The organism is Streptomyces sp. NPDC104096, assembly GCF_055584385.1.
This window is the reverse complement of sequence record NZ_JBVJMD010000062.1, coordinates 1-41,228: the sequence shown is the minus strand read 5'-3', so window position 1 is coordinate 41,228 and position 41,228 is coordinate 1. Positions and strand designations below refer to the sequence as shown.

Below are 41,228 nucleotides of genomic sequence, written 5' to 3'. Positions count from 1 at the left end.
GGCGTGACCTGCCTGAACGCTACGGGCCGTGGAAGACCGTCTACGAGCGCCACCGGCGCTGGTCGGCCGACGGAACCCGGGAACGGCTGCTCCAGGCTGCTCGGCCTGTTGCGCCGCATCGGCACTCCGGGTGAGGGTCTCCAGGGTCAGCGGCCGTGACCACGCCGCCACCACCCGTCCCCGCGTGGGACTCCGGCCGGGGTCAGGGGTTCCCCCGGCCCCGTCGGCGGAACACGGATCCGGGGTGTCAGGCCGGTGGGCCTGCCGAGGCGTACCGGGACTCCGGGCGAGTACAGGACGCTGACCGGCGGCCCGCCGAGAGCCGGGAGTCCGGCCGCCGCGAGGAGGTTCTCCTCGCAGTCGAGCAGCTCCGCGCGGTGGAGCGGCCAGCGCGGATGGTCATTGGCCAGGTAGCCGGTACCACCGGCGAAAGTGTTGTGCATGCCCCAGCGGGCGGTGAGGAAATGCTCCAGCTCCGTAGGCTCCGGAATGGGCCGGCCGACCGTGACGACGATCCGGCTCCGCGCCCGGGAGGTTCCGGGCCGGAGCCGGGCACTCCGGTAGGTGACGGTGTCGCCGTGCGCTCGTACGTCCATGCGGGACCACAGGTACGGGAGCCGGAAGCCGAGGCGCCCCAGGAGCACCGGCACGAGCCGGGAGGCGTCCATGGACCGGAAGACGACCCCGCGGCGGCCATGCGCGTCGACCGAGTAGAGGCGCACGTTGGTCTCCGGGAAGGAGCCGAAATACGGCACCCCGGGGAGCCGTAGCCAGCCCACCTTCTCCATCCGGAAGGCGACGAGACCGACGTAGGTGACCCCGTCGTAGGTGTCCGCGGTGAGCCCGTGCGGCAGCAGCGGGGCGACGTCTCCGGGGTCGACGGCCCAGTGGATGAAGGTGAGGTCGAGCCACTGCTGGGTGAGGAGCGGACTGCGCACTGCGTCTGGCGCCTCGGGAGTGATGGGCGTGGGGTGCACCCCACCAGAGTGCCAGATCGCCCGCGGGGACGGATGCGTCCGGGGCGGTGCCGGCCGCCGTGGTCAGGGCGGCCGGTGACCGAGGCAGTGGGCTTCAGCCGTGCAGCGGGACATTGCGGCGGCCGGCGGGTGAGCGGGGCCATCGTAGGTGTACGCCGGTCATGCGGGCGATGAGGCGCAGATGGGCGCCCGTGTTGCCGACGTACCAGAGCGGGCGTTCCGCCCTGGTCCAGACGTACGCCGGCACGCCCGCGTCCAGGAGGGTCATCAGGCGGGGCTCTTCGAGCGTCGCGGCCGAGAGCGCGTACAGCGCCGGCACTCTGGGGGCGATCACGCCGTAGTCGAGCATCCGGGCGAGGGCGTGTTCGTCGAGGATGGTGTCCTCGGTGGGCAGCGTGACGGGGTACACCGGCGGGAAGGACCGGCCGAGGTCGAGGAACCACTTCACGGTCGCGTAGCGGGGGTCGACCAGCCGTGGCCCGAACGGGGCCAGCCGTCCCAGCATGAGCCGCGGTCGCACCAGTACGGCGTGGGTGAACAGGACGCGGAGCAGGGCGACGTTCATCATGAACCGCTCCACCTGTGCTTCCAACGCGGCCAGGTTCTCGTGGCGCAGGTAGCCGGCGACGATGCTGGCGTTGTGGGCGCGGTACCAGGCGGCGGGTGACGGCCTGCGGATGCAGTCCATCCAATACTCGACGCTTCTGGCGCTCGCCTCTCCCGGCACACCGGCGCACAGCAGACGCGCCTCCACCTTGTCCCTGAGAAGCCCCTCGTTCACGGCACGCCACCATGCGCTGCCAGGGCGCGCACCGGACTCTGCGGCGAGCACTCCGCGTGCGGCGGACCACCGCAGAAAGCTCAGCTCGGCGTGACCGTACCGGCGCAGGGGCTCGCAGGCCTGTGCGTAGAACTCCTGCGCCAGCGCCAGGCGCGCGGCCACGTCGTCCCGGACCAGCGCGATCCGCCGCTCGGCTCGGGATGCTGCATCGGACATGAGCTCAGGATCCGTGATGGCGGCGCGTTCGGCTACCGGCTCCAGGACCTCTTCTTCGGCCCGGCACAGCGGCGAGACGGACGATGGCATCGTCGCGGTGCCCACGGTGCGGACCGGGGGATTCGAGCGGCTCTGGAACGAGAGCCCCGACCGGCTGGACGCGTACGTGCAGGAGGGCAGGGCAGAGGAACAGCTGATGAGCGGGACGGAACGAGGGGCGGTGGCGCAGTCGGCGACGGCCGACCGCGAGGTCGTCATCTCCCGGCTCATCGAGGCCCTGCGAGGACTGGTGTTCGAGACGTTTGCCGAGGTCAGGCACCTGTCGCAGTGGTGGGGACCGGCGTGGTTCACCACCACCACGTGGTCGTTCGAGTTCCGCATCGGCGGGTCGTGGGACGTCGTGATGCACGGACCGGACGGAACGGACTACACCGAGTGGATCTCCTGGACCGAGACCGCGCCGCCGGAGCGGATCGCACTGCTTCACGGTGGCCACCGGCTCGGGGGTCGGCGCATCCGGTGCATGCTCACAGGACAGGCTGCGAGCCCGGTCGGCGCCGGGGAGCGTCGCGCATCAAAGCGCATCGGAAACCGGCCGCGTTCCCTCGTACGCGAGTGGGGAGGATCAGGTGTACGCCGACACGGGCTGGCCTGAGTTCGCGCGCAGTGCTGTCCTGTCGCGGGATTCGATCGGCTCAGTCCTCAAGGCCCGGCATCGAGCGGACGCAAGCGGCGCCGGGCCTCCTCCAGCCGCGCGTCATAGTCGGGGAAGAACAGCGCGGGCAGCATCTTGTCCAACTGGCCGGCGATCCGATGGATCGGTGCCCATGCCGCCGGATCGTCGACCGTGTTGCTGAGATCGGTCGTCTGCAACCGTTCCAACCAGTCCGCCAGGATCGTCGCTTCGTCGCGGGTGAGCTTGATCGTGATCTCTGGCTCTTCCACCCCGACTCCTCCTTCGCACAGGCGACGTTCGACGACACAACCTACCGATCACCAGCTCTGCGACATCGACCAGTTTTCATCGGGGTCGGACACATGCCGTCCTCTCTCGGTTCTGGCACAGACCTTGAGCTTGTTCTTTATCTACCAAGACCTTCCAGGCTTGCCGATGGCCTTGAGGGTCTCGGGGCGTTTGACGGTCTTGCCGACGTCGTAGCGGGGCGCCCGGTGCTTGTTCTTGGCGCCGGGTGGCCGTCCAGGGCCGGCTCCTCGGGGTTTGGGAACACGGGCCGGGCAGGCGAGGTTGGCGCGGATGTTCCTGAACCCCCGGCGGACCCGGGCCGGGGTGAGCCGGTCGGAGGCGGCGGGTTTTTCCCACGGGCGGCGGAGGTCCGCGGCGAGCGGCCGGGCGAGCCGGAGCTGGGTGTGGGCGACGATCAGGGTCCAGGTCCAGCGGTCCGCCGCCTCCGGGGTGCGGAGTTTCGGGGTGGTCCATCCGAGGGTGTGCTTCGCGAAGCGGAAGGTGTGCTCCAGGTCGAAGCGGCGGAGGAATGCCTGCCAGAAGCGGTCCACGTCGTCCGGGGTGGCACTGGTCTTGGAGGACCATAACCACACCGGCGGGGCGTCCCGGTCCTTCGACAGGTGCTCGACCTTCAGCCGGATCAACGTGCCCTCGATCAAGGGTAGTTCGCCGTCGTGGTTGAGCCAGGAGGAGCGGTGGGTGAGCCGGGGGTGGACCCGGTCCCACGCTCGGGTCTCGGCTTTGCCGTAGTTGGTGGTGTCGGTGACGGTGGTGATCGCGGGTTCGGGCCAGGTCTCCGGCTTGGTGAACCGGAATTCCGGGCCGTGCTTGGGCGGCCGGCCGTTGACACCATGCATCCGCGGTGGCTTCGGCAGCCGCATCACGCGGTCGGAGCGGACCCGGCCGACCAGCTCGACCGGCAGGTCGCGCAGGACCCAGGCCAGGCGGGTGACGTCGTAGCCCGCATCGCTCACGATCACCATGTTCGGGTCCCCGGCCTGCCACTGGCCCGCGGCGACGAGCCGTTCAACGACCCCTCGGAGCTGGACGGCGGTGATCGCGGTCGCGTCGTCGGCCGGACCGCGTCCAGGATCGCGGTCCAGGACGTGGCGCCCGGCTCCAGCGCGGCAACGAAGGAGTAGGGCCAGCCAGGGATGAACTGCGACGCGGTCTTCGCACGGCCGTAGACGTGGCAGAACAGGCGCTCCGCCGAGCACGGCGCGTCCGAGCGAAGCCACGGCGACACGTCGACCGCCAGGACCAGGCGCCCGCCGCCGAAACGCGGCAGCGGCAGGCCGGCCAGCACCGTCCGCAGCCGGCCGGTGTCGATCCGGCCGTGGTTCAGGCCGCCGTACATCGCTCCGTGCCCACGGCGGTGCTCGGGCAGCAGCGCCAAGTCCACCGGGGACTTCACCGCACCGTCCGCACACAGCACCGCGTCCGCCAGCTCGAACAACTCGTCGCGCCGAGCGGTCAGACACTCGTAGAACTCGCCCCGGAAGCGTGACGCCTCCGCGAACGCATCCCCCCGAACAGCATCAGGCAGCAGACTCACCCCCACGGCCTTCGTCTCGGTCACGTGCACCTTGGTCGGAGCACATGATCAGACGAAGGCCGCCCCTACGTCCGGCGAACCCCCAGGTGAGCGACCCAGTTCGAGACACCGTTCGAGGACCAATGTCTCTGTGACCTTCATTGCTGATCGCTTGTCAGCGAAGGGCAATCGGCTGAGTGGGGGTGGATCACGAGTAGTACGCGGCGTACACGGCAGACTGCTCAGCTGGCGAGAAGCCGTCGAAGTCCCCCGCTTTTTCGCAGTACAGCAGGCGTGCCAATGCCGCTTGGCTCGCCTGCGTCGGGTGCGCCGCAAGGTACGCCTTGGTCCGTTCCAGCCCGCTGCCGCACAGGAGCTGGATGTCGATGGAACAGTCGGCGTCCCAACTGGCCGTCTTGGCGTTCCAGATCAGAAGGACGTCGTTGGGGACAGCGGCGTGGAACAACTGGACGCAGCAGAGCTTCATCAGAAGTGTGTCGCCGTGCCCCTGGCTTCCGCGTTCGAGCCGGGTCTGCTCGCCCAGAAGCACCCGTACCTCGTCAAGGCCGCACCCATCCGGATGCAGCCCATGACGCAGCAGCCACTGGTCTTCGTCCACGGCTCTGTCCCCCGCACCTGTGCTGCTCGATCCTCGATGGCACGAAACTACGGGTGATCAAGCTTCGAGGGCAATCCGCGAAGGTGCGTTGGCATGGGAGACCGGAAGACAAAGAACAAGCTAAAGCGGGTGTCGCAGGTTCGAATCCTGCCGGGGGCACAGGTCGAAGGGCCGGCTCAGGAGGGCTTTCCTCCCAGGCTGGCCCTTCGTCGCGTCCGGGGCCGTGCCACACGCGTGCCATGAGAGTCCACATCCCCTGGGGTAGAGAGTCGGCGTCTCTCACTGTTGGATATGGACGTGCCGAAGAACGATGACTACGCGAGAACCAGCATGCGCCTGACCATATGGGGCTGCCTTGCCGGGCTGGCCGTGGCCTTGGCTATCCCGGTGTTCCTGGTGGTGACCGTGCTCTTGGGCGGAATGCCGACTCCGTGAAGCCATCGGCCGCCCAGTGGCACGCCCTCCCGACCTCGGTCACCGTCGCACCCGCCAGCACCGCCAGCACCGCCAGGACAGCCCGGCACCTCTGCTCGACAACCGACAACCGACAACTCCGGTGAGGCAACCCCTGAATCGTGACCGCTCCCTTGAAGAGCTTGAACGTGACCGTTGGCCGGCCCCGCCGGCCGACGCCACCCGTCTTGTCGCCACTGCGCATGCCCTGCGGCGTCGGCCGGTCGGCGGGCTGACCGTCGAGGACATGCGTTTGTTGATCGGGCAGGACATAGGACTGCCCTACCTCCTGCCGCTGGCGCTGGAGGTGCTGCGGGACAACCCGATGGCGGAGGGGGACATGTACGAAGGCGATCTGCTGTCCGCAGTACTCACCAGGAACCCGGTGGTCTGGACCGAGACTTGCGAACTCGACCGAGAGCTTCGCGCGATCGTCTCGGAGTTGACGGACCTGCCGCCTGGCCTGCGACAGAAGGTCGAACGTTTCCTGGCTGCTCCATAGATCAAGGTCAGAACACGTCGTGGCGGGGCCGTCGGGTGCCGCTCGAGGGGGCGAGACGGCAGACAAGAACAGTCGGTGGAACCACCCGCGTTGGCACCTGGTGCTCGTGATACCGCTTCTGATCTCTCTGATCATCGAAGGCGACACGATCACGCGATGCCTCCTGGCCTCAGGGCTCACGCTGGCGGCCATCCGCTACGGGCGTGGGTCGGCAATGCGGGACCGTGCCAAGACTGCCCCTGACCGCGACATCCGCGGCTGACACCAACAGCCGCGGACGACAGCGATCGAGACGGAACCTCAGCGACCGACCAGCCGAGGTAAAGCACACGTTGACCGGCGTCGACAGGTCCCCATGATTGACCTGATAAAGATGAGGCTGCACCTCAAAGGTCGTCTTCCGCGGTTGCCGCTACCTGCCCGCCGCGGGGTCACCGTCGCCGAGGCCTATCCACCAGTGTCCGTCATCCTTCACCAGCAGCAGCCCCTGCCGCTGACCGGTTCGTTCGTACATCACCGTCACCCGGTTGAAGTAGGGGACAACTCCCTCCAGCACGGTGACTTCGACGGGACCGCCCGCTGCCTGGCCGTACTCGCGTACGTACTCGGCCGCGATGGGCCCGGGCTGCCTGTAAGCGGGCCCGGCCAACTCGGCGATTCCGTTCGCGTCTCCGTCCTTGAGCCGCTGGACGTACACCCGTACGAGAGTGTCGACGTCCTCCGTCGTCTCCTGTACGTCGGGGTACGTGGACTTTTCCGCGCGCACCGTCACGTCGACCTCGGGCGCGTCGGCCAAGGCATAGGGCTCGTGGAACCAGTTCCACCACACCCCCGCGGTGATCCCGACGACCAGCAGGCCACTGCCGAGCGAACCAACCAGCTTCCTCATGCGCACCTTCCTCCAGTACCAGTTGGACCTGACACAGTGAACGAGCAGGCGGTTCCCGCATACTGAGATGGTCGGCCAGCTCCGGAGCCGCTGCAGTACAGCACAGAGGTACAACAGCCATCGCGGCCAGGGACAACTGCCAGCAGTGCCGCATGACGTCTGTCCAGCCGAGCAGACCTCAGCGACCGTCCCGTCCGTAGTTCGCATCGAGGGGCCGGGGAGCGTGCCACGTCCGTGCCAGAACGGGCGGGGACTCATGGAGAATAGAGGTTCCCCAAGGCGCGACCGGCCCTACGCCCCCCAAGGCAGGGATTCCCAGGTCAGGCCCAGGATCCCCCAATCCCGCTCCTAAAGCGGGTGCCGCAGGTTCGAATCCTGTCGAGGGCACCAGGTCGACCGGGCTCCTTCGCTTCCCGACGAGCCGAATCGTCCTCTTCGTCTTGCTTCTGCCCACGGACGCGTCGCCAAGCTTCTCGGAGCCGACTTCTTGCCGTCGCCGTCTGCGTGCCGGCCTGAGTCAGCCATTTGAGAATCCGTAGAGCAGCATCGCCAGGCCGGCGAGCACTGCCGCGGATCCCTGCCCGACGGCCGTCCGCGCGGACCAGGGACCCTTCCCGTCAAGCTTCCACCGCCTTCGGCGAGCACACCGGCGCGGCGATCCGCAGGCGTCCCGGGGCATCGGAGCGAGTGCGTTACGACTGCGTCACGGACTCTGTTTTCGCTGGTCAGGTGGCCTATAGTCGCAGACTCCCGGATCTTGGACCCGACTGCCGGAGCGGCTGGGCCCGGCACTTGAACGAGCGGAACGACAGCGAATGGCACACAGTGGGACGACGCGACGTCATGGGTGGTTGATGGTGGCGCTGTTGTGCGCTGTGGTGCCGTCGGTGGCGGCCTGTACGGCAGCAACGGGGACGCCGGCGGCGCAGAAGACGACGGCTGCCGAGAAGAAGGCCACGGCGTCCACGCAGTCCTGCGCGAGTGGAGCCGTCCGGTGGACCTCGGTGCACCGGGAGCGGCAACTCACCGAAGTCTCGCCGGTGGTAGACGTCCGTGAGAGCGATGGCTGGGTGACGTATCACCCGGTGCTTGTGCGCAACATCGTGCCCCAGGTCAGCACGAGCGACGACCGCGTATCAGCGCACCAGGTCCTCGCCGCGCTCGCCAAGCGCCTCAAGCGGTGGGACGTCGAGGAACTGGCCGCTCCGGGGACGGAGTCCGCCAATCGTCAACGCCACCCCGTCAGGGCCGACGCACTCGGGCACGCAGGGCACTTCGTTGAGGCCGAGGCAGTCCAGGTGGCCGACGCGAGCTTCACCGTGACCTGCCCCGACCGTGACGTCTACGGCAGCGTGACCACCTGGTTCGGCCACGCGAGTGTGTCCCTGGCCTGCGGCGTGACCCCTCAGACCAAAGAGTCCTGGATCCAGGAGGCCTACCAGCTCACGTGCGGTCCGCTCGGACCCTGAAGCACAGACGCAGCGTTCAGAAGCCGTTGTCGTACCGATCATGGGGTCTACCGATCGAACGGGAGTCTCGATCGGGCGATCGCGGTCGTTGCTGGGCATGACAGCAGGGGCCTCGCGGTAGCCCGAAGACTGTCTACGCCAGCGAGTGCTCAAGGAGGACCTGTTGGTGCAGTCGTAGCCTGCTCTCGCAGCGGCTGGGTCCGGTTCATTCAGCCTGGGTGCGCCGCGACGGCGGTCAGCGCATCGGTAGGGAGAAAATCCAGGAGGGCAGACGCCCGTGCGGTGCTACGGTCGGGTGCCATGAGCTGGCTTCCCGATGACTTCGTTCACCCCGTCCTGGTACCTCTACCAGGAGGCCAGCACCTGCGGCCGATCCGGGAGGCGGACACCCCGCTCGACTACCCGGCCGTGATGGGCTCGCGTGAGCGGCTGTGGACCATCTTCGGCCCGGCCTGGGGCTGGCCCGCGGCCACTATGACCTACAAGGCCGACCAGGCCGACCTGTTGCGGCACGAGAAGGAGATCGCCGCACACCAGTCCTTCAACTACGCACTGTTCGACGCGGCGGAGACCGCGCTGCTCGGCTGCGTCTACATCGACCCGCCGGAGAAGGCCGGCGCGGACGGTGAGATCTCCTGGTGGGTGGTGGACGAGCTGGTGGGCAGCGGGGTCGAGCAGGCGCTGGACGTGCTGGTGCCGCAGTGGATCGCTGCGGATTGGCCGTTCAAGCAGCCGCGCTTCATCGGCCGCGAGATCTCCTGGCAGGCCTGGCTTGCCCTGCCGCCACACCCTGATGCATAAAGTTCGGGGCGGCACGCTGTCGCGCCGCCCCGAACACTCAACCAGCCTGTAGCCAGAACATCCCGCTCGTGAGAAGCCGTATCTGAACCGATCATGGAACGTGCGGGTCGAACAGGTTTCTCGCCGGGGGATCTTCCCGTCGTACGCGTAGGAAGACGGGGCCTCTCGGTAGCTCGAGGACGCGAATCCAACCGAGCAGTGCCGGGTGGCCCCGCTGCCGTTGTTGTGCGCCTCCGAACCCCTCCCATCCGACGCGGCTGCACGATCGTGTGATCACCTCGCGCACGCGTACGGCAACGCGGTCGGCCACCGGGACCGGGAACGCCGGTATCCCTCGGACATGTCGGACGCGGAACGGGCGGCCGCCCGGCCTCTGCTGCCGGTGCCGGCCTGGCTTTGGGGGAGGGGTGGGTTGCCCGAGGGGCACTGTCACCAACAGCTGCTGGACGTGATCCGTCACCTGGTCACGGGCGGGATCTCGTGGCGGGCGATGCCCGCGGACTTCTCCGGCTGAGGTCGAGCCCGCGCCTTCTTCCGCCGCTGGGGCGCCAGGGGCCGGCTCGCCTGGACGTCGGACGGCGCCCGCATCCCCGGTCTCTTCGACTGCTACGCGCTGAACGTGTCGGGCGCTGCCGCCTGGGCGTGCCCCTACACGGACTTCCCGCTCGTCGAGATTCGCCCCGACCGCGCCGGCCGGCCGGTGAGGGTGTGGGCGAACCGCGTACGGGGCGCTTGTGCGGTGACCGTCCACGGCGAGCGGGTCGCCTTCTACGGCGGCTACGGCGAGGAGCGGAACCGACTCGCTAACGCAGAGCTCACCGAGACATCGGTCGAGCCGACGGACGTCGGTCTGCTCACCCTGCCCGGTGGCCCTCTTCCCGGCCGTCGGCGGGTCGTCGGCCGGGGAAGCAGGATCTACGTCCAGGCCGAGCCGTTCACCGCGTGGGGCGTGTTCGACCTCAGCAGCTGATACCCGGCACTGCAAAAGACCATTGCGGCCCGGCCGCCGACCAGCCGAGGGACAGTCCCGCAAGGAGCCTGGCGCGCCGGGGACCGGCGAGCGTCCGACGGTCCTCGGCCGGCCGGCGCCCCTGTGCCGTGCTGATCTCTGCACGCCGGGGTGGACCCACGGTCGAGGCGCGGGTTGCACTGCCCGACACGAGCAGGCGGGCCGGCTTGTGTTCGGCATCGCCGTCGGGCCGACGCTGAGCATCGGACCCGGCAACGCCAGGCGGAGTCGGGTCGAGCAGCGGATCAGGCGGATCGGTTCGTGTCATCTCCCGCCGGTGCCGGGAACCGGCAGCGCAGACGTCGGATCCGGCTGGAACACTGCGGACGTGAATCACGAGACCCCCACACGACCTTGGGATGCTTCCGCCGACACCCTGCCGTCCGGAGCACGCGCAAAACTCACCCGTACCGACGGGGAGGAGCTACCGCACGTCTGCACGGGTCGGCACAGCGTGCCCGACACGTCGGGCGTTCTCGCCGCGATGCTCGCTGCCGACCCAGCAGATCGGGTGAGGGCAGTGGGAAACCTGTACCGGCTGCTTCTCAATCGAGGGCGCGTGTTCCCCGCGACTGCCCCAGCGGCCCTGGTCATCGCCACCCTGCTCGACGATCCACGCACCCTCGTCGTGGCCCGATGGGAGCGCAGGGCGGGCGAGCGACCACTGCGCGCCGAACTGCTGAACTGGGTGGCCGCGTTCGCGGACGTCGTCCGTATGGACGCCACAGAGCAGCTCCGGGCACCGCAGGACCTTGCCGCGGCACGGGCAGCGCGGCCGGCGCTCCACTCCCACGTCGCGCCTTTCTGCAAGGACGACGATCCACGGGTGAAGGAGGCCGCCGTCGCCGCCACCGCCCTGCTGCTCGCCGATCCCCTACTCGCCCCGTCCATACCGCGCCACATGCCGCTCGTCCGCGACGTCCTGGCCACGAGCGCGGACTCCTACTACCGATGGATCGCCCGGGAGCGCCTGGCGGCATGGGGCGAGGACGTCGAAGGCCTCATCGCGGCAGAGGACGAACGCCGCGCAACCCTGGCCAAGGCAGGCGGGGTTGCCGAGGACCCGTGGGACGAAGGCCAGGAGGCGGCGATCAGCTGGCTGGCCGAGCAGCCGCTCGACACCGCGGCCCAGGAACTGCCCGGACGCTGGCACCCGGATTGGACCGCGATCGAGCCTGCGGCCCCGCCTGAGCCCGTACCCGAGGAACCCGTCGCGGTCCCGGGAAGACAACCGGGATATCAGGGGCCGTGGCGGATCGCGCGAGGTGAGGAGCGCTCGGATTGGACGTTCACGCCATTTGTCGGAGTCGGCCCGCTGCACTTCGGCATGACGCTGGAGGAGATCACCGACGCCCTGGACGAGCAGCCGACGGTAACGTCCCACTCCCACGACGGTGGGCGGCAACAGCTTGTCCACGCCGACTTCGCCGCCACCGCTGTCAGAGCCCTTTTCCGAGACGACCGCCTGGGATGCGTGGCGGTGAACGCGCTCGACGGCCCCCAAGTAAGGCTCGACGACGTGCCGTTGACGGGCTGCGTACCGTCCCGGCTGGAGGACTGGCTTCTCCGCCGCATTGCGCGACTGTCCTACAGCGTCGCAGGCGACCCGATCTGCACCGACCTCGGCCTGGCGATCCGTTCCCAACGGGCCGGCGACATCATGCTGACCCGACCGCTCTTCCTGCTGCGCGAATGGCTCGACCTCTGGCACTCACTGCCCCAAGAGGAATGGAACGTCGTGTAGTGGCCGCGCACATCCACTGCCAACGGGCCCCGGCGCCGAAAACCACACGCCATAACGCGCTCGAAATATGACCGTCGTTGACGGCACGCCACGGTCCACACCAGCCAGGTGTCCGCGAAACTCCGATCGGCCGCGGCCAGGATCTGACCATCGCGGCGGTCACGTGCTGCTACTTGTCCCTTCGCCGTAGCAATACGAGTTCAGGGTCTGCACAAGGGCCGGACTGCCTACACATCGCGGGGACGGGACAGCTCCTCCTGGCCACCGTACTCGGAAGGGGACCCACGCCGGGCCCAGGGAGAGTCGGGTACGGAGGTGATCGGTGAGGACAAGACCAGGCAGGGTGCCCTCGGCTAGTTCGGCTGCCCGGGCCGCGTGAGCGCCGGCTCCGAGAATGTGCTTGACCTGGGTGGCCTTGGCCGGCGGATGCAAGCAGGCGGCGCCTGCCGCAGACATAGCTGCCCCTGCTGCCTCGCGCGCAGCCGCAGTATCCGTACTCTTGGCTGCCTTAAGGGCTGCCTTGAGGGCTGCCCACGCTGTGTCGCGCAAAGACTTCCCTCGCTCACCGCCCCGGGCGAACTCCCACGCGGCCCCGATGGCGTCTCGAGGACGCGCGTCGTCAGGCTGATCGGCCTCGAATACCTCGAGCACCACTTCCGCACACGCCGCAGCGAACGCGGTGACCTCACGCAGGTCTTGCTTGCTCAGGGCGATGTCGTACTCGCCCTCTGCCATGGATCCATCCTCGGGCATTGCCCTGGACCGCAGGGCGACAGGGGAGCTGCGGGCCGCCGGGCGTGGTCGGGCAGGCAGCCGCCCGAGGTCAGGGTTGCCCGGCGTCTCCCGAACGGGTGTCTCGCGCGGGCGTGCTCGGCGGCCAGGGGCGCCGTACCCCGGCTCTGCGGTCCCGGACTCCGTGGGTCAAGCCGGCCACGCCGACGCCACGCGGCCACCCCGGGGTGCAGGGGTGATCATGGTGCTGGAATTCCAGTGCGTCCGCTCTCACACCTCTGCGATCATCCCCGAATGGCGCACAGTCTCGAATCGCTGGTCATCCGGCACACTCACCGCCTCCCCTCGCCCAAGGGCTCCACCGGGGACGGGGCCGGCGCCGCGCGGCAGTTCGACGCGGCGCTGACATCCGTGGGCTTCAAGCTCTCGGCAGAGCTGTTGGAGCGGCTGTCGGGACTGTCCGAGGCCGCGGTCGTGCACCTCGCCAGGCGGACGCTGCGCACCGTGAGCGAGATGGGGGGCGACCACGTCCGGCACAACTCGTACTTCATCGACTTCCCGGCGAACGTGCCGGACACCGAAGAGTTCTGGATGCAGTGCGTGGCGCAGGCGATCGGCGACGAGAAGTCGCGCGGGACAGTGCTGACGCAGCTGGCAGATGGGGCGCTGGATCTGCTCAGCCTCCCCACGTACGGCCGCTACCAGCACACCTACGAGGAGATGATCGCGGCACAGGACGAGCTGGTCGCCTCGGCGGGCGACCGAGTCACCGTCCTGCACCTCGGCCGGGACCTGGACGAAGAACTCACCGCCCTCTACCTGGCCTTGGCGGGCAGCACGACTCCCCTGGGCGAGGATGACCTGCGCGACCTCAGGGCCCTCGCCGAGCGGTGCGCGCTCGGCCCCCAGCCGGAGTCGATCCCGGTCCGGGAGAACCGAGCGGTCATCAACGAGGCCCGTATCGCCATCGGTGCGGACCTCCTGCTGGACACCGTCACCGACGTGCTGCGGCTGGCCTGCGCGCTGTCGGGCGGCGACGTGACGCTGCGGGAGCCGACCCGGTTCCGGGCCCTCTCGCGGCCGGTGCGCCGTGCCCTGCTCGCGGGCCTCGACGCCGTGGTCGCGGCGAACCCCGCCAAGCTGGCCGACGTACACGCACACCGTGAGCCGTTCAAGCGGCTGGGTGAGCGTCTGCACCCGCACGAGTACCCGCGCTGGCCGCACGCCGCCGATGCGTTCGCCGTGGCGCGAGGCGAGAAGGCGGCGCGGTCCTTCGACAGCCGTCTGGAGAAGCTGCTCGACGACTTCGACGTCCGCGGTGCGCTGCGGTTGCTGGAGTCGGCCCCGGGCAAACTGTTCCGTGCCCTGGACCTCCTGCTGCGGATCGCCACGGACGAGGAGCGGGACGCGGTGGTGGCCGCCGCTGTGCGTGTCGCTCCCGAGGTCTCCGGCCGGGTCGTGCTCTCCGTCCGCGAGCACTTCCACAACCGGGAGCGGGAGACCGACGAACCCCGCGTCTTCGTCAACCGTCGAGGCCGTGGCTGGGTCGCCCCCGACGTCCGGCCGCCCGTCGCGGCCGCCGACCGCGATCGCCTCGTCGGCGCCCTCGACGCCGAGATGCGCCGCAGACTCCCGGCGCCCCGTCGGCTGCTGCTCGACCCCGATGTCCTCGACGTGGCCCTCCCGCTCAGCGGCAGGGCGACCGCGGCCGGGCTCGGCGTACTGCCACGAGGTTCACTCTCGGCGGTCGACGGCGAACAGTTGCGCTTCTTCGTGTACTGGAAGGAGACCGAGCAGCGGACCGACTACGACCTCTCGGCGCTGCTTCTCCACGCCGACTACAGCACCGACTCCTGGCTCTCCTACACATCCCTCACGGCTGTCGGAGGCCGGCACTCGGGCGATGTCACCGAGGCGCCCGACGGGGCCTCGGAGTTCATCGACCTGTCCCTGGACCGGGTCCGCAGCACCTTCATCGTTCCGCAGGTCAACATCTACGCGGGCGAGGGTTTCGAGGAGGTCGAGGAGTCGTTCTTCGGCTTCATGCTGCGCGACGGCCAGCAGAAGGGCCGGCCGTTCGAGCCGCGCACGGTGCGGATGAAGTCGGAGCTGCGCGGGGCGGGTCGGGTGGCGCTGCCCTTGGTGTTCGGGCGGGGGGACGACGGCCGCTGGCGCGCGAAGTGGCTGCACCTCTATCTGAAGGGCATCTCGTCGGCCAACCGGGTCGAGGAGAACCAGATGTCGGTGTCCAAGGTGGTACGCGCCATCGTGGAGCGTGAGCAGTTGACGGTGCGGTACCTGACCGAGCTGATGTCCGGCGACACCACGACCGTGGATCTGCTGGACGGCGGGCCGGTTCCGGACGAGCCCGTGATGTACATCGGTCTCGAACGTCCCGAAGGGCTGCACCCGGACTCGCAGGTCATCACCCTGGAAAACCTGCGTGACCTGATCCCGGGCTGAGTGTTAGCGTTGCCGACGGCGAGGCCATGAAGGGGCTTCCTTCTCAACTCCCTTTGAAACAAGCTCTTTCGCTTTCCTCGCCGTCGACAGCTCCGGGCGGTGCCCGCACGACGAGTGCGGGCACCGCCCGAGTCGTTCCGATGGCCTGTCCGCGTCCCGCTGGACAGGCGCGGTCCGACGATCTTCAGTCCCGGCGCAAGTTCTCCGGGTATCGTTCAGGCGTTCCGGAAGCCGCCACAGCCCGGAGACGGCCGGTCCGCGTGTCACCTCGCGTTCACCGGCGTCCGGGAACCTGGCGCCTCCCGATGACCCCGTTGCCGAGGAGGCAGTCCCGTGGAACCCGTCACGTTGATCACCGGTGGTTCGACCGGAATCGGCGCCGCCACCGCCCTCGCCCTGCTCAAGCAGGGGCACCGGGTGGCCGTCACCGGACGTGACGCGAACAAGCTGGCCGCCTTCGCCGACTCCGCCTCGGCGGGGGAGCGGCTGCTGACGATCACCGGTGACGCCGCCGACGAGCACCACGTCGCCGCCGCGGTGAGCAGGGTGACCAGCACGTGGGGCCGACTGGACAACGTCATCGCCAACGCGGGCTTCTCGCTGCCGGGCAACCTCGAGAGCCACGCGCCCGAGGACATGCGTGCCATGGTCCTCACCAACGTCCTCGGTCCGGCGTTGCTGGTCCGCGAGACCCTGACGCACGTGCGGGAGTCCAAGGGACGGATCGTGATCATCGGTTCGGTCGCGGGGGTGCGCAACACCCCCGGCAACCTGTACTCCGTCACCAAGTGGGCCGCCCACGCGCTCGCCGAGAACACCCGGCTGCTCGTCGGCAAGGACGGCGTCGGTGTGACCGTCGTCGCGCCGGGCGTGGTGGACACGCCGTTCTGGGACGAACGCGGCGGCACCCCCGAGGCGGCCCCCTCGATGACCCCCGAGCAGATCGCCGACATCGTCGTCTTCGCCGTCAACCAGCCCGCGGGCGTGGACATCAACCACGTCACCTTGCGGCCGACCGGGCAGAACGGCTGACGCGCACGGCACCCGCACGCGTACGACGTCCCCAAGCCTCTCAAGGGAGTGTGGTGAGACGGCCGTTGCTGCAGGGGACTGCCAGTGGCAGGTACCAGGGTCTGTGTGATGTTGTGATCAGTTGGTGGGTTCTTCCCTCTTCGGGTGGTGGGACCCGGTAGGACATTGGCTGTGACTCGCAGGCAACTCACCGACGATCAGTGGGAGTTCATCGAGCCGTACCTGCCGATCGGTGAGTACGGCCCCTGTCCCGAGCGGCTGCGAGAGCAGTTCGAGGGAGTGATCTGGCGGTTCCGGTCCAGTGGGCAGACGCGGCGGGGACGCGGGTGAGCGATGACCTCATGAGGGTGCTGGAGGAGGCCGCGCGGGAGCAGGAGCGGGCCCGGCAAAAGGGGGCGGTGCGCAGGAGCAGAACGGACAGGCCGAACGGCGGCGCGTCCGGCAGTCCACAGTTCGTCCCCGTCCTGCAAAGGGTGCGGGTCCGGCTGCCTGTCGGCCGTCTTTTCACCAGGCCCGGTGCGGTCGCTGGGGACAAGGCCTATTCGTCCCGCGGAAACCGTGCCTACCTGCGCAGACGCAACGTCGAAGCGGTCATTTTTGAGAAGAGGGACCAGGCCGCCAACCGGAAGAAGAAGGGCGCCGGAGGCGGCCGGCCCGTCAGCCGCGACGTCGATCTCTACAAGGAACGCAACGCCGTCGAGCGCCTGATCAGCAAACTGAAGGCCTGGCGAGGCATCGCTACCCGATACGACAAGTCGCCCGAGAGCTGCCTCGCCGGCCTCCATCTCCGCGCCGCGATGGTCTGGATCAACGACCTCCTCAAGGCCGCCAGCTGATCACAACATCACACAGGCCCTAGCTGACGATCTCAAGGAGTCCCGACGCAACCGGCATCTTGCCGAAGGAAACGACACCTTGCCGACAGCCGCCCCGCCGGGATGCCCGCAGGCGGGGCTTCGCCGTCACAGTGCATCGGCGCCGTGAAAGCCGCCTTCGTCGGCACTGGGGCTGTATTGAGCTGCGTACCAGCCGGAGTCGATGGCGGGGTTGCGCAGGGTTCCCCAGAAGCGATCGTCAGGTATCGGTGGCAGGGGCGGGTTGCCCAGGTCCGCATGCAGATCTGCACGCCAGTCGACGGTGAGGTGGCTGCGGATGCTCGCACTCTCGCACACGGACCTGTAGGGCGAGCCCCAGATCCCGTGCGCCATCTTCTCCGCGGCCCACCTGCGGTGGTCGTCCCGGTGGATGTTCGCCTGGACGAGCACCGTGCGCAGTCGCAGGGCCAGCGGGCCGGCCTGTTCCGGCCGTGGCGGGGCTTCGCCCCGGTCCAACGCGTCCAGGGCCGACTCGATCTCCGGGTACTTGTTCAGGCCCGTTTCGACGGCCACTCTGCGCAGCTGCTTCCGCGCGGCCTCGGCCACCTGCTCACGCGGCAGGACCGCGAGCAGCGCACCGAGTTCCTCAAGCCCGTCCAGGAGGCCCACATGGAGGACTTCGGTGGGACTGCAGGACAGGTCCAGCTCCGGCAACTGCGCATTCGGCCCGGGAAGGGGATCGTCGGCACTGCCCCACTCCGGGCGGGGAGGCCGGGCCCATTCCCAGAACAGTCGGCCGTTGAACGTGACGGCGCCCCCGGCCGGGCCGCTCTCAAGCTGGTCGGCCAGCGCCGCCAGATATCCACCCAGTGAGTCGGCCCGCCCGAAATCGGTGCCGGTCTCGTCGAAGAACCGTCCGATCGCACCGTAGGAGTCCTGCCCACGGCGGCAGTCGATCGTGAGACCGTCGGCCGTCGCCCCGTAGGAACCGAACTTCAGGTAGGCGTGGCTCCAGTAGTACTCGGCCTCCTCCTCGTCCAGATCCTCGACGATGCCGCGCATGAACTCGGTGTCCCCGACGATCTCGCTCACTGCGAGCAGTCGGTCGTGTGTGCTGAACCGGAAGGCTTCCGCCCCGTCCAGCGCCCCGTTGTGCCGGAGAAGTGACGCGATCAGGTCGGGAGGGAAGGCGACGCCCAGTTCCTTCTCCGCTGCCGCTATCTCCTCATGTCCCGCGGGCGGCCCAAGCGTGGCGAAAGTGCGGGGCGCGTGTTCGCGCAGCCACTCGTCGATGCGGTTCCATGAATCCTGAACCAGGTCATTCGTCATGGGGCTGACCCTAAGGACAGCCACTGACAGCTTGATCGCCACCCATCGGCCACCGTGGCGGAGTCACCGGTCGGCCCTGCTTCGATGCCTTGCCCGCCAGGTCTGCCACTCGGCCCCGCCAACTCACGTGCTCACTCGCCAAGTGAAGCGAGGCCGACGAACACCACTCAAGAGCGAATGGGACGGGAGCGGCGTCGCGGCTGCCCCTTCGCCGTTACCCACTCCGGCGACACCAAAGGCGAACCTCCGTTGTCAGTGGCATGGACCAACGTCCGTGTTCGCCATTGACAGGAGGAGCCGTGGACACACAGACGGGCTGGTCGGGGGTCCGGGAACGTGTAATCGCGCTGGTGGAGGCCCGGCATCGGACACGCGGCTGGGGGCCTCCCCAGCACCCCGTCTTCGAGCCGGTCCTGACTGCGGCAGAGATCGCCGAGGTCGAGGCCCAATACGGAGTCGAACTCCCCAAGGAGTACCGCACCTTCTTGGCGGAGGCCGGCGCGGGCGGACCCGGACCCGAATTCGGGCTGACATCGTTGCGCCGGGTCGACGGGAAATGGGGCTGGGTCCGGGAAGACGGCGCCCCCGTTCCGCTGGACCCGAGCGAGCCCTTCGTGGAGACGGAAGAATGGGCCGACCAACAACTGGCAACCCTTCGTGCTGCCGGGTGCGAGCCCACCACCCGCGACGAGGACGACGACTACCTCGACGACTACTGCAAGGTTTTCGGCGACGCCGCAGACCGGGTCTGGCACGAGCAGCGTGATCGGGGCGCGATCCTCATCAGCGACAACGGGTGCGGGATGACCAGTTGGCTCATCATCGTCGGCCCGCACCGTGGAGAACTCCGCGACCGGGACGTTGGGACCAATCCGCCCTACGTACCGTTCGTCGATGTGCACGGAAGCCGCCACAACTTCCGCACCTGGTATCTCGAATGGCTCGAGCGAAGCGAGAGGGAAGCTCTGGGGTCCTGGGAGGACGGTGCTGACCCGCAGTAGTTCCCAGGTCGGCGGCCTCCGATGTCCAGCCCATGCGGGCACCGGCAGTTCCCTCCGCGCCACCCGCCCACTCCGGTATCCGTCCCTAACTCACCGCTCCGCTCGACCTGGGCGGCCACACGACCGGGAGAGAGACAACCACTTACCTGGCACCCCTCGCCGACTACGGCGCTCAGCTTTGGAACCGGCCCCGGTCAGGGTGGGACGCATCAGCGGCGCCGCTGGTCGGCGCGGAGTTCGAAGTCGCCGTAGCTGTTGTCGACCGGGTTGACGGTGACGCCCGGTGCGACGATCCCGTCGATGGCGTCGAGCACCTCGGAGGACAGGGTGACGTCGGCGGCGGGCAGGAACGCCTCCAGCTGGTCCATGGTGCGCGGGCCGATGATCGCCGAGGTGACGCCGGGGTGGTTGATGACGAAGGCGACGGCGAGTTCGATCAGGGAAAGGCCGGCCTTCTCCGCCAGGACGGCGAGCTGTTCGACGGCGTCGAGCTTGCGCTGGTTGGCGGGGGTGCTCATGTCGAAGCGGGCCTGGGGGCGGGCTGCGGAGGCGGGGCCTTCGGTGGCGTTCTTGCGGTAGCGGCCCGAGAGCCAGCCGCCGGCGAGTGGGCTGTAGGTGAGGGTGCCCATGCCGTGGCGGCGTGCGGTGGGCAGGACGTCCTCCTCGATGCCGCGGACCAGGATCGAGTAGGGCGGCTGCTCGGTGACGAAGCGCTCCAGGTTCCGCTCGCGCGAGGTCCACTGGGCTTCGACGATCTGCGAGCCGGAGTAGGAGGAGGAGCCGATGTAACGGACCTTGCCCTGGCGCACGAGGTCGGTGAGGGCGCCGAGGGTCTCGGAGACGTCTGTGTCGGGGCTGGGCCGGTGGACCTGGTAGAGGTCGATGTGGTCGGTGCCGAGCCGCCGCAGGGAGTTCTCGACCGCGCGGATGATCCAGCGGCGCGAGCCGCCACGCTGGTTGGGGTCGTTCTGGTCCATGGGCATGAAGAACTTGGTGGCCAGGAAGACGTCCTCGCGACGGCCCTTCAGCGCCTTGCCGACGATCTCCTCCGAGACGCCGGCGGAGTAGACGTCCGCGGTGTCGACGAAGTTGATGCCCGCGTCGAGGGCGCGGTGGATGATCCGTACGGAGTCGGTCTCGTCCTCGTTGCCCCAGGGGCCGAACATCATCGCGCCCAGGCACAGCGGGCTGACCTGGACGCCGGTACGGCCCAGGGGTCGGTACTGCATGGAGTGGTTCTCCTCTTTCGTGTGGGGGTCAGTCGTTGCCGGAGGGCACGACCGTGCCGGTGGTCGTCCAGCTCGCGAGCAGGTTCAGGGCCTGCTGTTCCGGGGAGTCCGGCTCGGGTGTGTAGAAGTTGAGGCGCAGGCCGGGGTCGGAGGGCAGTTCCATCGCCTCGTAGGGCAGTGCGAGATCGCCGACGAGCGGGTGGTGGAGGTTCTTCAGGCCGGAGCGGTGGAACTTCACGTCGTGCCGTGCCCACCTGCGGGCGAAGTCGCTGCTGCGGGTGGTCAGTTCGCCGATCAGGTCGGTGAGGGCCCTGTCGTGCGGCGCGCGGCCCGTCTCGGTGCGCAGGAAGGCGACGGCATCGTCGGCGCCCTTGTCCCAGTCGACCCAGAAGTCCTGGCTGGCGGGGTCGAGGAACAGGAAGCGGGCGCTGTTGACCGGCCCGCGCTGCGCGAACAGCGGTGAGTCGAACAGAGGCGCGTACAGCGCTCGTCCCAGGGCGTTGGCGGCCATGATGTCGAAGCGGGCGTTGCGGACGAACGCCGGCACGCCGGTCATCGAGTCGAGCAGCCGCAGGATCGTCGGCCGGACGCGCGAGGAGGTCACCGCCTGCCGCCTGCCGGACGGGCTGGCGGCGCGGGCCAGATCGTAGAGGTGGGTGCGTTCGGCCTCGTTGAGCTGCAGGGCGTGCGCGAGGGCTTCGAGGACCGAGTCCGAGGCGCCGGCGAGGTTGCCGCGTTCCAGGCGGATGTAATAGTCCACGCTCATGCCTGCCAGCAGGGCGACCTCTTCGCGCCGCAGCCCCGCGACACGGCGGTTTCCGCCGTAGACCGGCAGCCCGGCCTGCTCGGGGGTGATCCTGGCCCGCCGGGTGCTGAGGAACTCCCGCACCTCGGCGGCCACGTCCTTCTTGGTGTGGTCGGTCATGCTCATTTCCTGGTGTCCTTGACTGTCGCGCCCTCGGCGGACAGCTCCCGGCGCGAGCCGTCACGGCGGAAGCCCGTCTCGGGCGTCGCCCGAACGCCGGCCGGCACAGCGGTCCGGGAACGGGGGCCCGGCTCTGACCGGGCTAGTCACGTCGACCGCCGGGCCGGACCCGACCTCGAGTGGAGGGGCACGGCGGACTCCTCTCGATCGGCCTGCTCGGTGTGCCGGCTCCTCCACGGTAGGTCGGCCCGGACAGGCCTGCGAGGTACCGCCAGTACCTGGAAGAGCAGTGACTCCCACTGCCCCCGCGAGGTGCCGTTACCTGGGAGAAGCCACAGACCGGCGGCCCGGGATCGGGCCGCACTCCCGATCGACGCGAGGAAGACCGTGCGCACAGCAGCCACCCACGACACCGGCGACGCCCCCGCCGGGCCGGTCGCCGACTCAAGCCGTCCGGGCGGGCCGAGCGGCGACAGGACCACCACCCCGCGCCGCCGGGCGCGGCGTTCCCCCGGCGGCCCGGCCCGTTCGACGCTGATCCTCGCGATCATCTGCGTCAGCTACTTCATGGTCATCCTGGACAACTCGATCGTGTTCACCGGGCTGCCGCAGATCCGCTCCGACATGGGCTTCTCCGAGACGGGCCTGTCGTGGATCACCAACGCCTACGTACTGGTCTTCGGCGGGCTGCTGCTCCTGGGAGCGCGCGCCGGTGATCTCTTCGGCCACCGCAAGGTCTTCCTGTACTCGCTGGTGGTTTTCTCGCTGGCCTCGCTGCTGGTGGGCGCCGCCCAGAGCGCCTGGTGGCTGATCGCGTCCCGGGCGCTGCAGGGCGTCGGCGCCGCCGTTCTTGCCCCGTCTGCGCTCTCCCTGCTCACGCGCAGCTTCGCGGAGGGCAAGGCCCGCAACCGGGCAATGGCCGCCTACAGCGCCGTGGCCGGCCTCGGCGCGGCGTTCGGGCTGGTCGTCGGAGGTTTGGTCGCGGACCTGATCTCGTGGCGGGCCGGGTTCTTCCTGAACGTCCCCATCGGCATCGTGATGATGGTGCCGGCGGTGCGCTTCCTCCCCGAGACCGCCCGCCGGCGGGGCCGTTTCGACATCGCAGGTGCGCTGCTGGCGACCGCGGGCTCGACCGCGCTGGTCTGGGGCATCGTGAACGCCGCAGACCACGGCTGGACGGCACCGGCCACTTGGCTCCCCCTCGCGTCGGGCGCGGTGATGCTGGTCTTGTTCGTCGGGGCGGAGCGGCGGGCCGCGCAGCCGATCGTGCCGCTGCGGCTGTTCGCGAGCCGCGAGCGGTCCGGCGCCTACGTCACCCGGATGCTCTACATGGGCGCGATGATGGGGTTCTTCTTCTTCACCGCGCAGTTCGTGCAGAGCGTCTACGGCTGGACGCCTCTGCAGGCCGGCCTGGCCTTCCTGCCGATGACGCTGGTCAACTTCGTCTTCGCGGTCCGCGTACCCCGGCTGCTGGAGCGGTTCGGCAGGCCCCGGGTCCTGGCCGCGGGGGTCGCGCTGACGACCGTGGGCATGGCCTGGCTGAGCCGCCTGGACCTGCACACCCCCTACCTGACCGGTGTGGCCCTGCCGATGGTGATCATCGGCGCCGGCCAGGGCCTGGCGCTGGCCCCGATGACCTCCAGCGGCGTCGACGGCGTCGCACCCGAGGACGCAGGGGCCGGCTCGGGCCTGGTCAACACCGTGCACCAGATCGGCAGCGCACTGGCCCTGAGCGTCCTGACGGCCGTGGCCGCCACCGTCTCCACCGGTCACGCGGCCCCCGACATCGCGGCCCGCTCCGCCACCGCGCTGACGGGCTCCGCCGTCCTGCTCGCCCTGGCCGTCGCCGCCGTCCTCACCCTGATCGTGCCCGTACGGGCGTCCCGCAAGTAAAGGACTACGTGATGCAGACCCTCACCCTCAACAACGGCGTCGAGATGCCCGCCCTCGGACTGGGCGTCTTCCAGACCCCGCCCGACGAGACGATCGCCGCGGTCACGGCCGCGCTGGAGCTCGGCTACCGGCACATCGACACCGCCGCCGCCTACGGCAACGAACGCGAAGTCGGCCAGGCCCTGCGCAACTCCGGCGTCCCGCGCGACGAGATCTTCGTCGAGACCAAGATCTGGATCAGCGACTACGGCTACGACGAAACCCTGCACGGCTTCGACAAGAGCGCCGCCAAGCTAGGCCTCGACCACATCGACCTGCTCATCCTCCACCAGGCGCTCCCCTCGGACTTCGACCGGACCCTCGACGCCTACCGGGCGCTGGAGAAGCTCCTGGCCGACGGCAAGGTCCGCGCCATCGGCGTCAGCAACTTCATGACCGACCACCTGAGCGCCCTGCTCGATGCCACCGATGTCGTCCCGGCCGTCAACCAGCTGGAGATCCACCCCTACTTCCAGCAGCGCGCCGTCCTCGACTTCGACACCGCCCACGGCATCCTCGACCAGGCGTGGTCCCCCATCGGGGGCATCACCTTCTACCCCGGCTACGGCGAGGACCGCCGAAGCGTCCTTCAAGACCCGGCCGTCACCCGCATCGCCGACGCGCACGGCAAGAGCCCCGCGCAGGTGCTCCTGCGCTGGGGCCTCCAGCAGGGCCGCTCGGTCATCCCCAAGTCCATCAAGCGGCACCGCATCGCCGAGAACATCGACGTCTTCGACTTCGACCTCGCCGCGGATGAGCTGTCGGCCCTGGACGCGCTGGAGACCGGCAGGCGCGGCGGCCCCGAGCCCGAGAACGTCACCCTCGCCGACTACGGCCGCGCCATCCCCGAAGCCTGACCTTCACCCCGTACGACCTGCAAGAAGGAACCACGATGTCCACCACCGTCAGCGCGTTCGGCGCCCACGAGGCCGGTCAGCCGCTCGCCCCCGTCACCATCGAGCGCCGTGACGTCGGCCCCCACGACGTCAGGCTCGACATCCTGTACTGCGGGATCTGCCACTCCGACATGAACTTCGTCGACGGCTCCTTCGGCCCGCTCCCGGTCAGCCCGCTCGTGCCCGGGCACGAGATCGTCGGCCGCGTCACCGAAACCGGCTCCGCCGTCACCCGCCACGAGGTCGGCGACCTGGTCGGCATCGGCTGCATGGCCAACTCCTGCCGCGAGTGCGAGAACTGCCGGGCCGGGCAGGAGCAGTACTGCCTCAAGGGCCACACCCTCGTCTTCGGCAGCCCCGACCCCGCCGAGCCCGGCGCCCACACTCAAGGCGGCTACTCCGAGACGATCGTCGCCCCCGAGGACTTCGTCGTCCGCGTCCCCGAGACCCTCGACCCGGCCGCCGCCGCGCCGCTGCTGTGTGCGGGCATCACCGTCTACGCGCCGCTCAAGCGGTTCGCCGCCGGTCCCGGAACCAAGGTCGCGGTCGTCGGCCTCGGCGGCCTGGGCCACCTCGGCGTGAAGATGGCCAAGGCCATGGGTGCCGACGTCACCGTGCTGTCCCGGTCGGAAAGCAAGCGCGAAGCCGCCGCGGCCCTCGGCGCCGACCACTACGCCGCGACCGGCGACGGCACCGCCTTCACCGAGCTCGCCAACACCTTCGACCTCATCCTCAACACCGTCAGCGCGCCGATCTCACTGGCGGACCACCTCGGCCTTCTGCGTCTGCACGGCACCATGATCAGCGTGGGTGTCACCACGCAGCCGATGCCACTGGACGTCTTCCCCCTGCTGCAGAACGGGCGCTCCTGCGCCGGCTCCCTGTTCGGCGGCATCGCCGAGACGCAGGAGATGCTCGACTTCGCCGCCGAGCACCAGGTCACCGCCGACATCGAGCTGATCGGCGCACAGGACGTCAACACCGCCTACGAGCGGATCAACGCCTCCGACGTCCGCTACCGGTTCGTGATCGACGGCTCGACCTTCACCGGGCTGAAGGCATCACACAGCCGGCCCGTTCGGACATGAACAGCATCCTGATCATCGGCGGCACCGGCAGTATCGGACGCCTCGTCGCCGCCCGCCTGCTCGAGCTGGGTCGCCTGCCGCGCGTGCTCACCCGCGACCCCGACCGCGCCCGGCGGTCGCTGCCCAGCGGCGTCGAGGTGGTGGCGGGCGAGCTGGCCGACCCGACGGCCGTGCGCGCCGCCGTCGCCGGCGTCGAAGCCGTCGTGATGACCCACGGTGCGCCCTACGGGTCCGGCGACTACGCCGCGGTCGACTACGGCGCCGTACCCGCGGTGCTCGACGCACTGGACGGACATCGCGTGCCCGTGGTGCTGATGAGTTCGATCGGGGTCACGGCGACCGGCGGGCAGTCGCGGGAGCTGCTGGGGTGGAAGCGACGCGGTGAGCGCCTCCTGCGGGCCAGCGGCCTGCCGGACACGATCGTCCGGCCCGGCTGGTTCGATGCCGGGAGCGGCCCGCGTCAGCGGGTGGACCTGCGCCAGGGCGACCTGACCGAGTACGGGCCCGTCCGCCGCGGCCACGTCGCCGAGACGATCGTCCAGGCCCTGCTGACCCCGTCGGCGAGGGGCAGGACCGTGGAGGTCTTCTCGGCCGACGGCCCGGCTGTCACCGACTGGCCGGGCGCGTTCCTCGCAGCCGATCCCGACCGGCCGGGCGACCTGGACGGTGCCCGCGACCGGCCCGGAGCGCGGCCGGAGGCAGAACCCGAGCGTGTCCGCGCGGACCTGCGACGTCACGCCCACATCTCCCGACACCCGATATCCGACATCTGAGGAGACAGTCATGAAGGCAGCCATCTTCCGGGGCGAGAAGCACATCGAGCTCGGAGAGCGCCCCGACCCCACCGTCCAGGAGGCGACCGACGCCGTCGTCCGCGTCGTGCGGGGCTGCGTGTGCGGTTCCGACCTCTGGTACTACCGAGGCATCAACCCCCACAAGGTGGGCAGCATCGGCCACGAGTACGTCGGCGTCGTCGAGGCGGTGGGCGAGGACGTGAAGAACCTGGCGGTCGGCGACTTCGTCATCGCCCCCTTCACCTACAACGACGGCACCTGCCCCGCCTGCCGGGCCGGGTTCGAGTCCAACTGCGAGCACGGAGGGGCCTTCGGCGACGGCGAGAGTGACGGCGGACAGGGCGAGAAGGTCCGCGCGCCCTACGCCGACGCGACCCTTGTGAAGGTCCCCGCGCCGGCCGACGGGTTCACCGACGCCCAGCTCGCCTCCTTCACCGCACTCTCCGACGTCATGTGCACCGGCTACCACGCCGCCGTGAGCGCGGGCGTGAAGCAGGGCGACACCGTCGCCGTCGTCGGTGACGGCGCAGTCGGCCTGTCGGCCGTGCTGGCCGCCAAGCTCCTCGGCGCCGGCCGGATCATCGCGCTCAGCCGTCACGCCGACCGGCAGGCTCTCGCGAAGGAGTTCGGCGCCGGCGACATCGTCGCCGAACGCGGGGACGACGCCGTCACGGCCGTCCTCAGTCTCACCGACGGCGCCGGCGTCGACGCCGCGCTCGAATGCGTCGGCACCGACCAGTCCATCGAGACGGCCGCCGGCATCGTCCGCGCCGGAGGCATGATCGGCGCCGTCGGCGTCCCGCTCTACGAGAAGTTCGAGTACAAGACCCTCTTCTGGAAGAACATCGGCATCAAGGGCGGCGTCGCCCCCGCCCACCACTACATCCCCGAGCTGCTGCAGCACGTCCTGGACGGAACGATCGACCCCGGACGCGTCTTCGACTACTCCACCGACCTCGACCACATCGCCGACGCCTACGCCGCCATGGACGAGCGCCGCGCGATCAAGTCACTCCTCACGGTCAGCCGGCCGTAAGCCCAGACCCCTGCACCGGTCCGATGGGGCGACAAGCGCAGCCGTCATGCCCCTGGCGGGCCGACTGTCATAGGGGAGTTCTAGAGTCCTGCGCATGTCCCGTCACACTCCCAACCATCCGGTGGACGTGGAGAGCCTGTTTCCTGAGCTGCTCCCCTTCCGCCGTCAGTCCGTCCGGCTGCATCCGCGTCCCGGTTCTCCGGACTGTAAGGACAGTTCTGTCGGAGGTCCTTTGCTCTGGCCTGCCGAGGAGGCGTGGCCGGTGTGCCGGGAAGAGCACTACGCCATGGACACCGCGAGTCGGCTGGAACCCCCTGTGCCCATGGTTCCCATCGTCCAGGTCCATTGTGTCGACGCGCCCGGCGTGCCCTTTCCCGAAGGCACGGACCTGCTGCAGGTCTTGTGGTGCCCCTACGGCCACGGCGAGTTCTGCTACCCCTTGCCCCAGGTCTACTGGCGGGACTCCGGTGCCGTCGGCGACGTACTGCCGACCCCGGCACCAGCGGCTGGGCTGGACGAGGACTGGTACCCGGCCCCCTGTGTGGTCCACCCCGAGCAAGTCACCGAGTTCCCGAGTCGGGACCTGCCGGACGAGGTCTACGACGTGCTCAGAGGCCGCTTCGACGCACTGCTCGCCGAAACCGGCCTGTACTACTCCTACCACCTTGCGGAGGCCCCCGGGATCAAACTGGGTGGCTATCCGAGCTGGGATCAGGAACCGGTATGGCCCGACTGTGAAGGGTGCGGCAGCCGGATGGAGCACCTTCTGACCGTGTCCAGCTGGGAATTCGACGGCGAGTCCTGGCGCACGTGGCTTCCCGAGGAGGACCGGGCCGACGAGAGCGAACCGGGCGGCCGACGATGGAAGGACAACGCCCACAATCCTGCCGGACTGCACCTGGGCGACGCCGGCGGTGTCTACATCTTCGAGTGCCGTACCTGTCCTGAGCGCCCCATCGGGCACTGGTTCGACTGCTCGTGACCTTCGGGCGCCAGCACACCGGCTCTGTAAACCCGAGACGGCCCCAGACGGGTTCCAGGCACCTGAACTGCGGGTTTCTCAGTAGTCGAAGAGCAGACCCGACGTTCACCCTCTAGACCGAATGTCAGGACACAAGAAGGCCGGCGCTCAGTCTGCACAGAGCGACTGGCAAGATGCCGGCCCCGGTTTCCGGCCCGGCTTGGCGGATATGGTCGTCTGGGGTCAGACGAACGGGGCTGACGCGCTGTGCTGGGTCACCTCGGACCCTGACCCGGAGCGCTGGCCAGTGGCAGTGTGGGCACGTCAGGGCGGAGGGTGGGCCGTTTACGAGTGCGGTATGGCGGAGTTCATCCTGCGCGTCCTGCGTTCCGACTTTGATGAGTGTCCGCTCAGCGTCACCACGCTGTGGAGCCGGGGTAGCGCCCGCTTTCTGAACTTCAGGGACGAGGAAAGGCTTCTGGATGAGGGAGTGGATCCCTGGACCGGCAAGTCAACGGACCCCTTCGCGGACCTGTGAGTCGGGCGGGCTGCTGACCTGGCCCACGCGGTCGAACGCACCGTGACCGCTCATCGGTCCTGCCTGATACCACCGCCGTCGGAGCAATGCGAGCCTACGCCGGCGGCAACGCCCGAGGCCGCCTTCAAGGCGGATACCGGCGCCGAGAGCTGATTTTGATTGCAAAGCGAGAGTGAAATCATGAAAATGTGGATGCTCATCGGTGAGTTGATGCGCGCGAGGACACGCGAGTATCTCGCTTCTTCGCCCTTGGATCCCGAGGAAATGCCCGCACTGAGGCCCCCGGGGACGTCTGCACAGATCGAGGCACTGGAAGCCAGAGCGGGACAGTCGCTGGATCCGGAGTACCGGAATTTTCTGTCCCTGACGGACGGGTTGGACGGATTTCGGATCACGATGCCGCTCATGGGATGCCGTGACTGGGAGGATCCGGAGCGGAGCCAACTGGCCTTGATGTTCCGCGACATGGTCCTGGAGACCGGTCCACTGGACGAGGTTGGCCTGCCGTCTGCCACCCAAGTCTTTCCTGTCTTCGTCAATGTTGACGGATCTGCGGGTGTCCTGATGCTCGGTGGTAGCAGGACGGCAGAGCATTACTGGTGGACCGGTGCTGGAGACAACATGTTCTTCCACACCTTCAGTGACCTCATCGCTTACGTGGTGGACTCATCTTCTTACACCCCGAGACAACTCTTCGAGTGACGCGTCGGGGCAGTGGCCCTCGGCTCTCTTTCAAGCTTGACGATGTGAAGTCCTTGAGGGGCCGCACCGCAACCGATCATGGAACATGCGGGGCGAGCCGGTTTCCCGTTGGGGTGGTCACCCTTCGGATCCAGAGGGCGAGGACATCCGGATCGCGTCCGTCGGCCAGCTCTCCATGACCTACTTCGCCAACCGCGCCATGCACCACCGGTCCCATCCTGGACATCGCCTGGCTCGGATGGACGACCTCGTCGTCAAGGCTCCGCCCTGGGATTGTCAGAAGCCGGGGCGGAGCCGTTCTGCATCGGAGATGCCGCCTATGTCCAAGGTGCGGCGTCCGCACGCCGGTTGGACACCCAGCGTCTTCGCTGCCAGTCGGCCATCCCTTCTGGGGCGCCGACCCCAGGAGGGCAACAGTCCATCGAGTCGTGGGTTCCGATCGCGCTCGACGCCCCCTGCCTCATCGTGGCCACCGCGCAGAGCTGGAAACCGCCGCTGGCCCAGATCACCGAATTCGCCACGTCTGCCCCCGCGACAACCGTTAGCGATCAATCGGAGATCCACAGGTCTTGACAGTTGCTGGTCGGCGCAGCCGTCGGCGTCAGTTGCAGCGCGGGCGCCGTCTTCGCGGCCGTGATGGGGCTGCACCGGGATGCCGACATCAGCTTTGACACGGCGCTGAGTTACCACCTCGACGTTCTTCTCACCGCGTCCATCGACGCTCGACCGAACGGCAAGCCCGATCACCATCCAGCCGCAGGACGCCGTGTTCTGCGGCAACAGGATGGGACACAGGCACTGATCAGAGCCGGCGAGGTAGTCGAGTCCGGCATCTGTCTTCCGCATCGGTGCGGCACTTCTTCAGGACACCGCGGGCCAAGGAACGCAGCCCGTGTGCCGTGTCGAGTGAGTCGGTAACCGCCTGGTGCGCGGTTTGCCGTACGAAGCCGAGCGAGCGTCGTCCAGGACCGCGCCGCAGCAGGCCCTGGTAGACGTCCAGGTGCCGCTGGGCTATGCGTGCCGGGTCGAAGCGGGCCGCATTCCTCAAGGCGGCCTCGCCCATGCGACGCCGGAGTTTGTCGTCGCCGATCAGTTCGAGCAGCGCAGCCGCGATGCCGTCCACGTCTCCCGGGCTTGTCAGGCGTCCGTCGACACCGTCTTCTATGATCTCGCGTGGTCCGACCGGACAGTCCGTGGCGACGATGGGGAGACCGCAGCGCATCGCCTCGACGATGGTCATGCCGAACGATTCCCGGTCGGAGGTGGACGCGGCGATGGAGCCCTTCACCCACTCCGGTTCGAGGGGGTTCACCTGCCCCATGAGGAAGATGTGGCGGCTGAGTCCGAGATCGCGGATCAGTACAGACAGGGCGTGTCTCTCGTTGCCGGTGGTGTCTCCACTGCCGAATATCCGCAGCTGCCAGTCCGGATGAGCGGTGACGACCTGGGCGAAGGCTCTGACGAGCAGGTCATATCGCTTCACGGTATTGAGCCGACCCGCCGCTACGACGAACTTGCCGGTGCCGTCAGCTGGTTCCACAGACGCGGCGGGAACGCTGTTCGGTATCGCCTCCACTCTCACACCGCGCAGGCCCAGTCGCCGGTAGGCGCGGGCATCGGCTTCGGTCACGGTGGTGAGGGCGTCCAGCATTTGGTAGTGGTGTTGTATCTCGTGGCGCAACCGGAAGCCGTGGCCCGAGAGCGTGAGGTGCTCCTGTCCCACCCTGATGGCGGCGCGCTGCGCCTGGCGCGCGATGTGCACGTTCAGTCCGGGCCTGGTTCCGACGATCACGTCGGCGTCCAGTCTCTTCAGGTGCTGGCCGATGCGTTCGTCGGTGAGGCGGCTGTACTGCGTGTGCCGGCCGTCCGCGCGCGGGAAGACCCTGGCGGGCTGGGTGTTGCGGGGATCGTCGCCGTCGTAGTCGGCGCAGGCAGCGCGCAGGTCGACCAGAGGGGTAAGGCCTACCTTGGCGGGTGCGCCCATGAAGGGCACGTCGCGATGCCGGAACACCGAGATGATCTCCACATCGTGGTGCTCCGCCAGCGCCGCGGCGAGGTTGAATGTCGTCCTGATCGTGCCGCCGATGCCATAGGCATTGTGGAGCAGGAAGGAAATGTGCATGCGGGAGACGTTTCAGTAGGGAGCCGGGGGGTGGGACAGCAGTTGGGAGGTGCTGTACGTCGTTCTGTTCAGCAGTCTCGTCGGCGGCGGGTTCGCGTTCGCTGGACGAATGGATCGGTCGGGACTCGGGAGAGGCCATGCCGATGTCAGCCGATCGGATGATGCACCGGACCCGGGTGGCCGGTAGACGTGGTGAGAACCGACCCGTGGCGAAGGGTCTGCGCAGAAGGATGAACAAGCGGTGACGGAGCACGACGGTTCGGTTCTGGGACGTGCCGATCCCGACGGGTGGTGGATCGAGGTGGCCATGCAGGCCGCGTTCGTTCTCTTGCTCGCGGGTTCCATCGGCCGGCTGCTCACCTACGATGGGCCGGACGGCCATACCGGATGGAGTCTCGCGCTCTTCCTCGTCTTCGGCGTGCTCCACCTGAGCGGACCGATCTGGGCGCCCGCGCCTTGGCATGGCGAGCGGCCCAGCACCCGGCACCTGATTCGGCTGGGCATGCTGCTCGCCGTCTGGCTGGTCCTGCTCGCCCTCGAACCGAGCGCGACATGGTGCACCATGCCCCTGCTCTTCACCGGTGTGCACCGGTTGCCGGTGCCGCTCGCGCTGCCCCTTGCCTCAGTGCTGACGCTCCTCGTGGTCGTTTCCGAACTCCGTGTGGCGAGCGGCCTGTTCAACCCCAACCTGGTGATCGCCCCGGTCGCCCTCGGGACCGTCGTCACAGCCGTACTGCTGCACAGTCGGCGTCTGGCGGACCGGCAGCGCCTGCTCATCGACGACCTGGTCCGCGCCCGGGGTGAACTGGCCGCGAACGAGCGGCGCACCGGTGCTCTGGAGGAACGGCAGCGGCTGTCGGCCGAGATTCACGACATCCTCGCCCAGAGCCTGTCCAGCCAGCAGATGCTGCTGCAGGCCGCCGAACGCCAGTGGCACATCGCGCCGGACACCGCGCACGAACACATCCGCGAGGCCGCCGCGAGCGCGGGCCGCGCGCTGGCGGAGGTGCGCCGGTTCGTCCGCGACCTGGTCCCGCTCGATCTCGATGGGAACACTCTGGTGCACGCGATGCGCGCACTTGCCAAGCAGCCTGCTGTGCCGGGGACCGATGGGGAGCCCGCGTCCGGCCCGGCCGTCGAGTTCCGGCTGGACGGCACACCCGGGAACCTCCCCGAGGCGGTCGAGACAGCGCTGCTTCGTGTGAGTCAGGGCGCCTTGGCCAACGTACGGGAGCATTCTGGGGCGACCCGGGCTGTCATCACGCTGACCTGTTCAGAGGACTCCGTCTGCGTCGACATCGCCGACAACGGCCGCGGCTTCGAGCCGGGCCGTATCCCGCACCGCCGCGAGGCCCGCACACGCGGCCACGGTCTTCCCCTGATGGAGAGCAGGGCGAGACGGGCCGGAGGAACACTCCGCGTGGAGTCCGCACACGGTGAGGGAACGGTCGTGACCATGTCCGTGGCCCTCGGACCGTACGACGGCGCCGCCGCTCGCAGCACGCTCCCGGCAGAGGAGACACCATGAGATTCCCGCAGAGCCCCGAACACGGCCAGAGGGCCGAAGGATCGGCTCCGACCAGCCATGCCGAGGACCTCGAACCGACCGGCACGGACTTCGCCCGCGAACCCGCCACCGTCCGTGTCCTTCTCTGCGACGACCACGCCGTGGTACGGGCCGGACTGCGGGCGCTGCTGTCCAGCACCGAAGGAATCGATGTTGTCGGTGAGGCCGCGAGCGGGGACGAGGCATTGGCGATGACCCTGCGCCTGCGGCCGGACGTGGTGCTCATGGACCTCCAACTCGGCGACGGCACGGACGGGGTGACGGCGACACGACGGATCGTCGCCACCGCCGCGCCCGGTGCGCGCGGCAGACCTGCACCGCAGGTCCTGGTCCTCACGATGTTCGACACCGATGCCGACATAGCCCGCGCCCTGGCGGCCGGCGCCACCGGATACCTGCTCAAGGCGGAGCGACCGGAACTGTTGTTCGCCGCGATCCGGGACACCGCCGCCGGGCGCACCGTGCTGTCGGGAACCGTCGCCGATCGGATGATGTCCCGGATCCGCACGCCTGGACCCGCCCTGACCCAACGGGAACGGGGCATCCTCGGCCAGCTGGCCGGCGGCCTCACCAACCGGGAGATCGCGCGGGTCCTCTTTCTCAGTGAGGCCACGGTCAAGACCCATCTGGGCCGCATATACACCAAGCTGGGCGTGCAGACCAGGGCCGCCGCAGTGGCGAAGGCCGCCCAGCACCGCCTGCTGCCGTGAGGAGCCAGGCCCACGAGAGCGGACGGCCGGGCCGGGCTTTCTCCACGCTCTGCGCGACGGCGGCGACGGCGGCGACGTCGGGAAGGTCGTGCGGAGCCTGTGCCCGTCGGCCTCGGGCGAGGGTGTCCGCCGACGTGGTGCACGCGAGCCGGGCCACGGACCGCAACTCGGTATCCGAAGCGCCGGCACGGCTCGGCACGGCCGGCGACTGGTCGACGGCGACGACGAATGTGGCGAGCTCGTCGAGCCTTCGTCGGTCCCCGGGGAATGCCTCGTCGCCCGGTCCGCCGCGCGGTCACCGACGCGAGTCGGCGATACGGCCAGGACCTGGGTGCACCGGGCGGCGCTGACCACGTTCCTGGCGCCGTACCGTGAGAGGTGGTCCGCATCACCCTGAGGTGAGGTATCTGCGCCCTCCGTAACAGGTCTGCAACCGGGGTGGCGGCCCGCGACCGTCCGCCCGCATCGCGACGTCGCCCCCGCCGGCTGTGCGGCCACACCGGTCACGGCCCGGCGCGACCTGACAGCGCGCCTGCGTTACCTCACTCCGAGCGACCGGGCGCCAGGGACGGTCGCTCAGGCAGCTCGGCGATCGCCGCGGGTGGACCGGGAACTCCCGGACAACCCGCCGCCCTCACTGGCCCGGTCGTGACAGGGCCAACTGGTCCTTGACCCACGGATCGAACACCGCCAGCCGGTGGGCCGCCGAGGGGTAGAAGTCCGCGAGCTGTCCGGCGATCCACGGATCTGCGGCCTGCTGCGCTGTCCCGTGTCCCTTGCCACCGGCCGTGGCGACGGAGACCTGGTGATGCTCGCCCGCCTCTGAAGTGGCCGCCATGGCAGAGCTGCCACCAGCCACAACAACGCCGCCGGCAAACGCGGCACAAACAACTGCGCTCGTGATCCGTCGCGTCAACTTCATGCTCTTCTCCTCCTGGCTCCGCCCGGCCTACGCGATCACCGTGCGATGCGGGTCGCGCAGCGGTGCGGAAGCAATCGTTCCGGTTGATGTGCCTACCCCCTCGCGCTCCTCGCACACCCGTGCTCTCATGACGCGTCCAGTTCCGGGCTGATCCGGGAACGAACGGCGACGGTTCGGAGCGACGTGCCCCGTTCGAACGCCCTCCTGCGCCCCTACGCGGCGGTACGGGGCGATCGGCCTTCCGGGCCCCTGCGGCTCCACGCCCCGACCGGGCCCCGCTCCTCCTCCACCGCCGCCTGCCGGTCCTACGACGCCGGGAACCGGCCGGACCACAGAAGATCGCGGCCCGCGCGCTCGCCGCCCCACGCCGCACCACAAGCCGAAAGCACGCGTCGGAAGCCACCGGGCCCGGCGGTGCGGTGATCCGGGTCCGCGGTCCCGCCCACGTCCGTGACACCGGAGAATGTTGTTGTTTTTGCCGTCGAGTCCGCGACCACACTCCGCGTCCCGCTCGCCGGTACCAACCGGGTTCCTGAGGAGGGACTGTGATCACCGTCGTCGGCGCCGGCTTGATGGGCGCGGCCACCGCCTGGCAACTGGCACGCCGTGGCCATGAGGTCACACTGATCGAGGCCTACGACATCGGGCACCGGCGCGGCAGCTCGCACGGCAGCTCACGCATCTTCCGGCGGGCGTACAAGGACCCCTTCTACATCCGGCTGACCGGGCAGGCCGAGGAACAGTGGCGGGAACTGGAAGACGACAGTTCCACCCGCCTGCTGCGCAAGACCGGCGGCCTGGACATGGCCGAGCGCGGAAGCCCGGAGGCGATCGCCGGGCTGCTCGGCGCGGCCGGCGTGCCCCATGAACTCCTAGGTACGCGAGCCGCGGCGGAACGTTGGCCGCACATCCGTGTCACGGGACCCGTGCTGTACCACCCGGACGCCGGCGTGGTCGACGCGGACGCCACCGTGCGGGCCTGCGTGCGGCGGGCGATGGACCACGGGGCGACGGTGGTCCTCGGCGCCCGGGTCAGCGGTATCGACGTCCTGCCCGACGGGCGGGTGCTGCTGCACGCGGACACGGGCCAGGAGACCGTCACCGACACGGTGGTGATCGCCGCCGGAGCCTGGCTGCCCGAACTCGGACTGCCCGTCACCCTGCCGTCGTTGCGGGTGACCCAGCAGCAGGTCTTCCATTTTCGCCAGCGCGATCCGGACGTCCAGTGGCCCACCCTGGTCTGGGACGGAGAGCTGCAGCTCTACGGGCTGCCGTCCGGGACCGACGGGGGCCCGTCTCCCGCGGTGAAGGTCGCCGAGCACGACCGGGGCACGCCCACCACCGCCCGTACGCGCAGCGGGGTCGTCGACGCGTCGTCGCGGAGCCGGGTGAGCGGTTTCGTCCGTGACCGGTTGCCGGGCCTCGATCCGGACCCGGTGGCCGAGGCCACCTGCCTCTACACCACCACGCCCGACGAGGACTTCGTCCTGGACCGGCACGGACCGTTCGTCATCGCCTCTCCGTGCTCCGGCCACGGCGCCAAGTTCGCCCCGCTCATCGGCGCACTGGCGGCGGACCTGGCCACCGGCCGTGCCGCACCCCACCCGCGCTTCCGTCTGGGGCGCCCCGCGCAGGAGGGCCGCCGGTGACCGAGCACCAGGCGGGCGACGGCCACGCCGCCGTCTCGGCGCAGGCGGCGTAGAAGATCCCCGCAGCCGCAGCCGCAGCCGCAGCCGCAGCCGCAGCCGCAGCCGCGCCACCGCCCGATAGTCGGCGTGATCATCACTTCCGTGCGCACCCATGGGCCATGATCGGCCATGAGCTGGTCGCCGAACTCCGGCGTCCCGGTGCCGCGTTGGTGGTCCAAGGAAAGACGCCCCGCTTCCCGCGGGGAAATGCAGGTGCAGGGCCTGCCCGGCGCTCGATCACGGGGCCCGTCCGCACACTGCGGACGGGCCCCAGACGTTCGGCGTGTGCGACGAACTCGGCGGCACCGCAGCGCGAAACCCCTGCGGCTGGCACGGCAAGGCCGGCCGGAGACCTGTTCACCGCCGACAACCGATCGAAGCCCGGCGACGCCTCAGGCGGCGGGGGCCGTGCCGTGGCGTGTGAGGGCGTCGGCAACTGTCGTTCCAGGCGCAGCATGAGCATCGATTGCACTGGCTCGTGGCAGCATCTCGGTACATGGGCGGGAGAGAGAACAGCGACGAGGCGTACGTGCTCGATCTGTGTGACGAGGCCCTCGGCGAACAGGGCCTTCGCGAGTACCGGTTCGAGTGGCTGCTCGGAGATCCGGGAGCCGCGGGGCGGCGGACCAGACTGCCGGTCGACAGCTACTGGCCAGAGCACAAGCTTGTCGTGGAGTACCGCGAGATACAGCACGACCAGGCCACGCCGTTCTTCGACAAGCCCGGGCGCCTGACGGTGAGTGGAGTGGAACGCAGCGAGCAGCGGGCGCTCTACGACGCACGACGCGACGCGGAGATCCCCGCCCACGGCCTGCGCCTGCTGGTGATCCGGCCCGCCGACCTGGACGCCAACAGCCGGGGCCGACTGCACCGCAGGGACCACAAGGCCGACCTCAAGGCGGTTCGCAGCCTTCTCGCAGCAGCACAGGGAACGGGCGTGTCACCGCAGGCCAGTTGGGCGAGCGACGAAGACAGAGTCGTCGACGCCTTCCGGCGATGGCTGGTGGCAGAGGGTTGGACTCCAGTCCCACCCACAGATCCCCACACCGACATCGAAGCCGTACGAGGCGCTCAGCGGCTGGTCGGCGAGGCCAAGGGGCGGACCACGGAACCCGGCACCGATGCAGACATCGCCTACGGACAGCTTCTGCGCCGCATGACCGAAACAACCCCAGGCACCCACTATGCCCTTGTCGTGCCGTCCTCCTCCGTGTTCCACGCCTTGAGGGTGCCGCCCTCAGTGCGGAGCCTGCTCGAAATGAGCGTCTACGAGGTCACCGACGACGGCTTGGTACGGAGGTGCGAGACATAGCCCAGCGCAATCGAAGACCTGGACGCTGCTTGGCGTCAGCCGTCAGGCTCCCTCCGGGCATGGTCGGTCACGAGCCGTTCAGCTGTCCCTGTCGTGCTCGTGGCGGATGGCCCCGCACAGTCGCTGTAGGTCGGCGGCGAGCCGGGCTGGTCCGTGCTTGGTCTGCTGCCGCAGCGCCTCGACCAGGTCGGCGATGTCCATGGGGGTGCGGGCGGGACTGGTGGTGGGGCGGGAGGAGTGGTCGAGCAGTCCGTTCTCGCCGTGGGCGCGCCGGCGGGCGTACCACTTGGCCAGGCAGCGGCGGGAGGTCCCGGCTCCCGCAGCGACGTGCGGGATCGGGCGTTCGGCGTCGCCCCGCAGACACAAGCGCAGGCGTCCTTCGGGGGACAGCGGTGCGTTGCGATGTCCCCTGCTGGTGGCGCTCCTGGACTCGGTGGCCGCGTTCATGGGGAGCCCTGGGACCCCAGGGCTCCCCATGAACGCGGCTGTGTGTGGCGTCAGCGTGTGAACTTCTCGATGGCCGCCGGGGTGACGGGGGTGAAGAAGTTGACGAGGTTGCCGTCGGGGTCGCGGAACAGCAGCGACCGGTTGCCCCAGGGCATCGTGGTGGGCTCGTTGACGAAGTCGGTGACGAAGCCGGTCAGGTTCTGGTGAACGCGGTCCACGTCGTCGACGAGGAACTCGGTGATCACGCTGTGGTTGTCCGCCGGGCGGGCAGAGCCCGGGGCGAACAGCGGGACGGTGCGGGTGCCGGCGATCGCGAGGGTGGCGCCCGCGGTCTTGAGTTCGGCGAAGTCCTCGGTGGCCCACGTCGCCCGCGCCCCTGTGGCTCGCTCGTAGAAGTCGACGAGGCGTGCGACGTCGCTGGTGATGATGCGGATCGAGACGAAGTCCATGGGAATCTCCTTGGCCGTGCTGGAAGCGTGCTCGTCGCAGGCTAGGAGAAATAGTGGACAGAATCGGTCCTGTATTCGCGTTAGGCTGCCACCATGTCTCGACCCACCGGCCGCGTGCTGACACTCCTGGAGCTGCTGCAGTCGGGCGGCACCCGGACTGTGACCGAGCTCGCCGACCGTCTCGGCGTCGAGGGGCGCACTGTGCGCCGGTATGTGGACCAGCTGATCGACCTGGATGTGCCCGTGGAGTCGGTGCGCGGCCGCTACGGCGGGTACCGGCTGGCCCCCGGGTACCGCTTGCCTCCGCTCATGCTCAGCGACGACGAGGCGCTGGCCGTGCTGCTCGGCCTGGTCGCCGGCCGCCGGGCAGGGCTGACGACGACGGAGCGCACGGCAAGCGAGACGGCATCGGCGAAGATCCGGCGGGTGCTGCCCAAGCACCTCGCCCGTCGGCTCGACACACTCCTGGAAGCTCTCGCCTTCACGGATCAGCCCGGCGAGTTCGACACCCCGGACGCCGGGGTCCTGCTCACCATCGCCGATGCGGTGCGCCACCACCGACCGGTCTCGATCCGCTACACCGACCGCGGCGGACGGCGCAGCGAACGCATCCTGCACGCGTACGGGATCGTCGCCCATGGGGGCAGGTGGTACGTCACGGGCAAGCACGCCCAGACCGGCGAGGACCGAACCTTCCGGCTCGATCGCATCGCAGACGCACGGACCCTGCCCGGCTCATTCGAAGCACCCGTGGGTCCCGGTCCGGCGCAGCGCGTGTTGTCAGGGTTCGCCACGGCCGAGTACCGGCATGAGGTGACCTTGCGGATCCACGGGACGGTTGAGCAGATCCGCGCCCACCTTCCGGCCAGCGTCGCGAGCCTGGGGGAGCACGAGTCCGCGGCCGGCGAGGACTGCGCGACCGAGCGCTGGCTGCGCGTCGAGCTGCGGGCGGAGCGGCTCGACTGGTTGCCCCCGGTACTCGCCTCACTGGACCGGCCGTTCGTCATCGAGCGCCCCGATGAACTCCGCGACCTCGTCACCGCGCTCGCCGATCGCCTCACGTCCTACGCCGCCGGGCCTGGCCGCGAGGAGCCAATGTCATGAGATGGCACAGCTGGACAGCGCCCCTTCACGACCGTCGGGCCCGGACCTCTCGCCAAAGGTCCGGGCCCGAGGCGTGCCCACGGCCGGTCAGAGGTTGCGGGTGATGAACTGGTCCCACTGGTGCAGCCAGTCCCCGTGCTCGTGACTGCCTGTCACCACCGAATGTGAGACAGGGCCGAACGTTTTACAGCCCCGGCCTGCCGCGCCTGCGGGCGGCCGACGCCGCCACGACTGCCGACCGGCTCGCCGCGGAGGCGCCCGCCAGGATGGTGGGCGACGTCGACCAGGCCGGATCACGCACACCTGGACAGCAGCGCGCGCCGGACCGCAGGCACGGCTTCACCTGGGCCGGTGTCGTGGCAGCTGCGTAATGAAACCTGCTCGCGCGGTGAGCGGTGAACTCATGACGACGCAGTACGGACCAAATAACGCACCGAGATTGCGCACACGCTCCGGAGCGGTCAGATCTGGTTGAGGCCGCCGTCTACGAACAGCTCTGATCCGGTGACGAAGCTGCTTTCACTGCTGGCGAGGAACAGAGCGGCGGCAGCGGCCTCGTCGGGGTGTCCCATCCGGCCCAGTGGCACCTGGCTGGCGAAGGCGTCCCGCATTTTCGCGGCCTCGGCGGCGTCGGCAGCCAGTCCGTTGATACCCGGCGTGACGATCGGCCCGGGTACCAGGGTGTTGACCCGGATGGCCCGACCGCTGAGTTCGTTGGCCCAGGTGCGGGAGAGGGAACGGACTGCGGCCTTGGATGCGGCGTACACGCCGAAGGCGGCCCCGCCTGAAGTCGCCGCGGTCGATCCGGTCAGGATCACCGACGCGCCGTCGCTGAGGAACGGAAGGGCCTTCTGAACGGTGAAGAGCATTCCCCTGACGTTGATGTTGAACGTCGAGTCGAAGTGCTCCTCGGTGACCTGTTCGAGAGCGGCGAATTCGCCGCCACCTGCGTTGGCGAACAGCACGTCGATGGACTGCCCCCGCTCGGCGACGGCTGCGTAGAGGCGGTCGATGTCCCCGAGGTCGGCGACATCGCCCCTTACCGCGGTGGCCCCGTGGCCGATCTCGGCCAGGGCGGCGTCGAGGGCCTCCTGTCGGCGGCCGGTGATGAACACGTGGGCGCCTTCGCGCGCGAATCGCTTGGCAGTGGCCAGCCCGATTCCGCTGTTGCCTCCGGTGACGACGGCCGTCTTTCCGTCAAGCTGTCCCATGATCATTACTCCTGTCCGGTGCGGACATCGTCCGCGCACCAAGCATCACTGAGCGTTTTCGGCGTGGCCACTGATCAAGTGACGGGGCGGTGTGAGGTCGGGGTGCGCAACGGACAGGGCTCCCGTGCCGTTGAGGGAGGTGTTCGACGTCTCAACTCATGAGCATGAGAGCCAATGCCGCGGAGTTAAGGCTTATCTCTGCAGGTCAACCCGCTTTCTGCCAATGGTTTTGGTGCATCGGGCAGGAGGGTGTAGGCCCCTCTGC

The 41,228-nt window shown here is 69.1% G+C and carries 39 protein-coding genes and 3 pseudogenes; 26 read left to right on the top strand and 16 right to left on the bottom strand.

Features of this window, described 5'->3' with window-relative positions; all coding sequences use genetic code 11:
* Positions 1–95 (top strand): annotated as a pseudogene (locus tag ACZ60B_RS36840) (transposase); the annotation flags it as partial.
* 51 nt (positions 96–146) lie between these two features.
* Here ACZ60B_RS36840 and ACZ60B_RS36835 read toward each other — a convergent pair.
* Positions 147–977, bottom strand: a complete 831-nt coding sequence (locus ACZ60B_RS36835; RefSeq protein ID WP_469395037.1) for a YqjF family protein — start codon at positions 975–977, stop codon at positions 147–149.
* Between the two features lie 94 nt (positions 978–1,071).
* Complete coding sequence (locus tag ACZ60B_RS36830; protein WP_469395036.1) at positions 1,072–1,974, bottom strand: hypothetical protein; 903 nt, start codon at positions 1,972–1,974, stop codon at positions 1,072–1,074.
* Between ACZ60B_RS36830 and ACZ60B_RS36825 the strand changes: the two genes are divergently transcribed.
* Positions 1,973–2,629, top strand: a complete 657-nt coding sequence (locus tag ACZ60B_RS36825; protein WP_469395034.1) for an SRPBCC domain-containing protein — start codon at positions 1,973–1,975, stop codon at positions 2,627–2,629. The genes ACZ60B_RS36830 and ACZ60B_RS36825 overlap by 2 nt on opposite strands.
* A 47-nt stretch (positions 2,630–2,676) precedes the next feature.
* On the opposite strand, the gene ACZ60B_RS36820 is transcribed toward ACZ60B_RS36825, so the two are convergent.
* The 3 genes and pseudogenes from ACZ60B_RS36820 to ACZ60B_RS36810 form a co-directional block, all read right to left on the bottom strand.
* Positions 2,677–2,919 carry a hypothetical protein gene (locus ACZ60B_RS36820; protein ID WP_469395032.1) on the bottom strand — a complete coding sequence of 81 codons (243 nt, stop codon included), beginning with the start codon at positions 2,917–2,919 and terminating at the stop codon, positions 2,677–2,679.
* Positions 2,920–3,060: 141 nt separating this feature from the next.
* Positions 3,061–4,493 (bottom strand): annotated as a pseudogene (locus tag ACZ60B_RS36815) (NF041680 family putative transposase).
* 187 nt (positions 4,494–4,680) lie between these two features.
* Positions 4,681–5,091 (bottom strand): hypothetical protein, encoded by a 411-nt coding sequence (locus ACZ60B_RS36810; protein ID WP_469395030.1) that lies wholly within the window; start codon positions 5,089–5,091, stop codon positions 4,681–4,683.
* A gap of 291 nt (positions 5,092–5,382) precedes the next feature.
* On the opposite strand from ACZ60B_RS36810, the gene ACZ60B_RS36805 reads away from it, so the two are divergent.
* A complete protein-coding gene (locus tag ACZ60B_RS36805; protein ID WP_469395028.1) occupies positions 5,383–5,526 on the top strand; it encodes a hypothetical protein in 144 nt (47 codons plus the stop codon).
* A 121-nt stretch (positions 5,527–5,647) separates the two neighbouring features.
* Positions 5,648–6,046, top strand: a complete 399-nt coding sequence (locus ACZ60B_RS36800) for a contact-dependent growth inhibition system immunity protein (protein ID WP_469395026.1) — start codon at positions 5,648–5,650, stop codon at positions 6,044–6,046.
* Between the two features lie 412 nt (positions 6,047–6,458).
* Here the strand turns inward: ACZ60B_RS36800 and ACZ60B_RS36795 are convergent, their stop codons facing one another.
* Positions 6,459–6,935, bottom strand: coding sequence for a hypothetical protein (locus ACZ60B_RS36795; RefSeq protein WP_469395024.1), 477 nt, complete (start codon positions 6,933–6,935; stop codon positions 6,459–6,461).
* Between the two features lie 841 nt (positions 6,936–7,776).
* Positions 7,777–7,902: a hypothetical protein gene (locus ACZ60B_RS36790; RefSeq protein ID WP_469395022.1), complete on the bottom strand. Its 126-nt coding sequence runs from the start codon at positions 7,900–7,902 to the stop codon at positions 7,777–7,779.
* 103 nt (positions 7,903–8,005) lie between these two features.
* Between ACZ60B_RS36790 and ACZ60B_RS36785 the strand changes: the two genes are divergently transcribed.
* The 4 genes from ACZ60B_RS36785 to ACZ60B_RS36770 all read left to right on the top strand — a co-directional run bounded on the left by ACZ60B_RS36785 (position 8,006) and on the right by ACZ60B_RS36770 (position 11,958).
* The gene (locus ACZ60B_RS36785; protein ID WP_469395020.1) at positions 8,006–8,404 is read left to right on the top strand and encodes a hypothetical protein; all 399 of its coding nucleotides are present in this window, start codon (positions 8,006–8,008) and stop codon (positions 8,402–8,404) included.
* Positions 8,405–8,704: 300 nt separating this feature from the next.
* On the top strand, positions 8,705–9,205 hold the full coding sequence (locus ACZ60B_RS36780; RefSeq protein ID WP_469395018.1) for a GNAT family N-acetyltransferase: 501 nt from the start codon (positions 8,705–8,707) through the stop codon (positions 9,203–9,205).
* Positions 9,206–9,824: 619 nt separating this feature from the next.
* A complete protein-coding gene (locus tag ACZ60B_RS36775; RefSeq protein WP_469395016.1) occupies positions 9,825–10,175 on the top strand; it encodes a hypothetical protein in 351 nt (116 codons plus the stop codon).
* A gap of 367 nt (positions 10,176–10,542) precedes the next feature.
* Positions 10,543–11,958, top strand: a complete 1,416-nt coding sequence (locus ACZ60B_RS36770; RefSeq protein WP_469395014.1) for a hypothetical protein — start codon at positions 10,543–10,545, stop codon at positions 11,956–11,958.
* Positions 11,959–12,117: 159 nt separating this feature from the next.
* Here the strand turns inward: ACZ60B_RS36770 and ACZ60B_RS36765 are convergent, their stop codons facing one another.
* Positions 12,118–12,693: a putative immunity protein gene (locus ACZ60B_RS36765; protein WP_469395012.1), complete on the bottom strand. Its 576-nt coding sequence runs from the start codon at positions 12,691–12,693 to the stop codon at positions 12,118–12,120.
* A gap of 291 nt (positions 12,694–12,984) precedes the next feature.
* Between ACZ60B_RS36765 and ACZ60B_RS36760 the strand changes: the two genes are divergently transcribed.
* The 3 genes and pseudogenes from ACZ60B_RS36760 to ACZ60B_RS36750 all read left to right on the top strand — a co-directional run bounded on the left by ACZ60B_RS36760 (position 12,985) and on the right by ACZ60B_RS36750 (position 17,021).
* Positions 12,985–15,153: a TerD family protein gene (locus tag ACZ60B_RS36760; protein ID WP_469395009.1), complete on the top strand. Its 2,169-nt coding sequence runs from the start codon at positions 12,985–12,987 to the stop codon at positions 15,151–15,153.
* A 333-nt stretch (positions 15,154–15,486) separates the two neighbouring features.
* Positions 15,487–16,185, top strand: a complete 699-nt coding sequence (locus ACZ60B_RS36755) for an SDR family oxidoreductase (RefSeq protein WP_469395007.1) — start codon at positions 15,487–15,489, stop codon at positions 16,183–16,185.
* Positions 16,186–16,356: 171 nt separating this feature from the next.
* A pseudogene (locus tag ACZ60B_RS36750) lies at positions 16,357–17,021 on the top strand (transposase).
* Positions 17,022–17,147: 126 nt separating this feature from the next.
* Here the strand turns inward: ACZ60B_RS36750 and ACZ60B_RS36745 are convergent.
* Positions 17,148–18,329 (bottom strand): SMI1/KNR4 family protein, encoded by a 1,182-nt coding sequence (locus tag ACZ60B_RS36745; protein ID WP_469395004.1) that lies wholly within the window; start codon positions 18,327–18,329, stop codon positions 17,148–17,150.
* Between the two features lie 299 nt (positions 18,330–18,628).
* On the opposite strand from ACZ60B_RS36745, the gene ACZ60B_RS36740 reads away from it, so the two are divergent.
* Entirely contained in the window at positions 18,629–19,330 is a 702-nt protein-coding gene (locus ACZ60B_RS36740; protein WP_469395002.1) for an SMI1/KNR4 family protein, read from the top strand.
* Positions 19,331–19,539: 209 nt separating this feature from the next.
* Here ACZ60B_RS36740 and ACZ60B_RS36735 read toward each other — a convergent pair whose 3' ends face one another.
* Positions 19,540–20,559: an aldo/keto reductase gene (locus tag ACZ60B_RS36735; RefSeq protein WP_469395000.1), complete on the bottom strand. Its 1,020-nt coding sequence runs from the start codon at positions 20,557–20,559 to the stop codon at positions 19,540–19,542.
* A gap of 28 nt (positions 20,560–20,587) precedes the next feature.
* Positions 20,588–21,484 (bottom strand): helix-turn-helix transcriptional regulator, encoded by an 897-nt coding sequence (locus tag ACZ60B_RS36730; RefSeq protein ID WP_469394998.1) that lies wholly within the window; start codon positions 21,482–21,484, stop codon positions 20,588–20,590.
* A 387-nt stretch (positions 21,485–21,871) separates the two neighbouring features.
* On the opposite strand from ACZ60B_RS36730, the gene ACZ60B_RS36725 reads away from it, so the two are divergent.
* The 8 genes from ACZ60B_RS36725 (at position 21,872) to ACZ60B_RS36690 (ending at position 29,431) form a co-directional block, all read left to right on the top strand.
* Positions 21,872–23,377: an MFS transporter gene (locus ACZ60B_RS36725; protein WP_469394996.1), complete on the top strand. Its 1,506-nt coding sequence runs from the start codon at positions 21,872–21,874 to the stop codon at positions 23,375–23,377.
* Positions 23,378–23,388: 11 nt separating this feature from the next.
* On the top strand, positions 23,389–24,273 hold the full coding sequence (locus ACZ60B_RS36720; protein WP_469394994.1) for an aldo/keto reductase: 885 nt from the start codon (positions 23,389–23,391) through the stop codon (positions 24,271–24,273).
* 35 nt (positions 24,274–24,308) lie between these two features.
* Positions 24,309–25,400 carry an NAD(P)-dependent alcohol dehydrogenase gene (locus tag ACZ60B_RS36715; protein ID WP_469394992.1) on the top strand — a complete coding sequence of 364 codons (1,092 nt, stop codon included), beginning with the start codon at positions 24,309–24,311 and terminating at the stop codon, positions 25,398–25,400.
* A complete protein-coding gene (locus ACZ60B_RS36710) occupies positions 25,397–26,173 on the top strand; it encodes an NAD(P)H-binding protein (protein WP_469394990.1) in 777 nt (258 codons plus the stop codon). The genes ACZ60B_RS36715 and ACZ60B_RS36710 overlap by 4 nt, the downstream gene beginning before the upstream one ends.
* Positions 26,174–26,183: 10 nt before the next feature.
* Positions 26,184–27,230: a zinc-binding dehydrogenase gene (locus ACZ60B_RS36705; RefSeq protein ID WP_469394987.1), complete on the top strand. Its 1,047-nt coding sequence runs from the start codon at positions 26,184–26,186 to the stop codon at positions 27,228–27,230.
* Positions 27,231–27,552: 322 nt separating this feature from the next.
* Positions 27,553–28,212 (top strand): DUF1963 domain-containing protein, encoded by a 660-nt coding sequence (locus tag ACZ60B_RS36700; protein ID WP_469394985.1) that lies wholly within the window; start codon positions 27,553–27,555, stop codon positions 28,210–28,212.
* Between the two features lie 337 nt (positions 28,213–28,549).
* Entirely contained in the window at positions 28,550–28,729 is a 180-nt protein-coding gene (locus tag ACZ60B_RS36695; RefSeq protein ID WP_469394983.1) for a hypothetical protein, read from the top strand.
* Between the two features lie 180 nt (positions 28,730–28,909).
* Positions 28,910–29,431, top strand: coding sequence for an SMI1/KNR4 family protein (locus ACZ60B_RS36690; RefSeq protein WP_469394981.1), 522 nt, complete (start codon positions 28,910–28,912; stop codon positions 29,429–29,431).
* Positions 29,432–30,233: 802 nt separating this feature from the next.
* On the opposite strand, the gene ACZ60B_RS36685 is transcribed toward ACZ60B_RS36690, so the two are convergent.
* Complete coding sequence (locus ACZ60B_RS36685) at positions 30,234–31,553, bottom strand: glycosyltransferase family 4 protein (protein WP_469394979.1); 1,320 nt, start codon at positions 31,551–31,553, stop codon at positions 30,234–30,236.
* A 307-nt stretch (positions 31,554–31,860) separates the two neighbouring features.
* On the opposite strand from ACZ60B_RS36685, the gene ACZ60B_RS36680 reads away from it, so the two are divergent.
* Together ACZ60B_RS36680 and ACZ60B_RS36675 are read left to right on the top strand one after the other, a co-directional pair.
* Positions 31,861–33,081: a sensor histidine kinase gene (locus tag ACZ60B_RS36680; protein ID WP_469395040.1), complete on the top strand. Its 1,221-nt coding sequence runs from the start codon at positions 31,861–31,863 to the stop codon at positions 33,079–33,081.
* Entirely contained in the window at positions 33,078–33,830 is a 753-nt protein-coding gene (locus ACZ60B_RS36675) for a response regulator (protein ID WP_469394977.1), read from the top strand. Before ACZ60B_RS36680 ends, ACZ60B_RS36675 begins: the two co-directional genes overlap by 4 nt.
* A gap of 634 nt (positions 33,831–34,464) precedes the next feature.
* Here the strand turns inward: ACZ60B_RS36675 and ACZ60B_RS36670 are convergent.
* A complete protein-coding gene (locus ACZ60B_RS36670; protein WP_469394975.1) occupies positions 34,465–34,668 on the bottom strand; it encodes a hypothetical protein in 204 nt (67 codons plus the stop codon).
* 629 nt (positions 34,669–35,297) lie between these two features.
* Between ACZ60B_RS36670 and ACZ60B_RS36665 the strand changes: the two genes are divergently transcribed.
* Positions 35,298–36,401: an FAD-dependent oxidoreductase gene (locus tag ACZ60B_RS36665; protein WP_469394972.1), complete on the top strand. Its 1,104-nt coding sequence runs from the start codon at positions 35,298–35,300 to the stop codon at positions 36,399–36,401.
* Positions 36,402–36,906: 505 nt separating this feature from the next.
* Complete coding sequence (locus ACZ60B_RS36660; protein ID WP_469394970.1) at positions 36,907–37,752, top strand: hypothetical protein; 846 nt, start codon at positions 36,907–36,909, stop codon at positions 37,750–37,752.
* Between the two features lie 78 nt (positions 37,753–37,830).
* Here ACZ60B_RS36660 and ACZ60B_RS36655 read toward each other — a convergent pair whose 3' ends face one another.
* On the bottom strand, positions 37,831–38,199 hold the full coding sequence (locus tag ACZ60B_RS36655; RefSeq protein ID WP_469394968.1) for a leucine zipper domain-containing protein: 369 nt from the start codon (positions 38,197–38,199) through the stop codon (positions 37,831–37,833).
* A 50-nt stretch (positions 38,200–38,249) separates the two neighbouring features.
* Entirely contained in the window at positions 38,250–38,648 is a 399-nt protein-coding gene (locus ACZ60B_RS36650; RefSeq protein WP_469394966.1) for a VOC family protein, read from the bottom strand.
* Between the two features lie 93 nt (positions 38,649–38,741).
* Between ACZ60B_RS36650 and ACZ60B_RS36645 the strand changes: the two genes are divergently transcribed.
* On the top strand, positions 38,742–39,752 hold the full coding sequence (locus ACZ60B_RS36645) for a helix-turn-helix transcriptional regulator (RefSeq protein WP_469394964.1): 1,011 nt from the start codon (positions 38,742–38,744) through the stop codon (positions 39,750–39,752).
* Positions 39,753–39,916: 164 nt separating this feature from the next.
* Complete coding sequence (locus ACZ60B_RS36640) at positions 39,917–40,123, top strand: hypothetical protein (RefSeq protein ID WP_469394962.1); 207 nt, start codon at positions 39,917–39,919, stop codon at positions 40,121–40,123.
* A gap of 90 nt (positions 40,124–40,213) precedes the next feature.
* On the opposite strand, the gene ACZ60B_RS36635 is transcribed toward ACZ60B_RS36640, so the two are convergent.
* Entirely contained in the window at positions 40,214–40,963 is a 750-nt protein-coding gene (locus ACZ60B_RS36635; RefSeq protein WP_469394960.1) for an SDR family oxidoreductase, read from the bottom strand.
* Positions 40,964–41,228 lie beyond the last annotated feature (265 nt).

Bases quoted from the DNA above. Each gene is read 5' to 3' on its own strand.
- ACZ60B_RS36825 (WP_469395034.1), top strand. From the start codon at position 1,973: ATGAGCTCAGGATCCGTGATGGCGGCGCGTTCGGCTACCGGCTCCAGG.
- ACZ60B_RS36830 (WP_469395036.1), bottom strand. From the start codon at position 1,974: ATGTCCGATGCAGCATCCCGAGCCGAGCGGCGGATCGCGCTGGTCCGG.
- ACZ60B_RS36805 (WP_469395028.1), top strand. From the start codon at position 5,383: ATGGACGTGCCGAAGAACGATGACTACGCGAGAACCAGCATGCGCCTG.
- ACZ60B_RS36795 (WP_469395024.1), bottom strand. From the start codon at position 6,935: ATGAGGAAGCTGGTTGGTTCGCTCGGCAGTGGCCTGCTGGTCGTCGGG.
- ACZ60B_RS36780 (WP_469395018.1), top strand. From the start codon at position 8,705: ATGAGCTGGCTTCCCGATGACTTCGTTCACCCCGTCCTGGTACCTCTA.
- ACZ60B_RS36765 (WP_469395012.1), bottom strand. From the start codon at position 12,693: ATGGCAGAGGGCGAGTACGACATCGCCCTGAGCAAGCAAGACCTGCGT.
- ACZ60B_RS36760 (WP_469395009.1), top strand. From the start codon at position 12,985: ATGGCGCACAGTCTCGAATCGCTGGTCATCCGGCACACTCACCGCCTC.
- ACZ60B_RS36745 (WP_469395004.1), bottom strand. From the start codon at position 18,329: ATGACGAATGACCTGGTTCAGGATTCATGGAACCGCATCGACGAGTGG.
- ACZ60B_RS36735 (WP_469395000.1), bottom strand. From the start codon at position 20,559: ATGCAGTACCGACCCCTGGGCCGTACCGGCGTCCAGGTCAGCCCGCTG.
- ACZ60B_RS36730 (WP_469394998.1), bottom strand. From the start codon at position 21,484: ATGACCGACCACACCAAGAAGGACGTGGCCGCCGAGGTGCGGGAGTTC.
- ACZ60B_RS36720 (WP_469394994.1), top strand. From the start codon at position 23,389: ATGCAGACCCTCACCCTCAACAACGGCGTCGAGATGCCCGCCCTCGGA.
- ACZ60B_RS36715 (WP_469394992.1), top strand. From the start codon at position 24,309: ATGTCCACCACCGTCAGCGCGTTCGGCGCCCACGAGGCCGGTCAGCCG.
- ACZ60B_RS36710 (WP_469394990.1), top strand. From the start codon at position 25,397: ATGAACAGCATCCTGATCATCGGCGGCACCGGCAGTATCGGACGCCTC.
- ACZ60B_RS36705 (WP_469394987.1), top strand. From the start codon at position 26,184: ATGAAGGCAGCCATCTTCCGGGGCGAGAAGCACATCGAGCTCGGAGAG.
- ACZ60B_RS36700 (WP_469394985.1), top strand. From the start codon at position 27,553: ATGGTTCCCATCGTCCAGGTCCATTGTGTCGACGCGCCCGGCGTGCCC.
- ACZ60B_RS36695 (WP_469394983.1), top strand. From the start codon at position 28,550: ATGGCGGAGTTCATCCTGCGCGTCCTGCGTTCCGACTTTGATGAGTGT.
- ACZ60B_RS36690 (WP_469394981.1), top strand. From the start codon at position 28,910: ATGAAAATGTGGATGCTCATCGGTGAGTTGATGCGCGCGAGGACACGC.
- ACZ60B_RS36685 (WP_469394979.1), bottom strand. From the start codon at position 31,553: ATGCACATTTCCTTCCTGCTCCACAATGCCTATGGCATCGGCGGCACG.
- ACZ60B_RS36680 (WP_469395040.1), top strand. From the start codon at position 31,861: ATGCAGGCCGCGTTCGTTCTCTTGCTCGCGGGTTCCATCGGCCGGCTG.
- ACZ60B_RS36675 (WP_469394977.1), top strand. From the start codon at position 33,078: ATGAGATTCCCGCAGAGCCCCGAACACGGCCAGAGGGCCGAAGGATCG.
- ACZ60B_RS36670 (WP_469394975.1), bottom strand. From the start codon at position 34,668: ATGGCGGCCACTTCAGAGGCGGGCGAGCATCACCAGGTCTCCGTCGCC.
- ACZ60B_RS36655 (WP_469394968.1), bottom strand. From the start codon at position 38,199: ATGAACGCGGCCACCGAGTCCAGGAGCGCCACCAGCAGGGGACATCGC.
- ACZ60B_RS36650 (WP_469394966.1), bottom strand. From the start codon at position 38,648: ATGGACTTCGTCTCGATCCGCATCATCACCAGCGACGTCGCACGCCTC.
- ACZ60B_RS36645 (WP_469394964.1), top strand. From the start codon at position 38,742: ATGTCTCGACCCACCGGCCGCGTGCTGACACTCCTGGAGCTGCTGCAG.
- ACZ60B_RS36635 (WP_469394960.1), bottom strand. From the start codon at position 40,963: ATGGGACAGCTTGACGGAAAGACGGCCGTCGTCACCGGAGGCAACAGC.